Origin of the sequence: Kineococcus xinjiangensis (genome assembly GCF_002934625.1) — a bacterium.
Lineage (GTDB): Bacteria > Actinomycetota > Actinomycetes > Actinomycetales > Kineococcaceae > Kineococcus_A > Kineococcus_A xinjiangensis.
Window position 1 is genome coordinate 287,061 of the sequence record NZ_PTJD01000004.1, and the last position, 52,518, is coordinate 339,578.

The following is a 52,518-nucleotide window of genomic DNA, read 5'->3' on the forward strand; positions in this document are numbered from 1 at the left end:
GCGCGACCGGCCGCCTCCTTGGCCTTGCCCGCCGCCTTCTGCGCCGCGTTCTGGATCTTGTCGGTGCCGCTCATCGCGATCTCCTCACGGGATCCGGGTCCGGGCGCACCGCCCGGACCAGCCACGCTACGCGCCTCACCCCCCGCCCGCCCGGGCGGCGAGTGGCGTGCGTCACCATGCAGCCATGAGTTCGACTTCCGCACCGGCTGAGACCGCCGGCACCAGCTGTGAGACGTTCGGCCGGACGAGCAGCGGCGAGGACGTGCAGCGCTGGCTGCTGAGCACGCCCGCCGGCGCCGAGGCCGCGGTGCTCTCGCTGGGCGGCACGCTGCACTCCCTGCGGGTGCCGGGCGCCGGCGGGGACGTCGAGCTGGTGGCCGGGCTGCCGGACGTGGCGGCGATCGAGGCCAGCGGCAGCTTCTTCGGCGCGACCGTCGGCCGCTTCGCCAACCGGATCGCGAACGCCCGCTTCTCCCTCGGCGGCGTGGAGCACCACATCCCCTCCGGCGACGCGGAGCACGCGCTGCACGGCGGCGCCCAGGGCTTCGACCGCAAGGTCTGGACGGTGGAGCCGGTGCCCGGCGAGGCGGCGGTGCGGCTGCGGCTGACGAGCCCGGACGGCGACATGGGCTTCCCCGGCACGCTGGAGGTGGAGGTCGTCTACACCCTCTCCGACCTGCCCGGCGGCGGCGGCGAGCTGCGGATCGACTACCTGGCGACCACCGACGCCCCCACCCCGGTCAGCCTCACCAACCACGCCTACTACAACGTCGACGGCGTCGGCTCCGGCACGATCGAGCCCCACCTGCTGCGGCTGGCGGCCAGCCGGTACCTGCCCGTCGGGGAGGGGCTCATCCCGACCGGGGAGCTGCGCCCGGTCGCGGGGACGCCGTTCGACTTCACCGAGCCGCGCCGCATCGGCGAGCGCCTGCGCGAGGCGGACCCGCAGATCGTCGCCGCCCAGGGCTACGACCACTGCTGGGTCCTCGACGCCACGTTCGAGGCCGCCCCCGCGGAGCCGGCGCTCGTGGCGGAGGTGACGGGAACCAGCGGGCGGGTGCTGCAGGTGCTCACGGACCGCCCGGGGATGCAGTTCTACTCCGGCAACTTCCTCGACGGCTCCGACGCCGACGCCGAGGGCCACACGGTGCGCCAGTCCGACACCCTCTGCCTGGAGACGCAGGCTCTGCCGGACGCGGTGAACCAGCCGCACTTCGGGGACGTCGTGCTGCAGCCGGGGCAGGAGTGGCGCTCCACCACGGTCATGCGGGTCCTGCCGCCGCGCTCCTGACGCACCCGGGGCGCCGGTCCGGGGTGGCGCTGCCGCCCCGGACCGGCGCCGCTCACCCCTGCGGGAGCAGCTCCGGGACCGGCGCCAGCACGCCGAGCTGCCGCCCGCCGCCGAGGACGGGGCTGGAGGTCAGGTCCCGCGCGCCGCTCACGTCGGCGCCCAGCCGCGCCAGCGCCGCCACCGCGACCATGGTCGTGGCGCGGGAGCCGCCGTCGGACACCTTCACCGCGACGGCCTGCCCGGTGGCGGCGACGACGACGAGCACACCTTCGTAGCCGCCCTTGGCGAGCAGCCCCGGCACCCGCTGCATGAGGACGGTGTTGGGCTGGCCGGGGCCCGCGACGGCCTCGGGGTGGGCGCGCATCGCGTCCGCCACGGCCCTCGCCTCCCCGTCCGGGGCGAGCGCGACGGCGCGGATCGCCCGGGCCAGCCCGGCCACGGACGTCCCGAACAGCGGTGCACCGCAGCCGTCGACGGTGGCGGCCCGGACCGGCTCGCCGGTGAGGCGCTCGACCTCGGCGTGGACGGCGAGCTGCAGGGGGTGGTCCTGCTCCAGGTAGGTGGCGGTGGGCCAGCCGGAGGCGACGCAGGCGGCGAGCATGGCGGCGTGCTTCCCGGAGCAGTTGTGCCGGGCGCGGGTGCGGCCCTCACCGCCGGCGAGGGCGTGCGCGAAGGCCTCCTCGTCCATCGGCAGGTCGGCGGGGCACTGCAGGTCGTCCTCGGCGAGGCCGGCCCGGCTGAGCACCTCGCGCGTGGTCGCGGCGTGGGGGTCGGTGCCGGAGTGGCTGGCGGCGGCGAGGGCGAGGGCGTAGCCGGAGACGGGGGCGCCGGCGCGCAGGGCGACGAGGGCCTGGACGGGCTTGAGGGAGGAGCGGGGCAGGACGGTGGCGTCGGGGTCGCCGAGCGCGAGGGCCACCTCCCCTGCGGCGTCGAGCCCCACGAGGACACCTCGGTGGAGGCTCTCCCGGACGCCGTCGCGCACGAGGACGGCGAGTGCGGCGGTGGAGTCGGCGGCTTCGGGCACGGGTGCTCCTGGGGTGCGGGCGGGTCGGTGGTCGGGGCCACTGTGCCGGACGCCCGGAATCCGGGGGCGGGGGGCCGGGGTTTACGCTCGCGTCCCGAGCGAGCGGTGAGAGGAACCCGATGAGCGAGAGCGCGCCCCTGGCCTACCGGCTGCTGACCGGCCCCGACGACCGCTCCTTCTGCGAGCGGGTGAGCGAGGCGCTGGCCTCCGGCTACCGCCTGCACGGGGACCCCGCCATCACGTCGGTGGACGGCCGGGTCGTGGTGGCGCAGGCCGTGGTGCTGGTGGACGGCCCCGGGGACGCCTGACCCGCCGGCACGGCCTCAGCGGGGCGGGACGGTGACGCGGACGAAGCGGACCGTCTCGCCCCCGTCGTTGCGGTAGGCGTAGGCGCGGTCGCTGGTGAGGCGGGCGGCGGTTCCCGCGGGGAGGTCCTCGCGCGCGCCGTCCACCTCCAGCAGCAGGGTGCCCGCGAGGACGAGGAGGAGCTCCTCGGAGCCGGCGGGGTCGGGCTCCGAGGCGTAGGCGTCGCCGGGGGCGAGGTTCCACTCCCACAGCTCCGGCGCGGCGGTCCGCGAGCCCGCGACGTGCAGGAGCGCGGCGCTGCCGGCAGGGCTGGCCCACGCGGTCACGGGCCCGGGTGGGCGGTGCAGCGCGCTGGCCCCGCCGGCGGCGGCCCCGGCGAGGGTGGGGAAGTCGACGCCCAGGGCCCGGGCCAGCTTGTCGACGGTGACCATGCTGGGGTTGGCCTGCCCGAGCTCGACCTGCGTGAGCATGCGGCGGCTGACGCCGGCTCGGTCGGCGAGCTGCTGGACGGTGAGGTCGGCCGCGCGCCGCCGGTCGCGGACCTGCTGTCCCAGCTGGGCGAGGAAGGGCGCGGCTGCCCCGAGCTCTTCGGCCGACATCGCTACCTCCTGCGCAGTCCAGTGCCCATTCGGCGCAACGAGTGAGCACTGAAGTGCTCATGGGCGATATAGTGCTCAACGGTAAGCACAACGCTGCGCACGCCTCCGTCTCATCGTAGGAGTCCCGCAGCGGGCGCCCGGCCCTGGGACGGGACGGCGCCCCCGACGGCCCGAGGAGCACCACCCCATGCCCGCCCGCACCACCCCCCAGGCACGCGCCGGGGTCCCCGCGCCCGCACTCGCCCTCGCGGCGATGCTCTCCGTCCAGGTCGGCGTCGCCGCCTCGACCCCGCTCTTCGAGCAGCTCGGCGGCGCCGGCACGGCGTGGGTGCGGCTGTGCTGGGCAGCCCTCTTCCTCACGCTCGCCGTCCGGCTGCCCTGGTGGCGGCTGCCGCGCCGGGCCCTCGGTGGTGCGGCGCTGCTCGGGGTCGCCAGCGCCGCGATGACGCTCTGCTACTTCGAGGCGGTGGCGCGCATCCCGCTCGGCACCGCCAGCGCGCTGGAGTTCTGCGGTCCCCTCGCGGTGGCGCTCTTCGCCCGCGGGCGGGGCGGCGGCCTCCTCTGGCCGCTGCTGGCGACGGCCGGGGTGGTGCTCCTGACCCGGCCGTGGAGCGGCGCCCTGGATCCGGCCGGGGTGGCCTTCGCGCTCCTGGCGGCCGCCGCGTGCGCCGCCTACATCCTGCTGACCCAGCGGATGGGCACGGTCCTCAGCGGCCTGCAGACGCTGGCGGTCTCCTTCCCCGTCGCGGCCCTCACCGCCACCGCCGTCGCCGCACCGGCCACCGCCGCGGACCTGACCTGGCACGCCGTCTGGGTGGCGGCCGCCGCGGCCATGCTCGTCCCCGTCATCCCCTACGTGCTGGAGCTGGTGGCGCTGCGGAGGATGAGCGCCTCGGCGTTCGGGACCCTCACCAGCGCCGACCCCGCGCTCGCGGCCCTCGTGGGCCTCCTCCTGCTCGCGGAGGAGCCGTCCGCCTGGCAGGCCGCGGGCATCGCGCTGGTCGTCGCCGCGGGCGTCGGGTCGCAGTGGGGGCCGCGGCGCGGGCGCCCCGCACCGGCCCCCCGGGTGCTGACGGCGCCACCGGTCACCCGCGCGGACATCGCCCGGGCCGCCGCCGAGCGCGCAGCGCTGCCGGGGCCGGGGCTCCCGCGGTCGAGCGGAGCGCGGCCGGCCGGGGCGGTGCCGACGGCCGGGGCGGTGCCGACGGCCGGGGCGGTGCCGACAGCCGGGTGAGGCCCCGGCCCCGCCCGGCCGCTCACGGCTGCAGGAGCAGCTTCCCGGTGGTGCGCCTGCCCTGCAGGTCCTCGTGGGCGCGCCGCGCGTCCGCCAGGGGGTAGCGGTGGCCGACGCGCACGTCGAGGCGCCCGCTCGCCACCCACCCGAAGAGGTCCGCGGCGCGCGCCCGCAGCTCCGCGGGGTCGGAGGCGTAGTGCACCAGCGTGGGACGGGTGACGTACAGGGAGCCGGCCGGGTTGAGGCGCTGCAGGTCGAAGGGCGGCACCTGGCCGCTGGAGGCGCCGAAGAGGGCCATCAGCCCGCGCGGGCGCAGCGCCTGCAGGCCCGCGTCGAACGTGGCGCGCCCGACCCCGTCGTAGACGACGTCGACCCCGCGGCCGCCGGTGAGCTCGCGGGCACGGGCCGCGAAGTCGTCGTAGCCGGCGACCTCGTCGGCGCCCGCCGCCCGCGCCAGCTCGGCCTTCTCCGGCGTGGAGGTGGTGGCGAGGACGTGCCCCCCGTGCAGCTTGACGATCTGGGTGAGCAGCAGCCCCACTCCCCCGGCCCCGGCGTGGACGACGGCCCACTCGCCCTCGGCGACGGGGTGCGTGGAGGTGGCGAGGTAGTGGGCGGTCAGCCCCTGCAGCAGCAGCGCGGCGGCGGTGTCGGGCTCCACGCCCTCCGGCACGGGCACGAGTTCCGCGGCGGGGACGACGACCTGCTCGGCGTAGCTGCCCGGGGCGGCCTTCCACGCCACGAGGTCGCCCTCCGCGAAGCCCTCGACCCCCGCCCCGAGCGCGCGGACCCGGCCGGCGCCCTCCAGCCCGGGGCGGAACGGCAGCGGCTGCGGGTAGGTGCCGTCGCGGTGGTAGGTGTCGATGTAGTTGACGCCGGCCGCGGCCACGTCGACGAGGACCTCGCCGTCGCCGGGCGCGGGCTCCTCGACGTCGGCGCGGGTGAGGACCTCCGGTCCCCCGGTGCGTTCGATGATGATCGCCTTCATGGCCGCGGCAACCGCCGCACCGCGCCGCTTCTTCCGCGCCGGACCCGGCGACACGCCCGCGACGAGGAGGCAGCCCGCGGGCCGGCTGTCAGCCGCAGGTGCTCTCGCGCACCACGAGCCGGTGGGGCGCGATGGCTGTGCGGGGCGGGGAGTCGTCGCCCCCGATCCGCCGGATCAGCAGGTCCAGGGCGGTCTCGGCGATGAAGGCCCGGTCGATGGCGACGGTGGAGAGGGTGGGTGCGGCGTAGCTCGCCTCGGCGATGTCGTCGACACCGACGACCGCGACGTCGTCGGGCACCCGGCGCCCGTGCCGGCGCAGCGAGCGCAGCGCCCCCAGCGCCATGACGTCGTTGGGCGCGAAGACGGCGTCGACGTCCGGCGCCTGCTCCAGCAGGAGGTCGGTGGAGCGCTCCCCCTCCTCCCGTCCCCATCCGTCGGTGGGGCTGAGCAGGGCGGGGTCGGCGGGCACCCCGGCGTCGTCGAGGGCACGGCGGTACCCGGCGTGGCGGTCGGTGGCGACGAGGTGGGGCGAGCGCAGCTTGGTGCCGATCATGCCGATCCGTCGGCGTCCGCAGTCCAGGAGGTGGGCGGTGGCGAGCCGCCCGATCTCGACGCTGTCGTTGGAGACGCGGTCGATGCCGGTGTCGCGGCCGTGCTCGCCGACGAGGACGACCGGGGTGCGGTCGCGGCGCTGGGCCAGCTCCGCGTCGGGGAGGTTGAGGGGGCTGAAGACCAGGCCGTCGACGATGCGGACCGGGAAGCCGGCGGCCACCTCCCGCTCCCGCTCGGCCAGGCCGTCGGTCTGCTCCACGAGGACGGTGAGCCCGCGGGAGCGCGCGGCCGCGACGAGGTTGCAGGCGAGTTCCGCGAAGTAGGGCATGTCCATCTGCGGCACGGCGAGGGCGAGCATGCCGGTGCGGCCGTGGCGCAGCTGCCTGCCGATGGCCTGCGGCCGGTAGTCGAGGCGCTCGATCACGGCGAGGACCCGCTCGCGCATCTCCGGGCGCACGTGGGGGTGGTCGTTGACGACGTTGGAGACCGTCTTGATGGACACCCCGGCCGCCTCGGCGACGTCGCGCAGGGTGGTGGCACGCGGCGCTGGCATGCCCGGATCCTCCCACTCGCCGGGCCCCGCGCCGGGGAACTCACCGGCGCGGGCTCTTGACCATGGGCCGCCAGGACGGCATCCTCCCTCCAACGTTGTAATGCAACGTTGGAGACGCGTTGCAGACCTGGAGGTCGACGATGACCGCAACGACCCGGAGGGCGTTCCTGCGTGGAGCGGCCCTCGCCGGCGGGGCGAGCGCGGCGGGACTGTCCCTCAGCTCCTGCGCCACCCCCATCACCGCCGCAGGGAGCGAGAGCAACCTGCAGTACTGGAACTTCTTCGGCGGCGGCGACGGCGAGCGCATGATCGCTCTCGTCGACACGTTCCGCACCGAGCGCCCCGAGATCGACCTCACCGCCACGACCCTCGCGTGGGGGTCGCCGTACTACACGAAGCTGGCCATGGCGGCGGCTGGTGGCCGCCCGCCGGACATCGCCACGATCCACCTCTCCCGCCTCCCCACCTTCGCCGAGCACCTGCTCGACCCGTGGGACCTCGACAAGCTCGCCGAGCTCGGCATCCAGGAGGCCGACTTCCCCGCGCCCCTGTGGGAGATGGCCACCCGCGACGGCGAGCTCTTCGCGGTCCCGCTGGACGTGCACCCCCTCGTGACCTTCGCGAACACCGACATCTGCGCGGAGGCCGGGCTGCTGGACGCCGACGGCGGACTCAAGCCGATCACCAGTCCGGAGGAGCTCCTCGCCGCCGCCAAGGCGTGCGCCGAGGTGACCGGCGGGATCGGCATCGCCTACCCCGCGGCCGACGGGTTCGTGTCGTGGATGCTCTTCTGGACGCTGTACCGCCAGCTCGGCGGCACGTTCGACCTCCCGCCCGGCGGCAAGGTCGGCGTGGACGAGGAGAAGCTCCTCACGGTCTTCCGCTTCCTCCGCGAGTTCACCGACGGGGAGGCGGTCCCCACGACCCTCGACGCGGCCGGGTCCATCGCCCTGTTCGCCAGCGGCAAGGCGGGGCTCTGCTTCACCGGTGACTGGGAGGTCACCACCTACCTCAACTCCGAGATCCCCTTCACGATGGTCCCGTTCCCGCCCGTCTTCGGCGAGAACCGCGTCCGGGCCGACGGCCACGCCCTCGTGCTCCCGCAGCAGATCGAGGTCGACCAGGGCAGGGAGAACGCCTACCTGTTCGCGGCGTCCCTGCTGAAGAACAGCCTCGGCTGGGCCGCGGGCGGGCACATCCCCGCCTACGGCCCCGTGGCCGACAGCGACGAGTACCTCGCCATGCAGCCCCAGTCGAACATCCGCGAGGTCGCGGACACCGTCCAGTTCGACCCGATCGCCTACTTCTCCGGCACGGGCTCGAACCTCATGTGGGAGGCCGGGCGGATCCTGTTCTCGGTGCACTCCGGCACCGTCACCCCGGAACAGGCTGTCGACCAGCTGGTGTCCTGGATGCAGAAGCAGCTCGACACCCCCAGTCCGGTCTGAGAGGAGGATCGAGGATGGCTACCACCACGATCCAGACGACACCCCCGGCGCTGGTCCCCGGCCAGCCGCCGCGCGCACGCAAGGGCCGCAGCCTCGCGACGAACAGGGGCGGCTTCTGGTTCGTCCTGCCGTTCTTCGTCGTCTACGCGGTCTTCCTCCTGTGGCCGGTGGTCTACGGCCTCGGGATGAGCTTCTTCGACACCAGCCTCGCCCGGCCGGAGTCGGACTTCGTGGGCCTCGCCAACTACCGGGAGCTCCTCGGCGACCCGCTGGTGTGGCGGACCCTCGGGCACACGCTCCTCTTCACCGTCATGAGCACGATCCCCCTCGTGCTGGTGGCACTGCTCATGGCCCTGCTGGTGCAGACCGGCGTGCGCGGGCAGTGGCTGTGGCGCTTCTCGTTCTTCGCCCCCTTCCTCATGCCCGTCGCCACGGTCGTCCTGATCTGGCAGTGGCTCTTCCAGTACGACTTCGGCTTCATCAACGCCACCCTGGGGCAGCTCGGCCTGGAGCCCGTGGGCTGGCTGACCACCGAGGAGATGGCGATCGCCTCCGTGGTGATCCTCACCGTCTGGTGGACCGTCGGGTTCAACTTCCTGCTGTACCTGTCCGCGCTGCAGGCCATCCCCGAGAGCCTCTACGAAGCCGCCGCCCTCGACGGCGCCGGCGGCTGGCGGCGGCTGGTGTCCATCACCCTGCCGCTGCTGAGCCGGACGACCGGCCTCGTGATCGTCCTGCAGGTCCTCGCGTCGCTGAAGGTGTTCGACCAGATCTACATCCTCTTCGGCGGGGGCGGTGGCCCCGACGGCGCTGCGGCACCGCTGCTGCAGTACGTCTACGACACCGGTTTCGTCAGCTACCGCCTGGGCTACGCCTCGGCGATCTCGTACATGTTCTTCGCCCTCATCATCGTGTTCTCGCTCGGGCAGCTGTGGCTCAGCAACCGTCGCGGGACCAGCCAGAAGGGAGGGGCGGCGTGAGCACCATCGCACCCCAGGCGCCCGCACCGCGGGTCGCCCGCAAGGAGGCCACCGACCGGCGCTCCTCCGCCCAGCGCTCACCGCTGGGCGTCCGGGTCGGCGTGGTCACCGCCCTGGCCGTCGTCGCGCTGCTGTGGCTGGCCCCCCTGCTGTGGGCCCTGGACACGTCGCTGAAGCTGGAGTCGGAGACCACGGCGGTGCCGCCGCAGTGGATCCCCGAGAGCGGGTTCACCCTGGAGGCGTACCGCTCCGTCCTCGCCAGCGATGACCTGATCACCTGGTTCGTCAACTCCACGGTCATCTCCGTGGCCGTGACGCTGCTGACGGTCCTCGTCTCGGCGCTGGCCGCCTACGGCTTCTCCCGCTGCGAGTTCCGCGGCCGCGGGGTCCTGCTGGCCCTGACGGTGGCCGGCATCATGGTGCCCCCGCAGATCCTCATCGTGCCGCTGTACCGGCAGATGATCGCCATGGGTCTCGTGGACACCTACTGGGGCGTCATCCTCCCCCAGCTCGTCGCGCCGGCGATGGTGTTCATCCTGAAGAAGTTCTTCGACGGCATCCCCCGGGAGCTGGAGGAGGCCGCACGGGTCGACGGCGCGGGGTCCTTCCGGATCTTCTGGCAGATCGTGCTGCCGCTGTCGCGCTCCATCCTCGCGGCCGTCGCGATCTTCGTCTTCATCGGCGCGTGGAACAACTTCCTCTGGCCGTTCATCGTGACCTCCAACCCCGACCTGATGACGCTGCCGGTGGGCCTGGTGACGGTGCAGAGCACGTTCGGCGTCCGCTACGCGCAGGTGATGGCCGCGGCCATCCTGGCCGGGCTCCCGCTGATCATCGTGTTCATGCTGTTCCAGCGGCAGATCATCCGCGGAGTGGCGACCACCGGCCTCGGCGGCCAGTGACCCGCTCCTCCTGACCGGCCGGGGTTCCGCGAGGACCGTCCCGCGGAACCCCGGCCGCACTTACGGCGCCCAGCCGTTCGAGACACTCCCCGGAAGGACCCCCGTGCGCAACGCCCACCTGACCCTCGACCCGGCCTTCACCGTGGGCCCCGTCCCGCACCGGCTCTTCGGCTCGTTCGTGGAGCACATGGGCCGCTGCGTCTACACCGGCATCTACGAGCCGGGCCACGCCGCCGCCGACGACCGCGGCTTCCGCACCGACGTGCTGCAGATGGTCCGCGAGCTCGGCCCGACGGTGGTGCGCTACCCCGGTGGCAACTTCGTGTCCGGGTTCGACTGGGAGGACTCCGTCGGCCCCCGCGCGGAGCGGCCCCGGCGCATCGACCGGGCCTGGCGCTCGGTGGAGACCAACCAGTTCGGCCTCGCGGAGTTCGACGAGTGGGCGCGGGAGGTCGGCACCGAGACGATGATGGCGGTCAACCTCGGCACGCGCGGCCTGCAGGACGCCTGCAACCTGCTGGAGTACACCAACCACGCCGGCGGCACGAAGTACTCGGACCTGCGCATCGCCCACGGCACCAAGGACCCGCTGGACATCAAGCTGTGGTGCCTGGGCAACGAGATGGACGGCCCCTGGCAGGTCGGGCACAAGACCGCCCACGAGTACGCCCGCCTCGCCGCGGAGACCGGCCGGGCGATGCGCCTCATCGACCCCGACATCGAGCTCGTCGCCTGCGGCAGCTCCTCCCGGGCCATGCCGACGTTCGGCTCCTGGGAGTCCACGGTCCTCGAGGAGTGCTACGACGTCGTCGACTACGTCTCCTGCCACGCCTACTACGAGGAGTCCGAGGGCGACGTCGGCAGCTTCCTCGCCAGCGCGGTCGACATGGACGCCTTCATCGAGGAGGTCGTGGCGACGGCCGACGCGGTGCGGGCCCGCGGCAAGCACCGGAAGCGCATCAACATCTCCTTCGACGAGTGGAACGTCTGGTACATCTCCCGGCCGCACCACGACCCCAGCGCGAAGCCGTGGGACGTGGCGCCGCGCGTCATCGAGGACGAGTACTCCGTCACCGACGCCGTCGTCGTCGGCACCCTGCTGAACTCCCTGCTGCGCCACGGCGACCGCGTCACCATCGGCTGCCAGGCCCAGCTCGTCAACGTCATCGGCCTGCTGCGCAGCGAGCCGGACGGCCCGGCGTGGAAGCAGACCATCGCGCACCCCTTCGAGCAGGTCCGGCACCTGGCCAAGGGCGAGATCCTGCAGGTCCAGGCGTCCGGGGACCGCTACGAGTCGGCGAAGTACGGCGACGCGGAGATCGTGGACGCCGCCGCCACGCACGACCCCGAGACCGGCACCGTGACCCTGTTCCTGGCCAACCGCGACCTGGAGCAGCCGGCCCGGGTCGAGGTGGGCCTGCGGGGCTTCGGCGCCGAGCGCGTCGTCTCGGCCACCACCCTGCACGCCGGGGAGGACCAGGACCGGCACACCACGAACAACCAGGCGAACCCGACGGCGGTGCAGCCGCGCCCCCTCGCCGACGTGGAGCTGACCGGCGGCACCGCGACCGTCGTGCTGCCCCCGCTGTCGTGGAGCGTCGTGCAGTTCGCCGGCGCGCCCGCCTGAGCCGGGAAGCGCTGACGTAGGGTCCGGGGCCGTGACCGCTCCCCTGTTCCGCGACCCCGTGCACGACGGGGCGACCGACCCCGTGCTCGTGTGGAACCGGGGGACGTCCGAGTGGTGGCTGATCTACACCAGCCGCCGCGCGGGCGCCCCCGGTCCCGGGGTGGCGTGGGTGCACGGCAGCGACCTCGGCTACGCCACCTCGTCCGACGGCGTGGAGTTCACGTACCGGGGAACGCTGCAGGGCCTGGCGTTCGAGCCGGGGCACAACACGTACTGGGCGCCGGAGGTCTTCTGGCACGACGGGCGCTACCACATGTACGTCAGCTTCATCCGGGGCGTGCCGCGGACGTGGACGGGGCACGAGCGCACGATCCACCACTGCACGAGCGACGACCTGCTGAACTGGACGCACCACGGGGAGCTGCCCCTGTCGTCGCGGTACTGCATCGACGCCTGCGTCGCGGAGCTGCCCGGGGGCGGTTTCCGGCTCTGGTACAAGGACGAGGCCGCCGACTCCAGCACCTGGGCCGTGGACTCCGCCGACCTGGCCACCTGGCACTCGCCGCGGCAGGTGCTCTCCGGGCCGCCGCACGAGGGCCCGAACGTGTTCCGCTTCCGCGGCAGCTGGTGGATGCTCACCGACGAGTGGTGCGGGCAGGCGGTGCACCGCTCCGACGACCTGGAGGGCTGGGAGCGCAGCGGCCGGATCCTGGACGTGCCCGGCTCCCGCCCCGACGACGCCCGCTTCGGCCTGCACGCCGACGTGGTGGTGCAGGGGTCGGGGCAGGACGAGCGGGCCTTCGTCGTCTACTTCACCCACCCCGAGCGCGACGAGTCCGGCGGGCCGGGCACGTACGACGAGCGCAGCGCCCGGGAGCGGCGCAGCTCGGTCCAGATCGCGCCCCTGGACGTCGTGGACGGGGCGCTGGTCTGCGACCGGGACCGCGACGACGCGGTGCTCGCACCGGGGCCCTGAGTCCCCCGGAAAGATCTTGGGCCGGGGTGTCGAAAGACGCCTCGCCCGCGCGTCGGTGAGGTGAGCGGGCGGCGACGGGCCTCCCGCACCGAGCTGGAGGCGCCTCCCATGAGCACCACCACCCCCGCGCACGGCACCGCACCCCACGGCGCCGTCGAGCACCTGGACACCCCCACCGCCGTCGTCCGCCGCGTCGTCGTGGCCGCCCCGCCGGCGGAGGTCTTCGCCCTGCTGACCGACGCCTCCCGGCACGCGGAGCTGGACGGCTCCGGCACCGTGCAGGGCGTGGTGGAGGCCCCGGCCCGGCTGGCGGCGGGTTCGGTGTTCCGGATGCGGATGAAGGGCTACACGACGACCAACACGGTCGTGGAGTTCTCCCCGGGCGCGCTCATCGCCTGGCGCCACCGCGGCCGGCACGTGTGGCGCTGGCAGGTCCGCGCGGTCCCCGGCGGCAGCGAGGTCACCGAGACGTTCGACTACACCGCCAAGCGCGCCCACCGCCTCGTCCGCGCCCTCGGCGTCCCGCGTCGCGCCGGCACCGCGCTGGAGCTGACCCTCACCCGCCTGCAGCACCGCTTCGCCTGAAACCCCTCCCCTCCCCCACGCCCTCCGAGAGGCTGACCACCATGCGCTACCTCCTCACCTCCAACATCGACCACTCCGTCGTCGCGGCGATGGCGCCGGAGGACCGCGAGCTCACCATGCAGCGGTTCGTCACGTTCACGCAGGCCCTGGCCCAGTCCGGCGTCCTGCGCGGCGCGGAGCACCTGCACCCCGCCGACACCGCCACCACGGTGCGCAACCGCGACGGGCAGACGCTGCTCACCGACGGCCCGTTCGCCGACATCGCCGAGGTGTTCGGGGGCTTCTGGATCGTCGAGGCACCCGACCTGGACGCCGCCCTCGCCCACGCCCGGGAGTGCCCCGCCGCCGACTGCGGCTCGGTGGAGGTCCGCGGCCTCGTCGAGCTCGGCTGAGCGTCGTGACCCCGGTCGAGATCGCCCTGGAGCGCGCGCACCGCGAGGAGTGGCCGCTGCTGGTGGCGTCGCTGGCGCGCTGGTGCGGCGACCTCGACCGGGCCGAGGACGCTGCCGCCGACGCCGTCGCCGCCGCCTGGGAGTCCTGGCCGCGGGACGGCGTCCCCGAGCGGCCCGGGGCGTGGCTGCAGACCACGGCGCGGCGCAAGGTGCTGGACCGCCTCCGCCGCGACCGGACGGCCACCGGGAAGCTCGCCGCGCTGGCGGGGGAACTGCGCGACGAGCCCGGCGCCGACAGCGTCAGCGACCCCGACGACCCGTTCGGGGCGGTGCGCTGGTGCGACGCCGCCGCAGAGGACCTGCTGCGGCTGGTCTTCACCTGCTGCCACCCGGCCCTTGCCCCGTCCGCCTCCGTGGCCCTGGCGCTGCGGCTGCTGTGCGGGCTGTCCGCGGCCGAGAGCGCCCGGCTGCTGCAGACACCGGAGGCGACGGTGGCGCAGCGCATCGTCCGCGCCAAGCGGAAGATCCGCGACGCGGGCATCGCGCTGGAGGTGCCCGCCCGGGCGGCGTGGCCGGACCGCCTGGACAGCGTGCTCGCCGTCGTGGGGCTCCTCTTCACCGAGGGACACGCGGCCACGGAGGGCGAGGACCTGCTGCGCTCACCGCTGTGCGACGAGGCGCTGCGGCTGTCCGCCCTGCTGCTGCGCCTGCTGCCCGACGAGCCGGAGGTGCTCGGCCTGGCGGCGCTGCTGCTGCTGAGCGACGCCCGGCGCGACGCCCGGCTGCGCGACGGCGAACTCGTCGTGCTCGCCGAGTCCGACCGGGCCCTGTGGCGCTGGGACGACGTGGGCCGCGGCCTGGACCTGGCCGGGCAGGCGCTGCGGCGCGCCGGGAGCAGGCCGGGGCGCTGGGTCCTGCAGGCGGCGATCGCGGCCCTGCAGGTGCAGCCGGCACCGGACGGACGGGCCGTGGTGGCCCTCTACGACCGCCTCGCGGCCCTGGCGCCCTCACCGGCCGTGCTGGCGAACAGGGCCGCGGCGATCGCCCGCGCCGACGGTCCGGCCGCGGGGCTGGAGGCGGCCCGCGATCTCCCGACCGCCGCCGGGGACCACCGGCTGCTGGTGCTGCGGGCGGAACTCACCGCGCAGCTGGGGCAGCGGGCGGCGGCCGCGGACCTCATGCGGCAGGCGGTCGCCGTGGCCCGCAACGCGGTCGAGCGCCGTCACCTGCAGCGGCGGCTGGAGGCGTGGGAGTCCGCGGGGGCCTCCTGACGGCTCACCGCCGCGCCCCCGTCACCAGACGACGTCGTCGGGGGCCGACACCCGCCGCCATCCCGCGGGGACGCCGGCGGCCCGGGCGGCGACGGCCGGCAGCCGGTCCGCGGCGGGCAGGGGCCCGAGGTCCAGCCCCGTCAGCAGCGCGACGTCGCGCACCGGCACCTGGAACGTGCGGTAGGGCTCCAGGTCCGGAACGCGCCCCGCCCGCTCGGCCCGGGCACCGAATCGCTCCACCATCGCCGACTGGTCGAGGAGGAACGCGCTCGCCGCCAGCTCCACCGTCCGGCCCGCCCGCAGGTGCGCGACGACCTTGTAGAACCGCCGCGGCAGCGCCACCCCCCGGTAGACGGGGTCGTCGTCGGCGAAGACGGGGCCCGTGACGACGGCGAGGCGCTGGTCGTAGGTCTGCGCGTACTGCAGGACGTGGTCCTCCAGTCCGAGCCACAGCTCCTCGGACTGGTTGAACCCCGCGTGCTGCGGGGCGGCGTTGGTGTAGCAGAACGTGTCGGAGTTGGCCTGTGCCGCCTCCTCGGGCGTTCCCCACACCGGGTCGCGGCGGCGCACCAGGTGGCCGCGGTCGAGGTCGTTGCGCGCGTACACCTCGGGGCCGGTCTGCTGCTCCTGCGGAACCCGGGGGTCCAGCCACCACTGCGATCCGGCGCGGTCCACGTCGCGCAGCCGGGCACCGTCGACGGCCGCGACGGTGGCCACCGCGAGGCGCCGGTCGGGTCGCAGCACGACCGTGAAGTGGGTGTAGGGCAGGACGACGACGGGGGGTGCGTGCGGGCCGGGCACGGGCAGCGGGACCGGCAGGAGCGGGCCGGGCGCCAGGAACCGCGGGTCGAACCCCGTCCTGCCTCGCAGTTCGACGTCGTCGCGGTGGACGGCGAGCCGCTCGGCGGCGGGTCCGGCGCTCGTCCAGGGCATGGCCTCGCTCATGGCAGAACTCTGCGCCAACGGTCGGACACCATGCGCAACGTCTGCGGGCCGATCCGGTGACCAACGGGTGAACGCCCGACGACCGCACCCGGCTGTCCGGAGCACCGGGCGGCAGACCACCATGGGCGCGTGGACCCGACGCCCGACGCCCTCTGCAGCGGCACCGCCGCGCGCTCCGGTGCCGCTCCCCGGCGCTTCGTCGCGGTGGGCGACTCCTTCACCGAGGGGTTCGTCGACGTCGACGAGTCCACCGGCGGCTACCGCGGCTGGGCGGACCGACTGGCCGAGCACCTGGCGGGGCTGTCGACCGCCGGCCGTCCGGACGGTGCGCTGACGCCGCTGGAGTACGCCAACCTCGCGGTGCGCGGACGGCTGCTGCCGGAGATCGTCCGGGAGCAGCTGCCCCGCGCCCTGCGCCTGGACCCGGACCTCGTCAGCCTCATCGGCGGGGGCAACGACCTGCTGCGCCCGGGTGCCGACCCGGACGCGCTGGCGGAGCTGCTGGAGGACGCGGTGGTGCGGGTGCGGGCCATCGGCGCCGACGTGCTGCTCGCCACCGCGATGGACACCCGGCAGGCTCCGCTGCTGCGCCGCAACCGCGGGCTGACCGCCGTCTTCAGCGCCCACGTCTGGTCGATCGCGGCCCGCCACGGCTGCTCGGTGCTGGACCTGTGGGGGATGCGCTCGCTGCAGGACCGGCGGATGTGGGCCGCGGACCGCATCCACCTGACCCCCGCGGGCCACGAACGGGTGGCGCTGGCCGCGCTGGAGGCCCTCGGTGCTCCGCTGCCCTCGGAGGCGCCGGACTGGCGCGCACCGTTGCCGCCCGCTCCTGCGAGGGCGCGCGCCGCGGCGCTGTCGGAGGACGCGGCCTGGGTGCGCGAGCACGTGCTGCCCTGGGTGGGCCGGCGGTTGCGCCGCCGTTCCTCCGGGACGGGCCGGCACGGCAAGCGCCCCGACCCGGCGCCGGTGCGGCTGCCCTGAGGGCGGTCCGCGGGCCGGTCGGTCCCTCGGGCGCGGTGGATCCCTCAGGCTCCGGGGACGGTCACGATGCGGGCCTGGACGACGCCGTCCACGACGCGGGTGTCGAAGCGCGGCTGGTGGGCGATGGCGGGGCCTCGCACCACCGATCCGGCCTCCAGCTCGAAGGCGCTGCCGTGCCACGGGCAGACGATGCAGTCGCGGCCGCGGACCTGCTCGACGCTGCCCTCGGAGAGCGGCGCACCGAGGTGCGAGCAGCGGTCGGCCAGGACGCTCACCGCGTTCCCGCCGCGGCGCACCATCACGACGTCGACGTCGCCGCAGCGCCCGCGCACGGGCTCGCCCTCCACCAGCTCCGCCAGCGGGAGGAGGGGCTCCCAGTCCTTGGGCGCGCGGTGCGGCACGTCCTCGGCGTGGTTGGCCCCGACGGCCCACCGGGTCGCGAGGTGCCCGCCGATGAGGGCACCGAGGCTGGCCGCCGCCGTGCCCGCGAGGCGCCAGCGCCGGCCGCCGCGACCGCGCAGGTGGCGCACGACGCCGACCGAGACGAGGGCGACGGCCACCTCGTTCGCCGCGGCGTGCACGAGCCCCATGCGCTTCTGGTCGGAGTGCAGGTCGGACCAGTCGACGAGCCCGGCGAGGGCCGTGGGCAGCGCCGCGGCCACGCCCACGCCGGCGAGCAGCGCGGCGGCGGAGGCGCGCGACCTGGAGGGCGAGACCACGTCGGCGAGGTCGAGGACGGCGGAACTCAGCCACGCCCCCGCCGGCAGCATCGCCATGGCGGGGTGGGCGGGGTGGCCGAGGGGGACGCCGTGCAGGAGGTCGCGCACGGGGGCGGGAATGGTGCTGTGGACGAGGTCCGACAACCGCTCAGCGACGGGGTCGAGGGCGGTGAGCTCGGTGAGGCGGTCCATCCAGTCACCGAGGGGCGAGGCGCTTCCGGGTCGGGCGGTGCTCATGGAGGTGGTCACACCGCTGCAATGACCCGTGCGGCCCCCCCGAAACCCGTCCCGGCGCGCGGCGGCCCATCAGTGCACCAAGAGTGAGATTCCGCTACTTTCAGTGCAAGTTTCAGTTCGGCGACGGAGCGGGCCGGCCAGACCGGCCGGCCGGGAGCGGGAGCACATGCGGACGCGCCAGGCGAGATGCCCCGCCCCACTCCACCGACACCCCGGACCGCGGCGGTGACGCCGCGGGCAGCGGTCGTGGCCCTGGGCGTGGCCGCGGAGCTCGAGGCGACCGCCGGCGAGCTCGACGAGTGCCTCACGTGCCTCGTGGCCGCCGCGGACGAGGCCTCGGCCAGCGGCGTCCCCGTCGTCCTCGTGGCGGGGCTGCGGGTTCCCGACGGCGCCTGCGCCCGCCTCGTCCACGGCTGGCGGGACCTGACCCGGCCCCTGGACGCCGTCACGTTCCTCGACCTGGCCGTGTGCCTGCCCGGCGCACGGCGCTGGGCGGTGGGCGCCGGGCTGGGGGCGCCGGCCGTGCGGGCGCTGCCGCGGCACGAGGTGGCGGTGCTGACGACGGAGTGCTCGACCACGGTCGGGACGGACTGGATCCTCGGCCACCTCGCGCACCTCGCCGACGGGCCGGTGGCCAGCACCGCCGCGGTCGTCCCCGGCGACGCGACGTCCGGCGGCGCCTTCCACGCCCGGGGGGCGAACATGGCGGTGCGCGCCGACGCCTACCTCGCCGCCGGTGGGTTCCCCGCCACCGACTCCGGGGAGGCCGAGGTGCTCTGGCAGGCGCTGCTGTCGGCCGGTCAGCGGGTGTGCCACGCGATGACGCCGGTGGTGACCCGCAGGGCCGCCTCCACCGCCCGCCTGCCCGGTTGAGGATCTTCCGCGGAACGGCTCAGGCGGCCTCGGCGTCCAGCTGGCGGCGCAGCTTCGCCAACACCTGCGACAGCAGCCGGGAGACCTGCATCTGCGTCACCCCGACGTCGTCGGCGATCTGCGACTGCGTCCAGCCGTGGTCGAAGCGCAGCGACAGGATCCGCTTGTCCCGCGGGGGGAGCTGCTTCAGCAGCGGCCGCAGGCTCACCGAGTCCACGACGTGCTCCAGCCGCGGGTCGGGCCCGCCGAGGGTCTCCGCCAGGGAGAGCTCCCCCGCGCTGTCCACCTGCTGGTCGACCGAGCGCACGTGGTACAGCTCCACGCTGGCCAGGCACTCGGTGACGTCCTCGATGTCGACGTCGAGGTACCGCGCCACCTCCGACACCGTCGGCGAGCGGTCGAGGCGCTGCACGAGCACCTCCTGGGCGGCCTCGACGCTCGCCCGCAGTTCCTGGATGCGCCGCGGCGGGCGGATGTCCCAGCCGCGGTCGCGGAAGTGCCGCTTGACCTCACCGGAGATGGTGGGGACCGCGTAGGCGAGGAAGTCGCGACCCCGGCCGGGGTCGTAGCCGTCCACCGCCTTGACCAGGCCCAGCGATGCGACCTGCACGAGGTCGTCGATGCTCTCCCCGCGCCCCCGGTACCGCATCGCGATGCTCGTCGCGACGGGCATGTTGAGGCGGATGACCTCCTCGCGCAGGCGCTGGCGCTGCTCCTCGCCGGCGTGCGTCATCTCCGTGAAGAGCCGCGCTGTCGCTTCTCGCCGCGCGTCGGTCTCCGACATCCCCTGCGCGTCCACGTGTGCCACCCGACCGTCCTCGTGGGATCTTCCGCCGCCGTTCGCCCGACGGCCCCACGGCACCACGCGGGGGGACCTCCCGCAACCCGATCATGGAGCAGGCTCGACGGCCACAGCCGTCCCGCCCGATGGCGGCGCTGCGGTCGCACGGGTCGCGGTGGTGGGGGAGGCTGGCCGCGACGTCCGTTCTGCCGTGTCTCTCCGTCGGCCCGTACCCGCCGCTCCCCCGCTCATGCACGTGGGAGCGGCACCGCCGAGGAGAGCACGGCGACGGAGTGGGGAGCCGCGCGCCTGCGGCCTGGACGAGGAGCCGTCGCCGTGCGAGTGGTCGTGGTCGGAGCCAGCGGGAACGTCGGGTCGGCGCTGCTGCGCCGCCTGGCGGCCGACGAGACCGTGACGGGGGTCGTGGCCGTCGCCCGGCACGTGCCCGACCGGGCCTCGTGGCCGGCGGGCGTGGAGTGGGTCAGCGCGGACGTCTCCTCGCGGTGGTCGGAGTCGCGGCTCGTGGAGGCCGCCCGGGGTGCCGACCGCCTGGTGTCGCTCTCGTGGGGGATCCAACCCGCCCACGACGAGGCGGCGCTGTGGCGCACGAACGTGGACGGGACCCTGCGGGTGCTGCGCGCCGCGCGGACGGCGGGTGTGGCGCACGCCGTCTACGTCTCCTCGATCGGCGCCTACGCCCCGCGGCCACCGGGGGACCCCGTGGCGGGCGCGGTCGGCGAGGACCACCCCGTCACCGGTGTCGGGACCTCCCAGTACAGCCGCCAGAAGGCCTGGGTGGAGCAGTTCCTGCCCGCGGTGCGCGACCTGCCGCTGGCGGTGCTGCGCCCGGGGCTGGTGTTCCAGTCCAGCGCCGGTCACGAGGTCGTGCGGTACTTCCTCGGCAACCTGGTGCCCCGGGTGGTGCTGCGCCGGCGGGCCGTGCCCGTCCTGCCGCTGCCCGGCGACCTGGTCGTGCAGGCCGTCCACGCCGACGACCTCGCCGAGGCCATCCGCCTCGCCCTGCACGCCCGCGCCGAGGGGGCGTTCAACGTCGCGGCAGAACCCGTGCTCGGCCCGGCGCAGTTCGCGGAGGTCCTCGACGCGCGGCACGTGCCGGTCCCGGCGAAGGCGTTGCGGACGTTGGCGTCGGTCACGTTCCACGCGCACCTGCAGCCGTCGGAACCGGGCTGGATGGACCTCGCCCTGCTCTCACCGGTGATGCGGACCGACCGCATCCGCGCGGAACTCGGCTGGGAACCCACCTGCACCTCCACCGAGGCGCTGGCGGAACTGCTCGACGGGGTGCGGCGCGGAGCCCCGGACCGCCCGCCCCTGTGAGGGCAGTCCAGGACCCTCACAGGGGGCGGGCGCCGATCCGGCACCCGGAACCGGCCCGCACGTGATCCGCGCCGGCTGAGCGCGGGGACCGGGCCTGGGGCCGCGGTCCTGCGTCAGTCCTGGGTGTCGGCCTGCTCCGCCTCGTCGGCGAACCCGGTGTCGTTGCCGTAGCCGTCCGCGGTGGGTTCCTCCGCGGCTCCGGCCGAACCGGGGCGGTCGTCCTGGGCCTGCTGCGGCTGCGCGTCCTCGGGCTGCGTGCTCATGGGGCTCCTCTCCTGGTGCGGGCACCGTCCCGCGGCACGTCGATCGTCGTGCAGGGGCACGCTGCGCGCACCCCGGCCCGGGTGCCGCACGGACACGCAGAGGCGCCCCGCCCCCGCCGGCGCGGGGGCCGGTGGGAGCGGGGCGCGGAAACTGCCCCGGGGTGCTCGCTCAGGAGCGACCGCGGGACTTCTCCTCCATGCGGCGGTCCGCCGTCGCGGAGAGGGGCTGGTCGTCGCGCAGGTCGATGCTGCCGTCCGCGTTCGCCACGGTGTCGGCGGCGAGGGCGTCGCGATCCCCCATCGGCTGCGGCTCGCCCTGCGTGGTGTCTTCGGCCGTCTGGCGCTCGGACTCCGCGTTCACCTCGGCGCCGAGGAGGATGGCGTAGCTCGTGATCCACAGCCACACGAGCAGGATCACGACACCCGCGGAGGCGCCGTAGTTCTTGGTGTAGGAGCTCTGCCCCAGGACCGACATGTAGAGCGTGAAGCCGATCGAGGCGACGATGAAGAGGGCGGTGGCGATGATGGCGCCCGTGCTCGTCCACTTGAACTGCGGAGCGTCGCGGTCGGGGGCGACGCGGTAGAGCACGCCGAGGGCCGTCATGAGGATGGCGACGAGCAGCACCCAGCGAACCGCTGCCACCAGGAACCCGAGGGCGGTGCCGCTGAGACCGACGGCGTCGAGCACCGGCGGGAGGATGGCGACGAGGGCGATCGCGAGCAGGAAGACGACGATCGCACCGACGGTGAGGGCCAGGGCGGTGGCCTTCTGCTTGATGAAGCCGCGGGTCTCCTGCTCGTCGTACGCCGCATTGATGGCGTCCATCATGTTCTGCACGCCGCTGGATGCGCTCCACAGGGCGATCGCGACGGCGAACGCGAGGCTCCAGCCGGCCGCCGCCTTGTTCTGGGCGATGGTCTCAGACTGGGTGACGACGATCTGGCGGGCCGCGTCCGGGATGGCGGGACCGAGGGCTTCGATCTGGGCCTTGATCTCCGCGGGGTCGCTGACCAGCTGCCAGATCAGGAACGCCGCCGTGAGCGCGGGGAACAGGGCGAGGAACGCCTTGAAGGCCACACCCGCCCCCAGCAGGGGGACCATGTCCGTCTTGGCCTCGCCCCAGGCGCGCTTGAGGATCTGGAACCACCCCTTGGCGGGGATCTGGGTCGGCTTCTTCGCGTCGTGTCCGGGCGCGAGGGCGCCCTCGGAACTCCTGCTCATGCCTGTCGTCTACCCCGTAGACCGGCTTTCCATGCCGCCCCGGCGCGGGGAGATGCCGCGCGGGGCCGTTTCACCCGAACGGGGGCGGCGCCACCGCGTTCGCCGTGCATCGGGACGACCCGTCTGATCGGCGCCCCGGTGCGCACGACGGCGGGGCGGGTGCTGTCCGCACCCGCCCCGCCGTCGCCCCCCGGTACCGGGGTGCAGTCCTCGGACTACTGCTGCGTGCTGCCCCGAACCTCCTGGGTGGCCTCCTGCCCGTGCTGCTGCACGGTCGAGGCGGCTCCCTGGGCGTCACCACGCACCTGCTGGGTGGCCTCCTGGCCGTGCTGCTGCACGGTGGACGCCGCGCCCTGCGCGTCCTGCTTGACCGTGGAGGCGGCCTCCTGGCCGTGCTGCTGCACGGTGGCGGCTGCGCCCTGCGCGTCCTCCTTGACGGTGGACACGGCGCCCTGCGCGTCCTCCTTGACCGTCATGGCGGCGACCTGCGCGGTCTCCTGGACCGACTGGGCAGCCTCCTTGGCACGCTCGCCGAGGTTGCTGCCGATCTCCTGGGCCACGGACTTGGCCTCCTCGGCCACGCCCTGCCCGTGGGTCTTGGCAGCGTCCACGACCTTGGCGGTGGCCTGCGCCTCCGCCTTGGTGGCGGGCAGCAGCGCCGAGAGGAGCCAGCCCGCACCGAAAGCGACCAGACCCGCGGCCAGCGGGCTGCCCTGGGCGCGCTGCCGGGCGGCGGCGGCGGCCTGGCTGGTGGAGGGAACTCCCTGGCGGGCCGAGGAGAGCTTCTCCCCCACGCCGGAGGCGCCGGAGGAGACGCGCTCGCCGAGGCCGGAGGCACCGGAGGAGACGCGCTCGCCGAAGCCGGAGGCGCCCGCCGAGACGCGCTCGCCGAGGCCGGGGCCCGACGAGGTGTCGCTCTCACCGCTGCCGGAGAAGGCGCCGGTGACGCGCTCGTGGGTGACGGACAGCTTGTCCTGGGCGGTGGTGACCGTGTCGTGGGCGGTGCCCATGATGCGGTCCTTGACGCCCATGACGGCGCCCACGGCCCTCTCCTTCTGACGGGAGGCGATGTTGCTGGGGGTCAGACGCTGGGTCAGCTCGTCGAGGTCGGCCGTCAGCGAGCTGCGGGTCTCCTCGATGTCGCGCTTCAGCTCGTCGGGTGCTTCGCCCACTGCACGTCCTCCTTCAGGGTGATGGTGGTCTTCTCCAGCGGCGGGGGGATCTTCTGGAACTCCTTCTTGCCGCGCATGGCGAGCACCGCGGCGACGATCCCCCAGATGAGGGTCACGATGAGCGTGGCCCAGCCGTAACCGATGAGGTCGCCGAGGACGAGCACCAGCAGGGCGGACAGGCACATGAGGAACAGCAGTCCGGCGACCGCAGCCCCCGCGAACATCCCCGCGCCCTTGCCGGCCTTCTTGGCGTCCTCGCGGAGCTCCGTCTTGGCGAGCTGGACCTCCTTGCTGACCAGCGTGGAGAACTCGGTGGTGATGCTGCCGACGATCTCGCCGATGCTCCGCTCGCCGCCGTTGGCCCGCGATGTCGTGCCGGGGTCCTCGACCGGGTGCGATCCACTCACGGCAGCTGTCCCTTCATGGTGTTGTCACCCGTCCGGCCCTCGTGGGACACGGACGGAACGTCGGAGGGGATGTGGTGGGGGAGCAGGTCCTCGTTGGGGTTGTCCCCCGTGCTCGGCTCGTAGGCGGTGCCGCCGCCGGACGGGCTGGACCACTCGCTCGAGGTGCCGACCGTGCTGGCCGCCGTCGTCGGGTAGGTGCTCGCCGTGGCGGTGGCCATCGACTCCGAGGCCGTGAGGTCCACGGTGGTGGCGCTGGTCGCGGTCCCGGTGCTGGCCGGCAGCTCGCCGGAGCTGCGGCGCTGCCCCAGGGGTGCGTCGTTGGTGCGGTCCGAGTTCGCGGTGGCGCTGCGGGTCACCCGCCCGGCGAGGACGCCCGCGGCGACCGCACCGAGGAGGAACGCGCCCGGCCGGCGCCGAGCGAGGGAACGGCTCTGCTCCAGGAGGTCGGCGGCGCCGGTGCCCTCCAGGTGGGTGCTCCACGTCTGGACGCGCTCGCCCAGCTGCCGCACGACCTGCGAGGCGTAGCCGGAGCGGCTGCTGGAGTCCGCCATCTCCTGGAACTCCTCGGCCACCTCCCGCAGCATCGAGGCGAGCCGGTCGCGCTGGCTCTCGCCCTGCTCGCTGATCTGCTTGCGCAGGTCCCCGAGCAGGTCGGCGGCGTGGGTCTTCACCTCGGCGACGACCTCGCCGGCCTGCTCACGGGCGGTCTGCGCGACGGAGGCGGCCTGCTCACGGGCGGTCCCCGCGACGGCGCTCGCCTGCTCCTTCGCGGTCCCCGCGACGGCGCTCGCCTGCTCCTTCGCGGAGCCGGCCACGGCCCCGGCCTGCTCCTTCGCGGTCCCCGCGACGGCGCTCGCGTGCTCCTTCGCGCTGCCCGCGACGGCGCTCGCCTGCTCCTTCGCGGTCCCCGCGACGGCCCCGGCCTGCTCCTTCGCCGTGCCCGCGACCTGCTGGGTGCGGCTGCCGGACTCCTGGTCGTCGCCCGCGGTCGTCGTGGCGTACTCGCCCGAGGCGTAGCCGGCGGCGTAGTGACCAGCCGCCGGGGTCGTCGACTCCAGCGAGCCGCCCTCGGTCGAAGCGGTCGTGGTCTCGCCGTAGCCGGTGCCGTAGGACCCGGCGCCGTAGGACGTGGTGCTGTTCTCGCTCGTCATCCCGCTCGTCGTCTCGTAGGAGGTCGTCTCGGTGGGGCTCGTGTAGGAGGTCCCCGTGCTGTAGGCGGACGTCGCGGCGGGCGTCTCGTAGCCCGTGCCGCTCGTCGCCCCGCCCTGGTAGGAAGAGGATCCGTACTCCGGCGTCGCCTGGTGCTCGGAGCCGTACGACGAGGTGGTCTCGTCGCGGTCGGGGGTGACCTGCTCGGTGAAGGTCTCCTCCATGCCGACGCCGTCGGAGTCCCCGCCCTCGGCGGGGTCGCTCTCGGGGGTGACGCTGGCCTGGTGCGAACCGGTGACGTCCTCGGCGGTCCCGTACTCGGTGGTCTCGTACTCCCCCGTGCCGTACCTGCCGGTCCCGTAGCCGCTGCTGCCGTGACCGCCCGTGCCGGACCCGTAGTCTCCGCTGGAACTCGTCGACATGCTGCTCTCCTCGTCCTGGGTCGTCTCTTACCCGTGCGTTGCGTTGCGCTCGACCGGCTGCGTCACGGCTGTGCCGTCCGCGACTCCTGCGGCAGTTCGTCGACGGTCAGGTCGACTTCCTCGTGGCGGAGGACGTCGGAGACCACCTGCCTGCCGGTGACCTGCCGCACCCGGACCCGCACCTGCTCGGTGGGCCGGACCCGCAGGGAGACCTCGGGGACCTCCTCGTGCAGGACCAGCACCAGCTCCTCGGGTGCCTCTCCGGACGCACCCGTGGCGTCCGAGCCGTCGAGCGGCTCGTGGCGGACCACGAGCTGCTCGACGCGGACGGGGACTTCGAGGGTGCGGACCTCCGTGGTGATGCGCTTGGAGATCCGCACCCTCTCGCGGGGAACCCGGACCACGCCCACCTGCAACTTCTCTGCCGACAGCACGATGTCGCGCTCGGAACTCTCAGGTGTGTGCGGCGTGGTCATCTCGTGCTCCTCGCTGAGTTCGGTCCCGGCGCCGGGGGGAACCCGGCGGGTGGTGCGGGTTGGTCGCTCAGATGCGGTCGCGACGGTCGTCACCGCGACGGCCGCTGCGGACCTCGCTGTCGGTGTCGACGTCGATGACCTCCTTGCGGACCTCGTCGGTCACCGTCTGCTGCTCGGTGAACTCCTGGGTCCCGAGGCGGACGCGCTCGACGGGCACGGTCTCCTTGCGCACGACGGCCTCCTCCTCGTGGAGGATCACCTCGTGCTCCTCCTCGGTGAGGTCCCCACCGGACATCGCCTTGCCGGCGTTGGCCTCGGTGATGGGCTCGCGCTCGACGACGACCTCCTCACGGGTGACCGGAACCGTCTCGGAGACCTGCTCGCTGACGATGTGCTTGCGCAGACGGGCGCGGCCGGCCTCGCGGCGCACGACGCCCGCGTGGATGCGCTCCTCGGAGCGAGTCATCGCGTCGTCGGTGTTCGGGCCCGAGGTGTCGTGGCCCGCACCGCGCACGCCGACCTCGTCGCGGTCGCGGATGCCGTCGCGGTCACGGTCGACCACGCCGGTGGTGGTGCCCGTGGTCTCGTACGTGCCAGAGGTGCCGGCGAGCCCGTAGTACTCGTACAGGCGCTCCTCCTCCTGCGGGGTGAGCTCCGCGTCGGTCTCCATGCGCGGAGCGTCCTTGACCTGCGACTTGCTGTAGGGCACGCGGATGTCAGTACCGCTGATGCTCGCGCGGTCCAGCGGCACGAACGTCTCGGAGGTGCCGAAGAGGCCGGTCTTCACCGTCACCCAGCTCGGCTGTCCGGTAGCGTCGTCCAGGTAGACGGTGCCCACGCGGCCGATCTTGTCGCCGTCCATCTCGTAGACGGTGGCGTCGTAGAGGGCGGCGACGTCGGTGCGGGAGGTGTTCTCGGTCATGTCTGCTCCTGTCGTCGTGTGTGGCCTGTGGCGCGGCTGGCTCTCGCCGCGGATGGTTCTGGGCGTCCACGTCCGAGCCACGGCGTACTGACGGGTGCGTTCCGAGGCACCCGCACGCCTCTCCGGGGCTCCCGGAGCGGCTGCACGCCATGTCTACTCCGTAGACACCGAGGCGGCCATCCGAAACCGCCTTCGAGGATCTAGTTCCCCCCTGGCGGCGGATGTATGCGTCGAAACACGGATCTTTCGCCGCCCCGGAGCGTCCCGGCACCTTTCCTGACCTCGCACGTGTTCACCCCGGCGCGCTGGGTACGGGGATCGACGGGACGCCGGTGAGCGGTCCCCCACGCACGGGCGACGAGGGGAGGATGCGGTGGACGACGTACTCACGGGGAGCGGCACCAGGGCCGCACCGCCGCGGCCCACGACGGCGGTGTCGCCGCGGCAGCTCTCACCTGAGCGCGTGGTGCAGGCCGCCGTCGAGTTCGTCGACAAGCACGGCCTGGCCGAGCTGTCGATGCGGCGCCTCGGGGCCTACCTGGGGGTGGACCCCATGGCGCTCTACCGCCACGTGGCTGGCCGCGACGCGCTGCTGGACGCGGTGGTCGAGGTGGTGGTGGAGGACGTCCTGGACACGATGCGGCGCGAGACGGCCGACAGCTCCTCCTGGCAGGACTACCTGCACCGGCTGGCGTTCGCGGTCCGCGGCGCCGCGCTGGAGCACCCGCAGGTCTTCCCGCTGGTGGCGACGCGCCCGCCGGCCGCCCCGTGGCTGCGGCCGCCGCTGCGCAGCGTCCGCTGGGTCGAGCTCTTCCTCTCCACCCTGCGGCGGGCGGGCTTCACCGGCCGCCAGGCCGTGGCCGCCTACCGCGCCTTCACCAGCTTCCTGCTCGGCCACCTCCTGCTGGAGGTCTCCGCCCTCGGTGTGGACACCGGGCCCGAGCCCGAGCTGGAGCCGGACGGCGACACCGAGGACCTCGATGACTTCCCCACCGTGCGCGGCCTCCAGCCGGAGCTGACGGAGGACCACTCCGCCGCGGAGTTCCAGCGCGCCCTCGACGACCTGCTGGCCCGCGTGGAGGAGATGCGCCTCGGGGAGGACCCCGCCGTCTGAGCGCCGTCCGGCGTGGCGGCGCCGACACGCGCGGGACAGCGGCAGACTCCCGGCATGGACGAGCAGCGCCCCGCCCCCTCCCCCACCCTCAGCGGCGCGGAGCTGCAGCGCTGGTACTGGCTGAAGGAGGAGCTGCTCGTCCTGGCGCGGCAGCTCGGCGTCCCCCGCGGGGGCGGCAAGCAGGAGCTCACCGCCCGCCTGGCCGCAGCCCTCGACGGACGCTCGCTCCCGCCCCCCACCCCCCGGGCCCGCACGAGCGGCGCCCCCCTGCCCGAGCCGCTGACGCCGGACACCGTCCTCCCGCCCGGCCAGCGCTGCACCCAGCAGCTGCGCGCGTGGTTCCGCGAGCAGGTCGGACCGGGGTTCCGCTTCGACGAGCCGATGCGCACGGTGGTGGCCGCAGGATGCACCCTCGGCGAGGCCCTGGAGCACTGGCACGCCACGCGCGAGCGCCCACCCGCGGACATCGGCGAGCAGTTCGAGCTGAACCGCTTCCTGCGCCGGTGGCGGTCCGAGCACCCCGGCCGCAGCCACCGCGAGGCCCTCACCGCGTGGGCGGCACACCGCGCCCGCCCCCGCCCCGCGGCACCCGACCGGGGGGTGCAGCCACCGGAAAGGCTCCCGCCCGGGCCGTCCGCGGCCGTAACCTCTGGCGCGTGCCGGGATCCATCCAGTCCATCGAGCGCGCCGCCGCGCTCCTGAAGCTGATGGCCCGCACCCCCGGAGGGCTGGGGGTGGTCGACGCCGCCAACGCCCTCGGCCTGGCCAAGGGCACCACCCACGGCATCCTGCGCACCCTCGTGGGCGTGGGGTTCGTCGAGCAGGACCCGGCGGGCCGCTACCGCGCCAGCGCCACCCTCGCCGACCTCGCCGAGGCGGGTCTCGACGCCAACGAGCTGCGCTCCCGGGCCGTCAACTGGGCCGACTCCCTGGCCTCCCGCACCGGCGAGGCCGTCCGCATCGCCACCCTCACCGAGGGCGGCGTGCTCGTCGTGCACCACGTCTTCCGTCCCGACGACAGCCAGCAGGAGATGGAGGTGGGCGACGTGCTGCCCGCCCACGCCTGCGCCCTCGGCAAGGTGCTGCTCGCCTCCACCGGCACCCCCCGCGGCCACCTCGTCCGCTACACCTCCCGCACGATCACCCAGCCGCTGGCGCTGCGCCGGGCGCTGACCGCGGTGCGCGAGCAGGGCTGGGCCCTCGACGTGGACGAGCACGTGCCCGGCCAGGCGTCCATCGCCGCGCCCGTGCGCGACCGCGGCGGGCTCGTGGTCGGTGCGATCGACGTCCACGGCGCGGTCGACGACCTCGTCGACCCCCGCCTGCGCCCCCGCGCCGGGCTCGTCCCCGCCGTCCGGCACGCCGCCCGGGCCATCTCGCGCGACCTCGGGGCGGAGTCCGCGTGAGCCGCGGGCAGGCGACCCAGGCACCGGGACGCGACGGGTTCGTGGTGGCGATCGACCAGGGCACCACGTCGACGCGCTGCATCCTCTTCGACCACGACGGCCGCCTCGTCGCCGTCACCCAGCGGGAGCACCGCCAGCACTACCCGCGGCCGGGCTGGGTCGAGCACGACGCCGCGGAGATCTGGCGCAGCGTCGAGCGCCTCGTGCCCGCGGCGATGGCCCAGGCCGGTGCGGGGCCCGACGACGTCGTGGCCATCGGCATCGCCAACCAGCGCGAGACGACGGTGCTGTGGGACCGGCGCACCGGCGAGCCCGTCGGGCGGGCCGTGGTGTGGCAGGACACCCGCACCTCCGACCTGGTGGACGAGATGGCCGCCGACGGGGGCGCGGAGAAGTACGTCGAGCGCTGCGGGCTGCCGCTGGCCACGTACTTCTCCGGCCCGCGCCTGCGCTGGCTGCTCGACGCCACCCCCGGCCTGCGCTGGCGCGCCGAGCGCGGGGAGGTGCTCTTCGGGACGATCGAGTCGTGGCTGGTGTGGAAGCTCACCGGCGGCCCGGACGGCGGGGTGCACGTCACCGACGTCACCAACGCCAGCCGCACCATGCTGATGAACCTGCAGACCCTCGACTGGGACCCGGCCATGCTCGCCGCGATGGACGTCCCCGAGGCCGTCCTGCCGGAGATCCGCTCCTCCGCGGAGGTGTACGGCCGCGCGCGGACCGTCGTCCCCGGCGCCCGCATCGCAGCGGCGCTCGGCGACCAGCAGGCTGCGCTGTTCGGGCAGACGTGCTTCTCCCCCGGCGACGCGAAGTGCACCTACGGCACGGGCAGCTTCCTGCTGATGAACACCGGCCGGGAGATCACCCGCTCCTCCCACGGGCTGCTCACCACGGTCGCGCACCGGATCGACGGCGAGCCGGCCAGCTACGCACTGGAGGGCTCCATCGCCGTCACCGGCTCCCTCATCCAGTGGCTGCGCGACAACCTCGGGCTCATCTCCACCGCGCCGGAGGTGGAGACGCTGGCGCGCACGGTGGAGGACAACGGCGGCTGCTACTTCGTGCCCGCCTTCTCCGGGTTGTTCGCCCCGCACTGGCGCAGCGAGGCGCGCGGGGTCATCGTCGGCCTGACCTCGTACATCACGAAGGGCCACCTCGCGCGGGCGGCGCTGGAGGCGACGGCGTGGCAGACGCGGGAGGTGGTGGAGGCGATGGACGCCGACTCCGGCCTGCGGCTCGCGTCGCTGCGCGTCGACGGCGGGATGACGTCGAACAACCTGCTGATGCAGACGGTCGCCGACGTCCTCGACGCGCCCGTCGTCCGGCCCATGGTGTCCGAGACGGTCTCGCTGGGCGCGGCCTACGCGGCGGGGCTGGCGGTGGGGTTCTGGTCCGACCTGGACTCCCTGCGCCGGCGGTGGCACCGGGCTGCGCAGTGGCGCCCGGCGATGGAGCCGGAGCAGCGGCAGTCCGAGTGGGAGAACTGGCAGGAGGCGGTGCGCCGGACCTTCGGCTGGATCCGGCACTGAGCGGCAGGCGCGGGCGGCGGGCCGGCCGGTCGCCGCCCGCGCCTGCCGCGCGACCTCAGCGGCGCGCCTCCACGGCGGTCAGCACGCCGCGCAGCGCCCGCCAGTCCGAGGTGATGACGCTCGCACCGCGACCGGCGAGCAGCCGCAGGCGCTCGCGCGCCTGCTGTTCGGTGGGATCCGTGGCGCTGATGGCCGGCGCCACGGCGTGCGCGTCGGTCATCACGACGAGGTAGTGGTTGCGCACGTACCAGGAGGTGTCGATGCCACCGGAGGCGTAGGCGCCGGCATCGCCGTCGAACACGACGAACCAGGGGCGCAGGCCCGCGTCGGCGTAGCGGGTCCGCGGGTCGCCGGGCGCTGCGCGGTGCACGGCGGGGAACGCCTGCGCCTCCCCGAACCGCCCGGCAGCGTGCAGGGCGCGCAGGTGGGAGGCGTACTCCACGTCCGTCCACAGGGTGTCGTTGGGGTTCCGCTCCTCCAGCGTGCCAGGGATGAGCTCGACCACGACCCTCCCCGCCAGCGCCGCCCGCGACGGCCAGGCGCCGGCGCGCGCGGCGGCGTCGAGGTGGGGGTGCCCGCCCAGCAGGTCGGCGGGCCGGAACACCCGCGAGCCGAGGTGTCGGCGCACGTACGCGTCGAACTCGTCCGGGCCGAGACCGGCGCGGTTGTCGAAGCCCTTCTTCAGCTCCACCTTCACGGTGATCGGGCCCGCCGTGGGGTGGGCGTCGAGCCACAGGCGCAGGTCGTCCAGGCAGGAGGCGAGGTCCTGGTTGCGGTCCCCCGTGTAGAGCTGGGCGGGGCTGCTCGCCTTGACGCAGTTGTTGTCGTTGCCCAGGGGCTTGTCGTGACTGACCCGCCACCGCCGCGAGAACGGGTCCGCCCACACGTCCAGCTCCAGCAGCGTGGTGCCGGCGTCCAGCCCCTGCGCCAGGTACGTGTAGGCGCTCTTGGAGTAGCCGTTGTGCACCCCGACCGTGGTGACCTCCGACAGCCGCGGCCCTGCGGCCGCTGCGGGGTCCACCCCCACCGCGAGAGCGGTGAGCAGGGTTGCGGCGGCAGTCGCCGCGGGTCGTGCGCGCACGGGCTCTCCAGGGTTCGGCGGGGTCGGGCCCGTGGACGCTAGCCGCCGTCGGGGCACCGGGAGGAGGACCTCGGTGGGCCGCGGTGTGAACGCGACGGGAACGCAGCGGTCCCGGCCCCGGCCGGGACCGCCTGCGCGGCGGTCCGGCCGGGGCCGGGACCGTCCCCTCCGCTCCCCCGGTCCCGACCGCTCAGGTGACCGGTACGACCTCCGGTGCCTGCAGCCGGATCGCGTCGGCGGAGGCGTCGTCGGGAACCTCCTGCGACGCCCGCTCCGCACGCACCCGCTCCAGGTACAGCTGCACCTCCCGCTCGGTGCGCTCCGCGTCCCAGCCCAGCGGAGCGGCCATCAGCTCCGCCGCGAGCCGAGCGCTCTCGGTGCCGCGGTCCCACGTCTCGATGGAGATGCGGGTGCGGCGGGCGAGCACGTCGTCGAGGTGGCGGGCGCCCTCGTGCGTCACCGCGTACACCACCTCGGCCCGCAGGTAGTCGTCGGCGGCGGGCAGGACGCGTCCCAGCTCCGGGTCGGCCTCGACGAGGGCCAGGACCTCGGTGGTGAGGGAGCCGTAGCGGTTCAGGAGGTGCTCGACGTGGTCGACGTGGATGCCCGCACGGGAGGCGAGGCGGTGGCGCTGGTTCCACATCGCCTTGTAGCCGTCCGCGCCGACCAGCGGCACGTCCTCGGTGGTGGACTCGGGCACCTTGCCGTCCATGCCCTGCACCGCCACGTCGACCGCATCCTTGGCCATCACCCGGTACGTCGTGTACTTGCCGCCCGCGACGACCACGAGGCCGGGGACGGGATGGCCGACGACGTGCTCGCGCGACAGCTTGCTCGTGGACTCCGACTCGCCCGACAGCAGCGGGCGCAGGCCGGCGTAGACGCCCTCCACGTCCTCCCGGCTCAGCGGCGAGCGCAGCACCGCGTTGACGTGGTCGAGGACGTAGTCGATGTCCGCGCTGGTGGCGGCGGGGTGCGCCTTGTCCAGGTCCCAGTCGGTGTCGGTGGTGCCGATGATCCAGTGCCGGCCCCAGGGGATGATGAACAGGACGCTCTTCTCCGTGCGCAGGATCATCCCGGTGCGCGACTGGATGCGGTCGCGCGGCACGACGAGGTGGATCCCCTTGGACGCGCGGACCTTGAACTGCCCGCGGGCGTTGACGAGCTCCTGCGTCTCGTCGGTCCACACACCGGTGGCGTTGATGACCTGCCTGGCGCGGACGGGGATCTCCCGGCCGGTCTCCAGGTCCACGACGATCGCGCCGACGACGCGCTGGCCCTCGCGGAGGAACTCCCGGACCCGGGTGCGGTTGGCCGCCGCGGCGCCGTAGTGGACGGCCGTCCGGGTCAGCATCATCGTGTGGCGGGCGTCGTCGACCTGCCCGTCGTAGTACTGGATCGCGCCGACCATGGCGTCCTTGCGCAGGCCGGGGGCCTCCTTCAGCACGCCCTTGCGCGAGAGATGGCGGTGCAGCGGGAAACCGGTGTTGTTCCCCGAGGACACGGCCATGGCGTCGTAGAGGGCGATCCCGGAGCCGACGTAGGGCCGCTCCGCGAAGCGCTTGGTCAGCGGGTACAGGAACGGCACCGGCTTGACGAGGTGCGGGGCGAGCTTGTTGCGCAGCAGCCCCCGCTCGCGCAGCGCCTCGTGCACGAGGGCGAAGTCCAGCATCTCCAGGTAGCGCAGGCCACCGTGGATCAGCTTGCTCGACCGGCTCGACGTGCCGCTGGCCCAGTCCCTGGCCTCGACGATGGCCGTGCGCAGCCCCCGCGTCACCGCGTCCAACGCCGCTCCCGCCCCGACGACACCGCCGCCGACGACGAGCACGTCGAACTCCCCGCGCGTCATCTCCTCCAGCGCCTCGGCACGCGCCTGCGGCGACAGTGCCTGTGCGCGTCCAAGCCGCGACGATCCAGTGTCCACGTCCATCTCCCTCGTCGTCCTGCGTCGGTGCTGCGGTGGTTCCGCCGCCCCCGGTGACCCTTCCCCGGCGACGGACAGGCGGGGCCGCGACCGCCCGGGCACGGCCCCGCCTGCGTTCTGGAGGACCCTCAGTCCACGTCCACCCATCCGAGTGTGCGCTCGACCGCCTTGCGCCACCCCTTGTAGCCCTGCTCGCGCTGCTCGTCGCTCCACGTGGGCGTCCAGCGCTCGCCCTCGTTCCAGTTGTCGCGCAGCTCGTCCGTGGTCTTCCAGAACCCGACGGCGAGGCCGGCGGCGTAGGCCGCCCCCAGGGCCGTCGTCTCGGCCACGACCGGCTTGGACACCGGGACGCCGAGGATGTCGGCCTGCATCTGCATGCAGAGGGTGTTGGCGGTGATGCCGCCGTCCACCTTCAGCACCTCGACGGGGACGCCGGAGTCCTGGGCCATGGCGTCGGCGACGTCCTTGCTCTGGTAGCAGATGGACTCCAGCGTGGCCCGGGCGATGTGGGCGTTGGTGTTGTAGCGGGAGAGCCCCACGATCGCGCCGCGGGCGTCGGAACGCCAGTACGGGGCGAAGAGGCCCGAGAACGCCGGCACGAAGTAGCAGCCTCCGGAGTCCTCCACCTGCCGGGCCAGCGACTCCGACTCCGAGGCGCCGGAGATGATGCCGAGCTGGTCGCGCAGCCACTGCACCGCGGAACCGGTGACGGCGATGGAACCCTCGAGGGCGTAGACGGGCTTGTCGTCGTTGAACTGGTAGCAGACCGTCGTGAGGAGGCCGTTCTCGGAGCGGACCAGCTCGGTGCCGGTGTTCAGCAGCATGAAGTTGCCGGTTCCGTAGGTGTTCTTCGCCTCACCCGGCTCGAAGCACACCTGGCCGACGGTCGCGGCCTGCTGGTCGCCGAGGATGCCCGTCAGCGGCACCTCCCCGCCCAGGGGGCCGTTGGCCAGGGTGGTGCCGTAGCCCTCGCTGTAGGACGACGGCTTGATCTCGGGCAGCATCGCCCGGGGGATCCCGAAGAACCCGAGGAGCTCGTCGTCCCACTGCAGGGTCTCGAGGTCCATGAGCATGGTGCGGCTGGCGTTGGTCGGGTCGGTGATGTGCACCCCGCCGTTGACGCCGCCGGTCAGGTTCCAGATCAGCCACGAGTCGGTGTTGCCGAAGACGGCCTCACCCTTCTCCGCGTCCTCGCGCACACCGTCGACGTTCTCGAGGATCCACTGGATCTTCCCGCCGGAGAAGTACGTCGCCGGCGGCAGGCCCGTCTTGCGGCGGATGATCTGGCCGCGCTCGTCGCGGTCCAGCGCCGAGGCGATGCGGTCGGTGCGGGTGTCCTGCCACACGATGGCGTTGTAGTACGGACGGCCGGTGCGCTTGTTCCACACCACGGCGGTCTCGCGCTGGTTGGTGATGCCCAGGGCGGCGAGGTCGCCCGCCTCCAGCTTCGCGGCGCCCATCCCGGTCTTGATGACGGAGCTGGTGCGCTCCCAGATCTCGATCGGGTCGTGCTCGACCCAGCCTGGCTTCGGCATGATCTGGGAGTGCTCGAGCTGGTGCTTGGCGACCTCGTTGCCGCTGTGGTCGAACACCATGAACCGCGTGCTGGTCGTGCCCTGGTCGACTGCGGCGACGTACTGGGGGCCGGACTCGGATGCCATCGGGTTCTGCCTCTCTGCAGGGGGACGGTCGGGTTGCGGCGATCAGGCGTCGGTGGGGACGCGGCCCTGCTCGGTGGCCTCGCCGGGCTCCTCGGGCAGGTAGCGCTCGACGAGCACCTTGTAGAGCAGGCCGCCGAGCAGACCGCCGACGATCGGGGCGACGATCGGGATCCAGAAGTAGTAGGCCCCGCCGGACTCGCGCATCGCGGTGGAGTAGCCCGTCAGGAACGACGCCACCCGGGGCCCGAAGTCACGGGCGGGGTTGATGGCGTAGCCGGCGTTGACGCCCCACGCCATGCCGATGGCCACCACGATGAGGCCGATGATGAACGGGGCCATGTTGGCGCCGGGCGGGGTGGCGCGCAGGTCGGTGACCGCGAAGATCAGGAAGAGCAGGATCGCGGTGCCGATGACCTGGTCGATGAAGGCGCCGGTGAGGGTGACGTTCTCGGCGGGCAGCGTGGAGAAGATGCCCTGCGTGGCGAAGGTCGTCTCCGGGTCGGCCGCCATGATCAGGTCGTTGTAGCCGAAGCGCACGATGAGGGCCGCGACGAAGGCGCCGAGGAACTGCGCGATGGAGTAGGGCAGCACCTTCGCCCAGGAGAAGCCCTTGAAGACGGCCAGCGTGATGGTGACGGCCGGGTTGAGGTGCGCACCGCTGGCGCGGCCCGCGACGTAGACGCCGAAGACGACGCCGAGGCCCCAGGCCCAGTGGATGGCGTCGGCTCCGCCGTTGCCGCCGGCGACGACCTGGGCGACGACGCCGACGCCGATGAGGATGAGGATCGCGGTGCCCGCGAACTCCGCGAGGAGCTCGCCCATGAGACCGGGCTTCTGGTGGACCGAGGCGCGGGGCCGGTCGTGGTCGCGGACGGATGTGCGGGGTGCTGAGGTGCTGCCGTGCTCGGCCATGTGCCCTCTCCGTTGATAGGCGGTGTGCTCCGCTCCCGGGGGGAGCGGAGCGGGTGTCCGGTGCGGTCGTCGGTCCGGGCGTCGGGCCCGCGGGCCCGTTCCGGTGCTCGGGGCCGGGTGCGGCGGTCGGGGCACTTCCGTAGTGCCGCACTGATCCGCTCCCCGGTCCTGCGCCGAGGACGCTAGGAGGGGCGGCCGCGGGGGTCAACGCGCCCGGTTCGACGATGTCGAACGCCCTGGGCGGGCTCTCAAGTACGCCGCCGCGCCTGCCGATGGAGCACGGGTGAACCCCTCCGGCGCCCTACGGCAGACGCATGCCGCCCGCGCCGAGGACCACCACGGCTCCGGACCGGGTTTCGACGCGGCCGCGGAGCTCGACGTCGTGCTGCGCGCGGGCCTGCTGCGCACCGCCTTCCAGCCGATCGTCGACATCGACTCGCGCCTGCCGGTGGCGTTCGAGGCCCTCGCCCGCGGCCCGGAGGGCTCCCCCCTGCACCGCCCCGACGCGCTCTTCGCCGCCGCCCGCAGCGTCGGCCGCCTCGCCGAGCTCGACCGCGCCTGCCAGCTCGCCGCCCTGCGCTCCGCGGAGGACGCCGGTCTGGGAACGGGCTGGACCCTCTTCCTCAACACCGAGCCCGAGGCCGCCGGGACCCGCCGCCCGCCCACCCTCGGCGGCCAGCGCGGCCACGCCGTCGTCGTCGAGCTGACGGAGCGCGCCCTCACCGCCCGCCCCGCCGAGCTGCTGCGGATGGTGGACCTGCTGCGCTCGCGCGGGTGGGGCATCGCCCTCGACGACGTGGGCGCCGACCCCGCCTCGCTGGCACTGCTGCCGCTCGTGCGCCCCGACGTCGTCAAGCTGGACCTGCGGCTCGTCCAGGCCCAGCCGGACGCGCAGATCGCCGCCATCGTCAACGCCGTCAGCGCCCAGGCCGAGCGCGACGGCACCCTCGTCCTCGCCGAGGGCATCGAGACGGAGGAGCAGCGCGCCACGGCCGTGGCCTTCGGCGCCTCCCTCGGCCAGGGCTGGCTCTTCGGCCGCCCCGAGCCGCTGCCGGCCACCGTCACCCGCCCGCCCGCCGACACCATCACGCTCTCCCCGCGGCGGCGGCTGGACTCCGGCCGCACCCCCTTCGAGGTCGGCGCCCGCCGCCGGCCCGTCCGCGTCGCGACGAAGCCGCTGCTCATCCAGATGAGCAAGCAGCTCGAGCAGCAGGCCCGCGGCAACGGCGACGCCTGCGTGGTGGTCTCGACCTTCCAGGACGCGGCCAACTTCACCCCCGCCACCCGCGTCCGCTACGCGGACATCGCAGCCACCGCCACCTTCGTGGCCGCCCTCGGCCACGGCATGGCCGACGAGCCCCTGCCGGGGGTCCGGGGAGCCTCGATCGACGCCTCCGACCCCCTCGCGCTGGAGTGGGCCGTCACGGTCCTCGGCCCCCACTTCGCCGGGGCGCTGCTCGCCCGCGACCTCGGGGACACCGGCCCCGACGCGCAGCGCCGCTTCGAGTTCGTCATCACCCACGACCGCGACCTCGTGGTGGCCGCCGCGAGCGCGCTGCTGACCCGGGTGGCGCCCCTGCGCGCCCTCGAGCCGGTGCGCGAGCCGACCGCGCCGTCCCCCGCACCGCTCTCCGCGTCCCACCCCGCCGTCCCCGCCCCGCGCCCGCCCGTGCACGAACTCGCCTCCCGCAGCGGGCTCCTGGCCCGGTTGCAGACCGCGGTGGACGCCGGCCGGACCAGGGGCGTCGGCGCCGTGCTGCTGCTGGTGGCCGTGGAGACCGAGGACGGCACCCCGCAGCGCCTGCACGCGCCCCGGGCCCTGGACCGCCGGCTGCGCGCCGCGGTGCGCTCCCAGGACGTGACGCTGGAACTCGCACCCGGGCTGCACGCCCTCGTCCTCGTCGACGTCTTCCCCGGGCAGGCCGAGGCCGTCGCGGAGCGGGTCTCCGACTCCGTGCTGCTGGCGCTCGAGGCCGCCACGGGCGACGCGAGCCCGCGGGTGCTGGTGAGCATCGGCGCCAGCCTCAGCCCGGACCGGGCCTCCTCCGCCGACGAGGCGCTCGGGCAGGCGGAGGACGCCCTGCTGCTGGCCCGCGCAGCGGGTGGGGACTGCGCCCGCATCTGGCGCCGCTCCCGCTGACCACCAGCACCACCACCACCAGCACCACCGGCTGCCGCGAAACCGCGGTGCGGATCCGCACGGACGACTGGCAAGCTGGACGGCGGCCCACCCGGCGGTGGGCACCCGCACCACCGGTGGACGAGCGCCGGTGAACGAGCACCGAACGAGGCACACCCGATGGGCTCCCGCGAGGACCACGCGTCCGGCATGACCACCTACGCGGCAGTGCTGCGCAACCCGCGCGCTGCCCGTCCCTTCGCAGCGGCGGTGCTGGCCCGGCTGCCGATCGCGATGGCCCCGCTGGGGCTCGTCCTGCTCGTCGAGGAGCTGCGCGACTCCTACGCCCTGGCGGGCGTCGTCGCGGGTGCCTTCGCCATCGGGGCCGCGATCGGCTCACCGCTGTGGGGCCGCGCCCTCGACCGCTTCGGGCAGCCGCGGGTCGTCCTCGCCTCCGCGCTGCCGAGCGCGGCGCTGCTCACCGTCCTCACGCTCGTCACGGCCACGGCGGCCCACGACGCGGCGCTGCCCGCGCTGGCCGTCCTGGTCGGCCTCACGTTCCCGCCGATCAGTCCCGCGATGCGCGCGGCGTGGCGGGTGGTGCTGCCCGACCTGAAGCAGCAGCGCGCGGGGTACGCCCTGGACGCCGTCGCCGTGGAGACGATCTTCGTGGGCGGCCCGCTGCTCCTGACCCTGCTGCTGGCCTTCTTCGACCCGCTGGTGCCGACCCTGGTGACGGCCGGACTGCAGGCCACCGGCGCGCTGCTCTACTCCCGCACCCACGCCGCCCGGACCTGGCGACCCGCTCCGGGCGAGCACGCCGGCCCGGGCGGCTCGGCTCCCGGGGAGGCGGCGCTGCCGTGGTACCGGCGCACGGTCGCGCTCGTCGCCGGCATCCCCATCGCGTTGAGCGTCATGGCGGCCATGAGCGTCGGCTTCGGCCTGCTCGACGTCTCCCTGGCGGCGGTCGCCGAGAAGGTGCTCGGCTCCAGCGACCAGCTCGGCTACCTCTTCGCCGCCATCGCCGGCGGCAGCGCCGTGGGCGGTCTCCTGTACGGCGGGCGGAACTGGACCGGGCCGGAGCGGCGACGGCTGCCGGTGTGCCTGGGTGGCTTCGGCGTGCTGCTGGGGGTCACCGCGATCGTCGTCGGCGACGGCGACCCGTCGCTGACCGTGCTGCTGCCGGTGCTGTTCTGCACGGGCCTCTTCATCTCCCCCAACCTGATCATCCTGGGGGCGCTGATCGACGAGCTGGCCCCGGCGCACCGGGTGAACGAGGCGCAGGCGTGGCTGTCCACCGGCGTCACCGCGGGGGCCGCTGTCGGCAATGCCCTCGCGGGTCTGCTCATCGAGGCCTCCGGGCCGGTGCGGTCGATGACGTTCGCGTCGGCCGCCGTGTGCACCGCCGCCCTGCTGGCGCTGCTCGCGCAGGCGCGGTGGCGCCGCCTGTCCGCCGCCCGCACCACGCGCAGCCACGACGCGGCCACGGAGAGCGCTCCCGCCTGACGCGGTCTACCGTGATCCGACGGGTGCCGCGCGAGAGGTGGAGCAGGTGTCGGACGAGGACTTCGAGCGCGGCAGCAGCCACTTCACCGACCGGATCACCGCCGGCGGCTCCTCGCAGTGGCCGGTCGAGGCCGGCCGGTACCGCCTGGTCGTCAGCCTGGCCTGCCCCTGGGCGAGCCGCGCGGTGGTCGTGCGCCGCCTGCTGGGGCTGGAGGCGGCGCTGCCGATGGCCGTGGTGGATCCCGTCCAGGACTCCCGGAGCTGGCGCTTCACGCTGGACCCCGACGGCCGGGACCCGGTCCTGGGCATGCGGTTCCTGCACGAGGCGTACGACCGGCGCGCCGCCGCGCAGGGCCGGCCCGACTACCCGGGCGGGGTGAGCGTGCCCGCGGTGGTGGACGTCCCGTCCGGCCGGCTGGTCACCAACGACTACCAGCGCATCACCCTCGACCTGTCGACCGAGTGGCGCGAGCTGCACCGGCCCGGGGCGCCGGACCTCTACCCGGAGCACCTGCGCGGCGAGATCGCCGACGTCTCCCGCCGGATCTTCAGCGACCTCAACAACGGGGTCTACCGGGCGGGCTTCGCCAGGCGCCAGCACGTCTACGAGCGCGCCCACGACGACGTCTTCGCCTGCCTCGACTTCCTCGAGGAGCGCCTGGCCACCCGTCGCTACCTCGTCGGCGACTCCCTGACCGAGGCGGACGTCCGGCTGTTCACCACCCTGGTCCGCTTCGACCCCGTCTACCACGGGCACTTCAAGTGCAACCGGCGCAAGCTCAGCGAGTACCCCGTGGTGTGGGCCTACGCCCGCGACCTGTTCCAGACGCCGGGCATCGGGGACACGGTGAACTTCCCCCACATCAAGCGCCACTACTACGTCGTCCACACCGACATCAACCCCACGCAGATCGTGCCGGGCGGGCCGGACCTGGCGGGCTGGCACGAGCCGCACGGACGGGAGGAGCTCGGCGGGAGCCCGTTCGGACCCGGCGGCACCCCTCCCGGCGACCCCCGCGAGGACCTCGCCGGCTACCGCGTCGACCCGGTGGCGGAGGCGGGACCGGTGGGAGCGGGGCCGGTGGGAGCGGGGCCGGTGGGAGCCGGGTCCGCGGCGGAGGCCGGGACGTCCTGAGGCCGCGCCACCGCGGCGAGCAGGGCGGAGCCCACGGCGATGCCGACGACGGCCAGGACGCCGACGGGGAAGTAGATGTGCTCGCCCGAGAAGACCGCGGTGGCGGCGACGAGGAGCGTCGCGCCGGGCAGCGCGCGCACCCCGGCGCGGCGGACCAGCACCGCCGACGTGGTGACGGCGGCCAGCACGAGCGCCCACCCGCCCACGGACCCCAGTTCGTTGCCGATGCCGAACAGCCAGCCCACCTCGGGAAGGTCGCTCTGGTCGGCGGCACCGGACCGGAGCATCAGCACGCCGTTGCCCACACCCGCCACGGCGTCGAGGCCGGTGTAGAAGCAGGCGAACACGAACGCCGCCACCCGCGACACCCACGGGAGGACGCCCGGCACCCGCCGCAGCAGCAGCCAGTGCCCCACCCCGAGCAGGGGGAAGACGGGGATGAGCAGCAGGTGCATCCACGTCCACCACGTCGCCGTCGTCGCGTCGAGGTGGTGCGGATGGGTCAGCCCGACGCCGGCGAGGACGAGGGGCGGGGCGGTGACGGCGGCGAGGAGCAGACGGTCACGACGGCCGGCGCTCCTCGTGATGGCCGCCGGAGGTGCGAGCGAGGTCATGCGGCGATCATGACCGTTGCCCACCCCGGGGAGGCATCGCCCGATCGTCGGAGATCTCCCCGTCCGGGCCCTCACCGGCGGCGGTAGGGCCCCGGACGCAGGTGGGCGGTCGCCATCCGCCGCGCCTCCCGGGACAGCTCCGGATGCGCGGCGACGAACGCCGCCACGGCCTCCGGCTCCGCCTTCGACAGCTCCCGCAGCACCCAGCCCGGGCCGGTGTGCGCGAACCGGTCATCGTCGACGAGGTTGGCGGCGCAGGCGCCGAGCAGGAGGCCGGGGAAGCCGGGGAAGACCTCCTCTCCACCGGGGGCGAGCCGCACGAGGGCGACGAGACCGGCGCGTCGCTGCCACAGGCCCTCCGCCGAGCACCATGCGGCGAGGCCTCGGACCCTGGCCTCCACCTCGCCCGGACGGCTCACGGCGAACGCGTGCAGCGCCTTCGTCGCGTACCAGTCGCAGACGTTCCAGTCGGCGACGTCGCCCTCCACGAGCGGGACGGCGAGCGCCGGGAGGTCCGGCAGCTCCAGCCGGGGCACCAGGTGCTCGGCGAGGAGCAGGACGGCGGCGAGCTTGTCCTCCGTCCACGGCGCGGCGAACCACTCGTGCGCGAGGGCGAGCAGCTCCCCCGTGGGGCGGGCGCCGAGGTCGTGCTGCCGCCAGAGGGCGCGGACCGCCGAGCGGACACCGGCCATGGGAACCCCGCGGAAGTGGGCCGCCCCCTTCAGGTATCCCGTCCAGTGCTCGCGGGTGCGCTGGTCGGCCGCCTCCTCCAGCCTGGCACCCAGGCCGGCGGTCACGGGTCCGCTCCAGCTCATCGCCCCTCCTCGCCGGGCACTCCGGACGGGCACCTATCGTCGGGGCCATGACCGACCCCGCACCCGCCCGACCCACCGCCCTCGTCACCGGGGCCACCGCCGGACTCGGCGCCCGCTACGCGGAGCAGCTCGCCCAGCGGGGCCACGACCTCGTCCTCGTCGCACGCAACGCCGAGCGGCTGGAGACGAGCGCGGAGCAGCTGCGCCGGCGTCACGGCGTCGAGGTGGAGGTGCTGGCGGCCGACCTGTCCGACCGGCAGGCGCTGCAGCGGGTCGCGGACCGGGTCGCCGATCCCGCCCGCCCGGTCGACGTGCTGGTCAACAACGCCGGGTTCGGGCTGAAGCAGCGCTTCTCCGACGGCGACCTCGCCGCGCACGAGGAGATGTTCGACGTGCTCTGCCGGGCCGTGATGGTCCTCTCGCGCTCCGCCGCGGGGGGGATGCGCGGCCGCGGGCGCGGCCGGATCGTCAACATCGCCTCCGTCGCGGGGTTCGTCGCCGGTGGCGGGCACTACTCGGCCGCGAAGGCCTACGTGGCGCTGCTCACCGAGACGCTGCACCAGGAGCTCAGCGGCACGGGGGTGACCGCCACCGCCGTGGCCCCGGGCTTCGTGCGCACCGAGTTCCACGCCAGGGCGGGCATGAAGAGCGGCGGCTCGGACTCCCCCGCGTGGCTGGACGCCGACGAGGTCGTGCGCCAGAGCCTGGACGACGCCTTCGCGGGCAAGGTCCTCAGCGTCCCCAGCAAGCGCTACAAGGCCGTCATGACCGTCCTCGACGTGGCGCCGCGGGCGCTCGTGCGGACGGTGTGGGGCCGCGCGAGGTGGGGTGCGGCGCGCCGCCACCCCGACTCCCCCGCCTGAGGGGCGGCGCCCGGCGGGGCCGGCGCAGCGGTACGGGCCGGCGGGGTGCGTGCCGCCGGTGGCCGGCGCCGTGGTGGGCATGCGCGGACTGTAGGGACCGGCGCCGACAACCCTCCCCGGGGCGGGACCGGCCACGGGCCGCCCTCCCGGGGAGGAGGGCGGCCCGTCGCCGGTGCGGCCGGGGCTCAGCCCGTGATGGAGCCCGGGTTGAGGTTGCGCCCCGGGTCGACGCCGTCGAGCAGCGTGCGCACGATCGCGGCGCCCGCCGGGGAGACGTCCTGCTCCCACCAGCGGGAGTGCTCACGGCCCACGGCGTGGTGGTGGGACAGCGTCGCGCCGTTGTCGATGAACGCCTGCTGGATGGCGCCCTTCACGATGTCGTACTCCTCCAGCTCGTCGCGGCGGCCGCTGGCCACGTAGGCGAACGTGAAGTACTGGCAGGCGCCCATGTGGTAGCTGTGCGACAGGTGGCAGAAGATGAAGCCCTTGACGCCGATCTGGTCGAACGCCCTGTTCGCGGCCGCCACGACGTTGTCGTGGACCGTCTCCAGCGTCGCCCACGTCGAGGACGTCTCCGACACGTCGCCGATCGCGCCGCGGTCGAGGATGAAGTCGCGGATGTAGGGGGTGTCGAACTTCTTCTGGTCGTAGAGCTTGCCCGGGCCGGCGCCGACGCAGAAGCCGCCGTGCTTCGCGACGATCTCGCCGACCAGCGTCCGGCTGCGCTTGACGTGCGCGGCGGAGCCCTCGAAACCGATGAAGGACAGGCACATCTGCGACAGGTCCATGCCCTTGCGCTTCTGCGCGTAGAGCTTCACGCCCCTGGACAGCATCGCCGAGAGCCCGGAGCTCTTCTTCGACGTCGCGAACGTGAACGCCGTCTCGTTGGCGTCGGAGACCCGGGTGATCGACGGGGAGGCGTCGGAGGCGGCGATGTCGTGCATGGCCCGCAGCCCGCTGCCGTAGTCGGGGAAGAAGTAGGCGAGGATCACCCGCTCCTCGGCGATGCGGTGCACCTGCACCGTCGCCTCCGTGATGATGCCCAACCTGCCCTCGCTGCCGAGGACCATCTCCCGCACGCTCGGCCCGGTCGACTGGCTGGGGACGTTGCGGGTGGCGACGACGCCCTTGGGGGTGACCACCCGCACGGCGCGGGTGATGTCGGCGATGTCGCCGAACCGGTCGGACTGCATGCCGGAGGAGCGGGTGGCGATCCAGCCGCCGAGGGTGGAGTGCTTGAAGCTGTCGGGGAAGTGCCCGAGGGTCCAGCCGCGCCCGTTGAGCTGGGCCTCCAGGTGCGGGCCGAGCGCGCCCGCCTGGATGCGCGCGACCTGGGAGGTCTCGTCGACCTCGAGCAGGGCGTTCATCCGCCCCATGTCCACCGACAGGACGGGGCGGGTCTCCGCGCGCGGGGCCTCCAGGCTGCCGGAGATGTTGGAGCCGCCGCCGAAGGGGATCACCACGGCGTCGGCGTCGAGCGCCGCCCGCAGCACGGCCTCGACCTCCTGCTCGGTACCCGGGTAGACGACCAGGTCCGGCACCCGGCCGAAGTCACCGCGGCGGATCCGCACCAGGTCGCGCAGGCTCTTGCCGTAGGCGTGCACGACGCGGTCGAGGTCGTCGTCCACGACGTGCCCGGCGCCGACCGCGGCGACCAGCGCCTCGCGGAGCGGTCCGGGTGCCTGCGACGGCGGCACGCTGAACTTGGCGAAGTCCGGGACCGGCGCGCCGGGGCCGTGCAGGTCCAGGTCGACCCGCTCGAGGACGAACGGCGCCAGGCCCGGCTTGTCCTCGTGGTGGAAGGAGACGCCCTCCTGGCCCCAGCCCCACCACTTCATGTGCTCGACCACTGCTGCTCCTGACCTCGTCGACGCCGCGCCCGCGTCCGCTGCGCCTGCTCACGGCCGCAGCGCGCGCAGCCGTGCCCGGCATCCTACGAGCCGGGACCGACCGTCCCTCGCGACTCGGCCCCGCGACTCGGCCCGTCCTACCGCTCGCGTTCCGCCAGCCAGCGCAGCGCCAGGTCGTAGCCGCGCGTGCCCAGGCCGGCGATCACTCCCGTCGCGATGTCGGAGAGGTAGGAGTGGCGCCGGAAGGGCTCGCGGGCGTGGACGTTGGAGATGTGCAGCTCCACCAGCCCCGCGCTCAGCTCCGCGCAGGCGTCGCGCAGCGCCACGGACGTGTGCGTCCAGGCGCCGGGGTTGATCACCACGGGGACCCGCTCGTCGGCCGCGTCGTGGACCCAGCCGAGCATCTGCGCCTCGGAGTCGGTCTGGCGGAACTCCACCTGCACGCCGAGGTCCGCGGCCAGCGCCGTGCAGCGGGCGGCCACGTCCGCCAGCGTCTCGGAGCCGTAGACCTCCGGCTGCCTCCGGCCCAGGCGCCCCAGGTTGGGGCCGTTGAGGACGAGGACCCGCCGCGGAGCGGACCCGTCCCGGGAGGAGGTGGGCTGCTGGGTGGACTGCACCGGCTCGCTCGGCGTCATGGCCGGACGCTAGCAACCGCCCGCCCGACGACCCGGCGGCCGGGCGGGTGCACCTGCCGCGCGTGTCCGGGGCGGCTGGCACGCTGCGCGCCGTGACCGATCCCGCCGCAGCCGATCCCGCCGCAGCCGATCCGCTCCGCTGCTTCGGCACCGGCGACGAGCTGTACGAGAGCTACCACGACGCCGAGTGGGGGCGTGCGGTGCGCGGGGACGCGGCGGTCTTCGAGCGGCTCTCGCTGGAGGCGTTCCAGTCGGGGCTGTCGTGGATCACCGTGCTGCGCAAGCGCCCCGCCTTCCGGGAGGTCTTCGCCGGCTTCGACCCGGCCGCGGTGGCGCGCTTCGGGGACGCCGACGTCGAGCGGCTGCTCGCCGACGCCCGGATCATCCGCAACCGGCTGAAGATCGAGGCCGTCATCGGCAACGCCCGGGCGGTGCTCGCCCTGGCCGAGCGCGGCGGCAGCGTCTCGGACCTGCTGTGGGGCCACGCCCCGCGGCGGCCGGGCGAGGCCCCGCAGTCGTGGGCGGACGTGCCCGCGACCACGCCCGAGTCGGTGGCCCTGGCGAAGGCGCTGAAGGCCGCGGGGCTGCGCTTCGTGGGTCCCACCACCGCCTACGCGGCGATGCAGGCGTGCGGCGTGGTCAACGACCACTTCGCCGCCTGCCCGGCCCGGGCGGCGTGCGAGCAGCCGTCGCGCTGAGCCGCGCCCCGGGACGAGCGGCCCGGGGGGCACTCAGCCGCGCCTGCTGAGGGCGCGGCGGCGCACCCGCTGCTCGACGCGGTCGAACTCCCGCCGCAGGGGCGTGGAGCAGAACTCCCCCAGCGTGACGCCCGCGGCCAGCGCCAGGCCCGTGCCCAGCGCCCCGACGAGCTGGGTGAGCCCCTGGGCGCCCGAGCCCTCCACGACGGAGAAGATCGCGGAGTAGATCGCCAGCCCGGGCAGGAGCGGCACGATCCCGCAGACGGAGACCACCGGGCCCGGCACCCCCCAGCGCCACGCGGTGCTCTCCGCGACGAAGCCCACCGCGAGCGCGGCGACGGCGCTGGCGGCGGTGGGCCCGAGACCGGCGGCGGTCGTGGCGTCGAAGACCAGCCACCCCAGGGCCCCCGCCAGCCCGGCCATCAGCACGGCCCAGCGGGTGGCGCGCCCCACCACCGCCCACGCCAGCGCGGCGATCCCGGCGGTGGCGGCCTCCACGAGGGGCGGCAGGCCGCCGACGGCCGCGGGGACGAGGGTCAGCCGCAGCCCGGCACGCTGGGCGACGTCCAGCACCCCGGCGATGCCGAGCACGAGGCCCGTCGTCATCAGCAGGGTCTCGAACACCCGCGCGCTGGCCGTCACGTAGTAGCCGGAGATCGCGTCCTCGGCGGAACCCACCAGCGACAGCCCGGCGAGGAGGACGACGATCCCGGCCCCCACGACCATCGAGGGCGGCAGCGGGCCCAGCCACGACGGCAGCACGGGCTCCAGCAGCGTCAGGCCCAGGGCGACCGCCGTCGCCAGGGCGGCGCCCGCGACCTGCTGGAAGAACGCGGGCAGCCCGTGCCGGTTGGCCTGCTGCAGGAGCAGGTCGATCAGGCCGGTGGTGAGGGCCGCCGCCACCGCCACCGCCCACCCGCCGCCGATGAGGAAGGCGACGGCGGCGGCCAGGGTGGCCGTCCCCAGGCTCGCCACGGTGCGGGGTGCCCGCGGCTGCACGTCCAGCACGGCGCGCAGCCGCGCCGCGAGGTCGTCGGCCCGGACCCCGGCGGCCGCCTCGTGGGCCAGCGCGTAGAGCGCCGCCAGCCGGGAGTAGTCGATGCCGCGCACCTGGACGACCCGCAACGTCGTCAGCGGTGGGCGACCCCGGCGCGCGGCGGAGATCGTCACGGAGGTGTAGGTGATGTCGAGGTGGCAGTGGCGCAGGCCGCAGCCGCTGGCCGCGCGCAGGGTCACGGCGGTCACGTCGGCGGCGGGCGCCCCGCAGGACAGCAGCGCCTCGGCCATGCGCAGGAGGGCGTCCAGCAGGTGGAGCGCCTGCGCCTCGTCCATCTCGGCAGCGGGTGCGGCGACTCCCGTGGGCGGGGTCTCCCCGGTCGGCTGCGTCACGCAGCGACGCTACCGAGGGGCCCCGGCAGCGGCGGGGACGGGGGCACCGGCCGCAGTCAGGGGGATGTCAGCCCGGGCAGACGGTCCCGAAGTCGCCGAGCACGGGGGCGGGGGCGATGCCGCAGCCCACCTCGAAGCTGCCGAGGTCGGCGACCTGCCACGCCCCGTCCTGCAGGTGCAGGACCACGTCGGCGGGCTCGAGGTCGGCGCCGGTGGGTGCCAGGTGGGCCGCCGCCCAGGTGGCGTCGGCGGCGGAGAGCCGGACGTCGGCCACGCGGTAGGCGGCGGGGTCGACGCCGGCCGTGGCCGGGCTGGTCCGCACGGCCTGCTCGATGGCGGGGGCGTCCACCACGGCCGCGGCGCTCACCGGCGCCGCACCCGCGAGCAGGGCCACGCTCGCCAGCGCACCGGCGCCGGAAGCCACCCGGGTGAGGGTCGTGCGGGTCGTCGTGCCTCGGAACATGCCGTCCTCCTCCACGCGGGACGCGGCCGGATCCCCCGGCACGCCCGCTCTCCGACGCGGCCCGCCGGTCCGGGGTTCCCCGGTGACCGCGCCGCGTCCGTCTCATCCTGCCCGTCGTCGCTCTGCCTGTCGTCGTCCTGAGCGTTGCGGTGCCCCGCTGCCGCGGAACCAAACACGACGGCTCCGACATCGGGGCCGTCCGGGGCCTCCGGGACAGCGCCGCGGGGGTGCGGGACGCACGGTCCGCACCGGCCGGCGGGAGGGGGGAGGATGCTGGCGGGTCCGCGGCCGCGGGCCGGCCGGATCGACCAGGGGGTGGGTGTGGAGGGGCTGCAGGTCACCCGCTCCCTCACCGTCCCCGAGGCGGAGCTGCGGGAGCGCTTCTCGCGCGCCGGCGGGCCCGGCGGGCAGGGCGTGAACACGACCGACTCCCGGGTGGAGCTGTCCTTCGACGTGACGGGCTCCCCCTCCCTCGGCGAGGCCGCCCGTGCCCGGGCCCTGGAACGGCTCGCCGACCGGCTGGTGGACGGCGTCGTCACCGTGGTGGCCTCCGAGCACCGCGCCCAGCTGCGCAACCGCGAGGCCGCCCGGGCCCGGATGGCCTCGCTGCTCGCCGCGGCGCTGGCTCCGCCTCCTCCCAGCCGCCGCGCCACCCGGCCCACGAAGGGCTCCCAGCGCCGGCGCGTGGAGGCCAAGAAGCGGCGCGGCGACGTCAAGCGGCTGCGGCGCTCCACCGACGACTGACCCCTCGTGCGCCCGCGCCGCCCGGCTCCCGCGGCACGCCCCCGCTCGCCGGTCACGGGGGACTCGGGCTGCGGGTCGGCGGTCTTCCCGCGAGGATTCCCGCTGCGGGTCGGCGCACGGGTGCCGCCCGCGGACCCGCGGTGACCGTCGCCGCGGACGGGACGAGGCCGGGACGTCGGCCTCGGGCGAGGAGGGCCGGTGGCGCTGCGGATCGAGGACTACGGCGTGCTGGGTGACCTGCAGACGGCTGCCCTGGTGGGCCGGGACGGGTCGATCGACTGGCTCTGCCTGCCCCGGTTCGACTCCGCCGCCTGCTTCGCGGGGCTGCTGGGCGACGACGGTCACGGCATGTGGCGGCTGGCGCCGACCGCGGGCGGGATGTGCACGCGCCGTCACTACCGCGGGGACTCCCTGATCCTGGAGACGGAGTGGGAGACCCCCGAGGGCACCGTGCGGGTCATCGACTTCATGCCCCCGCGCGGGGAGGCCGCCGACATCATCCGCATCGTCGAGGGCGTGAGCGGGCGGGTGCCGATGCACATGGAGCTGCGGCTGCGCCTCGACTACGGCCAGGTGGTGCCGTGGGTGCGGCGCGAGGACGGGGACCTTGCGGCCATCGCGGGCCCGGACGCGCTGTGGCTGAGCACCCCCGCCCCGCTGGAGGGCCGGGACTTCACGACCTTCTCCGACTTCTCGGTCGCCGCCGGGGACCGCGTTCCCTTCGTGCTGACGTACGCCCCCTCCCACGGCCCGCGCCCGCACCCGGTGCACGCCGAGAACGCCCTCGCGGAGACGGAGCGGTTCTGGGCGCGGTGGATGGAGGACTTCCACTACGACGGGCACGACGCGCGCTGGGACGAGGCGGTACGCCGTTCGCTGGTGGTGCTGAAGGGGCTGACCTACGCGCCCACGGGCGGGATCGTGGCCGCCGCCACGACCTCTTTGCCGGAGTGGATCGGCGGCAGCCGCAACTGGGACTACCGCTACTGCTGGCTGCGCGACGCGACGTTCACGCTGCAGGCGCTGCTGGGCACGGGCTTCGTGGCGGAGGCCGAAGCATGGCGCGAGTGGCTGCTGCGCGCCGTGGCGGGTGACCCGGCGAAGCTGCAGATCATGTACGGGATCGACGGGACGCGGCGGCTGCCGGAGTTCGAGCTCGACTGGCTGCCCGGCTACGAGGGCTCGGGTCCTGTGCGGGTCGGCAACCTCGCCGCCGACCAGTTCCAGCTGGACGTGTGGGGGGAGGTCCTCGACGGGCTGCACCTCTCGCGCAGCGCGGGGCTGCCGGCGACGGAGAGCGCGTGGCGGATGCAGCGGGCGCTGCTGGACTTCCTGGAGGGCAACTGGCGCGAGGCCGACTGGAGCCTGTGGGAGGTGCGGGGCGAGCCGCGGCACTTCGTGCACTCCAAGGTCATGGCGTGGGCGGGGGTGGACCGCGCCGTCCAGGCGGTCGAGCGCTTCGGCCTGGACGGCCCGGTGGACCGCTGGAAGCGGGTGCGGGACGAGATCCACGCCGAGGTCTGCGCCAACGGCTTCGACGCGGAGCGCAACACGTTCACGCAGTTCTACGGCTCGCAGGGCCTGGACGCGGCACTGCTGCTGATCCCGGAGGTGGGGTTCCTGCCGTTCGAGGACCCGCGCGTGGTGGGCACGGTGGACGCGGTGCAGCGGGAGCTGTGCCGGGACGGCTTCCTGCTGCGCTACGACACCACCTCCGACGGCGGCGTGGACGGGCTGCCCGGCGAGGAGGGCGCCTTCCTGGCGTGCACCTTCTGGCTGGCCGACGCCCTGCACGGCATCGGCCGCACGCGGGAGGCGGTGGAGCTCTTCGAGCGGCTGCTGGCGCTGCGCAACGACCTCGGCCTGCTCGCGGAGGAGTACGACCCCGTCTCGGGCCGCCAGCTCGGCAACACCCCGCAGGCGTTCAGCCACGTCGGGCTCGTCAACACGGCACGGCACCTCTCGGGCGCCCACCCCGCCGACCTGGTGCCGCGCGGGCGCAGCGCGGAGCGGGGCGAGCAGGCGCGGGCCTGACCCGGGGGCCGGGAGCAGGATCGGGGCCCGGCGGGCCCGCTGCACACGAGCGGCGCAGCACCCGGGGAGGGTGCTGCGCCGTGGCCGGTGCGGGGACCGGGGGCTCGGTGGAGCGGGGCGTCAGAGCAGGACGTCCACGCGGAGCATGGCCCGGCCCTGCGGGAGGAAGGCCGACATCCGCGAGTGCGTCTCCATGGCCACGGGGCGGACGGCGATGCTCATGGCGTGGCGCACGAGCTGGCTGATCTCGCCCTCGGTGAGGGAGCGGCCGGCCGGGACCACGCCGGCGGCGCGGACGTAGGCGATCTCCTTGGCGAGGACGGCGATCGCGGTCCCGTCGGAGCCGTCGACGTCGACGACCCCGGCCTGCAGGTGCGCCAGGAGGGCGCGGTCGCTGCCGGTGAGGTGGTCGAGCGGGTCCTGGTCGGGGAAGTCCCCGTTGATGCGCGCCACGGGGCTGATCCCGTAGATGCGCTGAGGGTCGCGGGCGCCGTAGACATTGGGCGCCGAGGTGACCGATCCGATGTGCATGGTGACTCCCTTCGACACTCCCAGTAAGCAGCGGTCAACGCAGCGTGGCAAGAGTCCCGCGATTCTTGATGGGCCGATCGGGTGAGGATCCGCCCCGGATGCCACCCGGACAGCGGTACAGAAGCGCACAGGAGAGTCGTGCGATCCACCCCGCGCCCCCGAGAGGGAACGGATCGCACCCGACGCGCGGGAGCGCCGCCGCCGGACGCCCCCCTCCCGGGGCGGCCCGGGGCGGTCAGTCCCGCGGGAGGTCGGCCGCGGTCACGGCGTTGCCGGCGATGACGCCGGCGTACCAGCGGGCGCTGTCCTTGAGGGTGCGGACCTGGGTGGTGTAGTCGACGTGGACGATGCCGAAGCGCTTGGAGTAGCCGTAGGCCCACTCGAAGTTGTCCAGCAGCGACCACAGGTAGTACCCCGTGACGTTCGCGCCCTGCTCGATCGCCTGGTGCAGCGCGGTGAGGTGCTGCCGGAGGTAGGCGATGCGGTCGTCGTCGTGGACGCCGCCGTCGGCCGAGACCGCGTCGGGGAAGGCCGCCCCGTTCTCGGTGATGGCGAGCTCCAGACCGGGGTTCTCCCCCGCCACCCGCAGCAGCAGCTCCTGCAGGCCCGTGGCGTCGATCGGCCACCCCATGTCGGTCTTGGCCAGGTGCTGCTCGGGGAAGTCCACGCTCTCGCAGGCGATCCACGGCGTCGCCGTCCCGTCGCCGTGGCCGTCCGCGGACTCCCTGGGCCGGGAGCCGTCCCAGCCCCGCACCACCGTCGGCGTGTAGTAGTTGATGCCGAGCAGGTCGAGGGGCTGGTGGATGAGGTCGAGGTCGCCGTCGTGGACGAAGGACCAGTCGCTGACCCCGGCGGTGTCG

52 protein-coding genes (1 of these 52 cut by a window edge) are annotated in these 52,518 nt (G+C 74.5%); 25 read left to right on the forward strand and 27 right to left on the reverse strand.

The genetic code is table 11. The features are described 5' to 3' along the window. Positions 1 to 74: the 5' end (the start) of a CsbD family protein gene (locus tag CLV92_RS07755; protein ID WP_104432223.1), read on the reverse strand. Its footprint begins 100 nt before the window's first position; only the first 74 of its 174 coding nucleotides appear in the window; it begins with the start codon at positions 72 to 74; the stop codon falls past the left edge of the window. Positions 75 to 184: 110 nt separating this feature from the next. Here CLV92_RS07755 and CLV92_RS07760 point away from each other — a divergent pair, with 110 nt between their 5' ends. Next, positions 185 to 1,291 (forward strand): aldose epimerase family protein, encoded by a 1,107-nt coding sequence (locus CLV92_RS07760; RefSeq protein ID WP_104432224.1) that lies wholly within the window; start codon positions 185 to 187, stop codon positions 1,289 to 1,291. 52 nt (positions 1,292 to 1,343) lie between these two features. Here CLV92_RS07760 and CLV92_RS07765 read toward each other — a convergent pair whose 3' ends face one another. Beyond that, positions 1,344 to 2,315 (reverse strand): asparaginase, encoded by a 972-nt coding sequence (locus CLV92_RS07765; RefSeq protein WP_104432225.1) that lies wholly within the window; start codon positions 2,313 to 2,315, stop codon positions 1,344 to 1,346. A 119-nt stretch (positions 2,316 to 2,434) separates the two neighbouring features. Between CLV92_RS07765 and CLV92_RS07770 the strand changes: the two genes are divergently transcribed. Beyond that, positions 2,435 to 2,623 carry a DUF1737 domain-containing protein gene (locus CLV92_RS07770; RefSeq protein ID WP_104432226.1) on the forward strand — a complete coding sequence of 63 codons (189 nt, stop codon included), beginning with the start codon at positions 2,435 to 2,437 and terminating at the stop codon, positions 2,621 to 2,623. Between the two features lie 15 nt (positions 2,624 to 2,638). Here CLV92_RS07770 and CLV92_RS07775 read toward each other — a convergent pair whose 3' ends face one another. Next, on the reverse strand, positions 2,639 to 3,220 hold the full coding sequence (locus CLV92_RS07775; protein WP_104432227.1) for a helix-turn-helix domain-containing protein: 582 nt from the start codon (positions 3,218 to 3,220) through the stop codon (positions 2,639 to 2,641). Positions 3,221 to 3,407: 187 nt separating this feature from the next. On the opposite strand from CLV92_RS07775, the gene CLV92_RS07780 reads away from it, so the two are divergent. Continuing rightward, positions 3,408 to 4,454 (forward strand): EamA family transporter, encoded by a 1,047-nt coding sequence (locus CLV92_RS07780; protein ID WP_211290958.1) that lies wholly within the window; start codon positions 3,408 to 3,410, stop codon positions 4,452 to 4,454. 22 nt (positions 4,455 to 4,476) lie between these two features. On the opposite strand, the gene CLV92_RS07785 is transcribed toward CLV92_RS07780, so the two are convergent. Continuing rightward, entirely contained in the window at positions 4,477 to 5,439 is a 963-nt protein-coding gene (locus CLV92_RS07785; protein ID WP_104432228.1) for a quinone oxidoreductase family protein, read from the reverse strand. 88 nt (positions 5,440 to 5,527) lie between these two features. Next, positions 5,528 to 6,544: a LacI family DNA-binding transcriptional regulator gene (locus CLV92_RS07790; RefSeq protein WP_104432229.1), complete on the reverse strand. Its 1,017-nt coding sequence runs from the start codon at positions 6,542 to 6,544 to the stop codon at positions 5,528 to 5,530. A gap of 140 nt (positions 6,545 to 6,684) precedes the next feature. On the opposite strand from CLV92_RS07790, the gene CLV92_RS07795 reads away from it, so the two are divergent. The 8 genes from CLV92_RS07795 (at position 6,685) to CLV92_RS07830 (ending at position 14,725) form a co-directional block, all read left to right on the forward strand. After that, entirely contained in the window at positions 6,685 to 7,992 is a 1,308-nt protein-coding gene (locus tag CLV92_RS07795; RefSeq protein WP_104432230.1) for an extracellular solute-binding protein, read from the forward strand. A gap of 14 nt (positions 7,993 to 8,006) precedes the next feature. Further along, on the forward strand, positions 8,007 to 8,972 hold the full coding sequence (locus tag CLV92_RS07800) for a carbohydrate ABC transporter permease (protein WP_104432231.1): 966 nt from the start codon (positions 8,007 to 8,009) through the stop codon (positions 8,970 to 8,972). After that, a complete protein-coding gene (locus CLV92_RS07805) occupies positions 8,969 to 9,874 on the forward strand; it encodes a carbohydrate ABC transporter permease (protein WP_158257168.1) in 906 nt (301 codons plus the stop codon). Before CLV92_RS07800 ends, CLV92_RS07805 begins: the two co-directional genes overlap by 4 nt. A gap of 103 nt (positions 9,875 to 9,977) precedes the next feature. Next, on the forward strand, positions 9,978 to 11,501 hold the full coding sequence (gene arfA, locus CLV92_RS07810) for an arabinosylfuranosidase ArfA (protein WP_104432232.1): 1,524 nt from the start codon (positions 9,978 to 9,980) through the stop codon (positions 11,499 to 11,501). Positions 11,502 to 11,532: 31 nt separating this feature from the next. After that, positions 11,533 to 12,477, forward strand: a complete 945-nt coding sequence (locus CLV92_RS07815; RefSeq protein WP_104432233.1) for a glycoside hydrolase family protein — start codon at positions 11,533 to 11,535, stop codon at positions 12,475 to 12,477. 108 nt (positions 12,478 to 12,585) lie between these two features. After that, positions 12,586 to 13,062, forward strand: coding sequence for an SRPBCC family protein (locus tag CLV92_RS07820; RefSeq protein WP_104432234.1), 477 nt, complete (start codon positions 12,586 to 12,588; stop codon positions 13,060 to 13,062). A 41-nt stretch (positions 13,063 to 13,103) separates the two neighbouring features. After that, positions 13,104 to 13,454, forward strand: a complete 351-nt coding sequence (locus CLV92_RS07825; protein WP_104432235.1) for a YciI family protein — start codon at positions 13,104 to 13,106, stop codon at positions 13,452 to 13,454. 5 nt (positions 13,455 to 13,459) lie between these two features. Then, positions 13,460 to 14,725 carry an RNA polymerase sigma factor gene (locus CLV92_RS07830; RefSeq protein ID WP_211290959.1) on the forward strand — a complete coding sequence of 422 codons (1,266 nt, stop codon included), beginning with the start codon at positions 13,460 to 13,462 and terminating at the stop codon, positions 14,723 to 14,725. Between the two features lie 21 nt (positions 14,726 to 14,746). Here the strand turns inward: CLV92_RS07830 and CLV92_RS07835 are convergent, their stop codons facing one another. Then, positions 14,747 to 15,670 carry a DNA/RNA non-specific endonuclease gene (locus CLV92_RS07835; protein ID WP_245886551.1) on the reverse strand — a complete coding sequence of 308 codons (924 nt, stop codon included), beginning with the start codon at positions 15,668 to 15,670 and terminating at the stop codon, positions 14,747 to 14,749. 129 nt (positions 15,671 to 15,799) lie between these two features. On the opposite strand from CLV92_RS07835, the gene CLV92_RS07840 reads away from it, so the two are divergent. After that, the gene (locus CLV92_RS07840) at positions 15,800 to 16,654 is read left to right on the forward strand and encodes an SGNH/GDSL hydrolase family protein (RefSeq protein WP_104432236.1); all 855 of its coding nucleotides are present in this window, start codon (positions 15,800 to 15,802) and stop codon (positions 16,652 to 16,654) included. A gap of 44 nt (positions 16,655 to 16,698) precedes the next feature. Here CLV92_RS07840 and CLV92_RS07845 read toward each other — a convergent pair whose 3' ends face one another. After that, positions 16,699 to 17,565, reverse strand: coding sequence for a Rieske (2Fe-2S) protein (locus CLV92_RS07845; protein WP_104432304.1), 867 nt, complete (start codon positions 17,563 to 17,565; stop codon positions 16,699 to 16,701). A gap of 270 nt (positions 17,566 to 17,835) precedes the next feature. Between CLV92_RS07845 and CLV92_RS07850 the strand changes: the two genes are divergently transcribed. Further along, on the forward strand, positions 17,836 to 18,483 hold the full coding sequence (locus tag CLV92_RS07850; RefSeq protein WP_104432237.1) for a glycosyltransferase family 2 protein: 648 nt from the start codon (positions 17,836 to 17,838) through the stop codon (positions 18,481 to 18,483). Between the two features lie 19 nt (positions 18,484 to 18,502). Here CLV92_RS07850 and CLV92_RS07855 read toward each other — a convergent pair whose 3' ends face one another. Next, the gene (locus CLV92_RS07855; protein ID WP_211290960.1) at positions 18,503 to 19,291 is read right to left on the reverse strand and encodes a SigB/SigF/SigG family RNA polymerase sigma factor; all 789 of its coding nucleotides are present in this window, start codon (positions 19,289 to 19,291) and stop codon (positions 18,503 to 18,505) included. Positions 19,292 to 19,600: 309 nt separating this feature from the next. On the opposite strand from CLV92_RS07855, the gene CLV92_RS07860 reads away from it, so the two are divergent. Continuing rightward, positions 19,601 to 20,602, forward strand: a complete 1,002-nt coding sequence (locus CLV92_RS07860) for an NAD-dependent epimerase/dehydratase family protein (protein ID WP_104432238.1) — start codon at positions 19,601 to 19,603, stop codon at positions 20,600 to 20,602. A gap of 113 nt (positions 20,603 to 20,715) precedes the next feature. Here the strand turns inward: CLV92_RS07860 and CLV92_RS21365 are convergent, their stop codons facing one another. From CLV92_RS21365 to CLV92_RS07890, 7 genes are all read right to left on the reverse strand, one after another. Next, positions 20,716 to 20,865, reverse strand: a complete 150-nt coding sequence (locus CLV92_RS21365) for a hypothetical protein (protein ID WP_158257169.1) — start codon at positions 20,863 to 20,865, stop codon at positions 20,716 to 20,718. 169 nt (positions 20,866 to 21,034) lie between these two features. After that, positions 21,035 to 22,087: a YihY/virulence factor BrkB family protein gene (locus CLV92_RS07865; protein WP_104432239.1), complete on the reverse strand. Its 1,053-nt coding sequence runs from the start codon at positions 22,085 to 22,087 to the stop codon at positions 21,035 to 21,037. A 215-nt stretch (positions 22,088 to 22,302) separates the two neighbouring features. Continuing rightward, complete coding sequence (locus tag CLV92_RS22850) at positions 22,303 to 23,259, reverse strand: DUF3618 domain-containing protein (RefSeq protein WP_104432240.1); 957 nt, start codon at positions 23,257 to 23,259, stop codon at positions 22,303 to 22,305. Then, positions 23,235 to 23,666, reverse strand: a complete 432-nt coding sequence (locus CLV92_RS07875; RefSeq protein ID WP_104432241.1) for a phage holin family protein — start codon at positions 23,664 to 23,666, stop codon at positions 23,235 to 23,237. The genes CLV92_RS22850 and CLV92_RS07875 overlap by 25 nt, the downstream gene beginning before the upstream one ends. Next, entirely contained in the window at positions 23,663 to 25,237 is a 1,575-nt protein-coding gene (locus CLV92_RS07880) for a hypothetical protein (protein WP_104432242.1), read from the reverse strand. Before CLV92_RS07880 ends, CLV92_RS07875 begins: the two co-directional genes overlap by 4 nt. Before the next feature lie 62 nt (positions 25,238 to 25,299). After that, on the reverse strand, positions 25,300 to 25,713 hold the full coding sequence (locus CLV92_RS07885) for a DUF2382 domain-containing protein (RefSeq protein WP_104432243.1): 414 nt from the start codon (positions 25,711 to 25,713) through the stop codon (positions 25,300 to 25,302). Between the two features lie 67 nt (positions 25,714 to 25,780). Then, positions 25,781 to 26,635 (reverse strand): DUF2382 domain-containing protein, encoded by an 855-nt coding sequence (locus tag CLV92_RS07890; RefSeq protein ID WP_104432244.1) that lies wholly within the window; start codon positions 26,633 to 26,635, stop codon positions 25,781 to 25,783. A 373-nt stretch (positions 26,636 to 27,008) separates the two neighbouring features. Here CLV92_RS07890 and CLV92_RS07895 point away from each other — a divergent pair, with 373 nt between their 5' ends. From CLV92_RS07895 to glpK (CLV92_RS07910), 4 genes are read left to right on the forward strand one after another with little or no spacing between them, the layout of a single operon-like run. Beyond that, positions 27,009 to 27,749 carry a TetR/AcrR family transcriptional regulator gene (locus tag CLV92_RS07895; RefSeq protein WP_211290961.1) on the forward strand — a complete coding sequence of 247 codons (741 nt, stop codon included), beginning with the start codon at positions 27,009 to 27,011 and terminating at the stop codon, positions 27,747 to 27,749. 54 nt (positions 27,750 to 27,803) lie between these two features. Beyond that, positions 27,804 to 28,451, forward strand: a complete 648-nt coding sequence (locus CLV92_RS07900; RefSeq protein ID WP_211290962.1) for a DUF6434 domain-containing protein — start codon at positions 27,804 to 27,806, stop codon at positions 28,449 to 28,451. Then, complete coding sequence (locus CLV92_RS07905; RefSeq protein ID WP_104432245.1) at positions 28,406 to 29,155, forward strand: IclR family transcriptional regulator; 750 nt, start codon at positions 28,406 to 28,408, stop codon at positions 29,153 to 29,155. Before CLV92_RS07900 ends, CLV92_RS07905 begins: the two co-directional genes overlap by 46 nt. Then, complete coding sequence (gene glpK, locus CLV92_RS07910; RefSeq protein WP_104432246.1) at positions 29,152 to 30,684, forward strand: glycerol kinase GlpK; 1,533 nt, start codon at positions 29,152 to 29,154, stop codon at positions 30,682 to 30,684. The genes CLV92_RS07905 and glpK (CLV92_RS07910) overlap by 4 nt, the downstream gene beginning before the upstream one ends. Positions 30,685 to 30,739: 55 nt before the next feature. On the opposite strand, the gene CLV92_RS07915 is transcribed toward glpK (CLV92_RS07910), so the two are convergent. The 4 genes from CLV92_RS07915 to CLV92_RS07930 all read right to left on the reverse strand — a co-directional run bounded on the left by CLV92_RS07915 (position 30,740) and on the right by CLV92_RS07930 (position 36,172). Then, positions 30,740 to 31,765 (reverse strand): phosphatidylinositol-specific phospholipase C domain-containing protein, encoded by a 1,026-nt coding sequence (locus CLV92_RS07915; RefSeq protein WP_104432247.1) that lies wholly within the window; start codon positions 31,763 to 31,765, stop codon positions 30,740 to 30,742. Between the two features lie 190 nt (positions 31,766 to 31,955). Next, positions 31,956 to 33,614, reverse strand: coding sequence for a glycerol-3-phosphate dehydrogenase/oxidase (locus CLV92_RS07920; protein WP_342762250.1), 1,659 nt, complete (start codon positions 33,612 to 33,614; stop codon positions 31,956 to 31,958). 203 nt (positions 33,615 to 33,817) lie between these two features. Then, entirely contained in the window at positions 33,818 to 35,350 is a 1,533-nt protein-coding gene (gene glpK / locus CLV92_RS07925) for a glycerol kinase GlpK (protein ID WP_104432249.1), read from the reverse strand. A gap of 42 nt (positions 35,351 to 35,392) precedes the next feature. Then, positions 35,393 to 36,172 carry an MIP/aquaporin family protein gene (locus CLV92_RS07930; RefSeq protein ID WP_245886553.1) on the reverse strand — a complete coding sequence of 260 codons (780 nt, stop codon included), beginning with the start codon at positions 36,170 to 36,172 and terminating at the stop codon, positions 35,393 to 35,395. A gap of 373 nt (positions 36,173 to 36,545) precedes the next feature. Between CLV92_RS07930 and CLV92_RS07935 the strand changes: the two genes are divergently transcribed. The 3 genes from CLV92_RS07935 (at position 36,546) to CLV92_RS07945 (ending at position 41,022) form a co-directional block, all read left to right on the forward strand. Then, positions 36,546 to 38,402: an EAL domain-containing protein gene (locus CLV92_RS07935; RefSeq protein WP_211290963.1), complete on the forward strand. Its 1,857-nt coding sequence runs from the start codon at positions 36,546 to 36,548 to the stop codon at positions 38,400 to 38,402. 159 nt (positions 38,403 to 38,561) lie between these two features. Next, positions 38,562 to 39,887 carry an MFS transporter gene (locus CLV92_RS07940; protein ID WP_104432251.1) on the forward strand — a complete coding sequence of 442 codons (1,326 nt, stop codon included), beginning with the start codon at positions 38,562 to 38,564 and terminating at the stop codon, positions 39,885 to 39,887. A 46-nt stretch (positions 39,888 to 39,933) separates the two neighbouring features. Beyond that, positions 39,934 to 41,022, forward strand: coding sequence for a glutathione S-transferase family protein (locus CLV92_RS07945; RefSeq protein ID WP_170112730.1), 1,089 nt, complete (start codon positions 39,934 to 39,936; stop codon positions 41,020 to 41,022). Here CLV92_RS07945 and CLV92_RS07950 read toward each other — a convergent pair. Both CLV92_RS07950 and CLV92_RS07955 read right to left on the reverse strand, forming a co-directional pair. Beyond that, positions 40,920 to 41,636: a hypothetical protein gene (locus CLV92_RS07950; RefSeq protein ID WP_104432253.1), complete on the reverse strand. Its 717-nt coding sequence runs from the start codon at positions 41,634 to 41,636 to the stop codon at positions 40,920 to 40,922. The genes CLV92_RS07945 and CLV92_RS07950 overlap by 103 nt on opposite strands. A gap of 71 nt (positions 41,637 to 41,707) precedes the next feature. Beyond that, a complete protein-coding gene (locus tag CLV92_RS07955) occupies positions 41,708 to 42,451 on the reverse strand; it encodes a DNA alkylation repair protein (RefSeq protein WP_104432254.1) in 744 nt (247 codons plus the stop codon). A gap of 47 nt (positions 42,452 to 42,498) precedes the next feature. On the opposite strand from CLV92_RS07955, the gene CLV92_RS07960 reads away from it, so the two are divergent. Further along, the gene (locus tag CLV92_RS07960) at positions 42,499 to 43,314 is read left to right on the forward strand and encodes an SDR family NAD(P)-dependent oxidoreductase (protein ID WP_104432255.1); all 816 of its coding nucleotides are present in this window, start codon (positions 42,499 to 42,501) and stop codon (positions 43,312 to 43,314) included. 185 nt (positions 43,315 to 43,499) lie between these two features. Here the strand turns inward: CLV92_RS07960 and CLV92_RS07965 are convergent, their stop codons facing one another. Beyond that, positions 43,500 to 45,164 carry an FAD-binding oxidoreductase gene (locus tag CLV92_RS07965; RefSeq protein WP_104432256.1) on the reverse strand — a complete coding sequence of 555 codons (1,665 nt, stop codon included), beginning with the start codon at positions 45,162 to 45,164 and terminating at the stop codon, positions 43,500 to 43,502. A gap of 137 nt (positions 45,165 to 45,301) precedes the next feature. Next, positions 45,302 to 45,799, reverse strand: coding sequence for a type II 3-dehydroquinate dehydratase (aroQ, locus tag CLV92_RS07970; RefSeq protein ID WP_104432257.1), 498 nt, complete (start codon positions 45,797 to 45,799; stop codon positions 45,302 to 45,304). 92 nt (positions 45,800 to 45,891) lie between these two features. Between aroQ and CLV92_RS07975 the strand changes: the two genes are divergently transcribed. Next, complete coding sequence (locus tag CLV92_RS07975) at positions 45,892 to 46,497, forward strand: DNA-3-methyladenine glycosylase I (protein WP_281256914.1); 606 nt, start codon at positions 45,892 to 45,894, stop codon at positions 46,495 to 46,497. A 33-nt stretch (positions 46,498 to 46,530) separates the two neighbouring features. Here the strand turns inward: CLV92_RS07975 and CLV92_RS07980 are convergent, their stop codons facing one another. Continuing rightward, entirely contained in the window at positions 46,531 to 47,886 is a 1,356-nt protein-coding gene (locus CLV92_RS07980) for a threonine/serine exporter family protein (RefSeq protein WP_211290964.1), read from the reverse strand. Positions 47,887 to 47,953: 67 nt separating this feature from the next. Next, entirely contained in the window at positions 47,954 to 48,349 is a 396-nt protein-coding gene (locus tag CLV92_RS07985; protein ID WP_146099454.1) for a hypothetical protein, read from the reverse strand. 270 nt (positions 48,350 to 48,619) lie between these two features. Between CLV92_RS07985 and arfB the strand changes: the two genes are divergently transcribed. After that, positions 48,620 to 49,093, forward strand: a complete 474-nt coding sequence (gene arfB / locus CLV92_RS07990) for an alternative ribosome rescue aminoacyl-tRNA hydrolase ArfB (RefSeq protein ID WP_104432260.1) — start codon at positions 48,620 to 48,622, stop codon at positions 49,091 to 49,093. Positions 49,094 to 49,291: 198 nt separating this feature from the next. Further along, positions 49,292 to 51,127, forward strand: a complete 1,836-nt coding sequence (locus tag CLV92_RS07995) for a glycoside hydrolase family 15 protein (RefSeq protein ID WP_104432261.1) — start codon at positions 49,292 to 49,294, stop codon at positions 51,125 to 51,127. A 120-nt stretch (positions 51,128 to 51,247) separates the two neighbouring features. On the opposite strand, the gene CLV92_RS08000 is transcribed toward CLV92_RS07995, so the two are convergent. After that, positions 51,248 to 51,658, reverse strand: coding sequence for a hypothetical protein (locus CLV92_RS08000; RefSeq protein WP_104432262.1), 411 nt, complete (start codon positions 51,656 to 51,658; stop codon positions 51,248 to 51,250). Between the two features lie 235 nt (positions 51,659 to 51,893). Further along, a partial coding sequence (locus CLV92_RS08005; protein ID WP_146099455.1) for a glycoside hydrolase family 1 protein occupies positions 51,894 to 52,518 on the reverse strand: 625 nt, incomplete at its 5' end.

Excerpts from the sequence above, each read along its gene's own strand:
- CLV92_RS07760 (WP_104432224.1), top strand. The coding sequence starts at position 185 with ATGAGTTCGACTTCCGCACCGGCTGAGACCGCCGGCACCAGCTGTGAG.
- CLV92_RS07770 (WP_104432226.1), top strand. The coding sequence starts at position 2,435 with ATGAGCGAGAGCGCGCCCCTGGCCTACCGGCTGCTGACCGGCCCCGAC.
- CLV92_RS07775 (WP_104432227.1), bottom strand. The coding sequence starts at position 3,220 with ATGTCGGCCGAAGAGCTCGGGGCAGCCGCGCCCTTCCTCGCCCAGCTG.
- CLV92_RS07780 (WP_211290958.1), top strand. The coding sequence starts at position 3,408 with ATGCCCGCCCGCACCACCCCCCAGGCACGCGCCGGGGTCCCCGCGCCC.
- CLV92_RS07785 (WP_104432228.1), bottom strand. The coding sequence starts at position 5,439 with ATGAAGGCGATCATCATCGAACGCACCGGGGGACCGGAGGTCCTCACC.
- CLV92_RS07790 (WP_104432229.1), bottom strand. The coding sequence starts at position 6,544 with ATGCCAGCGCCGCGTGCCACCACCCTGCGCGACGTCGCCGAGGCGGCC.
- CLV92_RS07795 (WP_104432230.1), top strand. The coding sequence starts at position 6,685 with ATGACCGCAACGACCCGGAGGGCGTTCCTGCGTGGAGCGGCCCTCGCC.
- CLV92_RS07800 (WP_104432231.1), top strand. The coding sequence starts at position 8,007 with ATGGCTACCACCACGATCCAGACGACACCCCCGGCGCTGGTCCCCGGC.
- CLV92_RS07820 (WP_104432234.1), top strand. The coding sequence starts at position 12,586 with ATGAGCACCACCACCCCCGCGCACGGCACCGCACCCCACGGCGCCGTC.
- CLV92_RS07825 (WP_104432235.1), top strand. The coding sequence starts at position 13,104 with ATGCGCTACCTCCTCACCTCCAACATCGACCACTCCGTCGTCGCGGCG.
- CLV92_RS07835 (WP_245886551.1), bottom strand. The coding sequence starts at position 15,670 with ATGAGCGAGGCCATGCCCTGGACGAGCGCCGGACCCGCCGCCGAGCGG.
- CLV92_RS07845 (WP_104432304.1), bottom strand. The coding sequence starts at position 17,565 with ATGGACCGCCTCACCGAGCTCACCGCCCTCGACCCCGTCGCTGAGCGG.
- CLV92_RS21365 (WP_158257169.1), bottom strand. The coding sequence starts at position 20,865 with ATGAGCACGCAGCCCGAGGACGCGCAGCCGCAGCAGGCCCAGGACGAC.
- CLV92_RS07865 (WP_104432239.1), bottom strand. The coding sequence starts at position 22,087 with ATGAGCAGGAGTTCCGAGGGCGCCCTCGCGCCCGGACACGACGCGAAG.
- CLV92_RS07880 (WP_104432242.1), bottom strand. The coding sequence starts at position 25,237 with ATGTCGACGAGTTCCAGCGGAGACTACGGGTCCGGCACGGGCGGTCAC.
- CLV92_RS07885 (WP_104432243.1), bottom strand. The coding sequence starts at position 25,713 with ATGACCACGCCGCACACACCTGAGAGTTCCGAGCGCGACATCGTGCTG.
- CLV92_RS07890 (WP_104432244.1), bottom strand. The coding sequence starts at position 26,635 with ATGACCGAGAACACCTCCCGCACCGACGTCGCCGCCCTCTACGACGCC.
- CLV92_RS07900 (WP_211290962.1), top strand. The coding sequence starts at position 27,804 with ATGGACGAGCAGCGCCCCGCCCCCTCCCCCACCCTCAGCGGCGCGGAG.
- CLV92_RS07920 (WP_342762250.1), bottom strand. The coding sequence starts at position 33,614 with ATGACGCGCGGGGAGTTCGACGTGCTCGTCGTCGGCGGCGGTGTCGTC.
- glpK (WP_104432249.1), bottom strand. The coding sequence starts at position 35,350 with ATGGCATCCGAGTCCGGCCCCCAGTACGTCGCCGCAGTCGACCAGGGC.
- CLV92_RS07930 (WP_245886553.1), bottom strand. The coding sequence starts at position 36,172 with ATGGGCGAGCTCCTCGCGGAGTTCGCGGGCACCGCGATCCTCATCCTC.
- CLV92_RS07940 (WP_104432251.1), top strand. The coding sequence starts at position 38,562 with ATGGGCTCCCGCGAGGACCACGCGTCCGGCATGACCACCTACGCGGCA.
- CLV92_RS07950 (WP_104432253.1), bottom strand. The coding sequence starts at position 41,636 with ATGACCTCGCTCGCACCTCCGGCGGCCATCACGAGGAGCGCCGGCCGT.
- CLV92_RS07955 (WP_104432254.1), bottom strand. The coding sequence starts at position 42,451 with ATGAGCTGGAGCGGACCCGTGACCGCCGGCCTGGGTGCCAGGCTGGAG.
- CLV92_RS07960 (WP_104432255.1), top strand. The coding sequence starts at position 42,499 with ATGACCGACCCCGCACCCGCCCGACCCACCGCCCTCGTCACCGGGGCC.
- aroQ (WP_104432257.1), bottom strand. The coding sequence starts at position 45,799 with ATGACGCCGAGCGAGCCGGTGCAGTCCACCCAGCAGCCCACCTCCTCC.
- CLV92_RS07985 (WP_146099454.1), bottom strand. The coding sequence starts at position 48,349 with ATGTTCCGAGGCACGACGACCCGCACGACCCTCACCCGGGTGGCTTCC.
- arfB (WP_104432260.1), top strand. The coding sequence starts at position 48,620 with ATGCTGGCGGGTCCGCGGCCGCGGGCCGGCCGGATCGACCAGGGGGTG.
- CLV92_RS08000 (WP_104432262.1), bottom strand. The coding sequence starts at position 51,658 with ATGCACATCGGATCGGTCACCTCGGCGCCCAATGTCTACGGCGCCCGC.